General features: G+C 57.5%; 56 protein-coding genes and 1 pseudogene. 31 read left to right on the top strand and 26 right to left on the bottom strand.

Features of this window, described 5'->3' with window-relative positions:
- The 4 genes and pseudogenes from BMZ40_RS16560 to BMZ40_RS16575 form a co-directional block, all read right to left on the bottom strand.
- Positions 1–372 (bottom strand): annotated as a pseudogene (locus tag BMZ40_RS16560) (hypothetical protein); the annotation flags it as partial.
- A 55-nt stretch (positions 373–427) separates the two neighbouring features.
- The gene (locus tag BMZ40_RS16565) at positions 428–1873 is read right to left on the bottom strand and encodes an aryl-sulfate sulfotransferase (protein ID WP_092378720.1); all 1446 of its coding nucleotides are present in this window, start codon (positions 1871–1873) and stop codon (positions 428–430) included.
- Positions 1874–2075: 202 nt separating this feature from the next.
- The gene (locus BMZ40_RS16570) at positions 2076–2972 is read right to left on the bottom strand and encodes a transporter (protein WP_177193235.1); all 897 of its coding nucleotides are present in this window, start codon (positions 2970–2972) and stop codon (positions 2076–2078) included.
- Between the two features lie 325 nt (positions 2973–3297).
- Positions 3298–4002: a Crp/Fnr family transcriptional regulator gene (locus BMZ40_RS16575; protein ID WP_092378492.1), complete on the bottom strand. Its 705-nt coding sequence runs from the start codon at positions 4000–4002 to the stop codon at positions 3298–3300.
- 234 nt (positions 4003–4236) lie between these two features.
- On the opposite strand from BMZ40_RS16575, the gene BMZ40_RS16580 reads away from it, so the two are divergent.
- The 4 genes from BMZ40_RS16580 (at position 4237) to BMZ40_RS16595 (ending at position 7674) form a co-directional block, all read left to right on the top strand.
- A complete protein-coding gene (locus BMZ40_RS16580; protein WP_245751132.1) occupies positions 4237–5640 on the top strand; it encodes an SLC13 family permease in 1404 nt (467 codons plus the stop codon).
- Positions 5641–5744: 104 nt separating this feature from the next.
- Complete coding sequence (gene lplA / locus BMZ40_RS16585; RefSeq protein WP_092378495.1) at positions 5745–6722, top strand: lipoate--protein ligase; 978 nt, start codon at positions 5745–5747, stop codon at positions 6720–6722.
- A gap of 174 nt (positions 6723–6896) precedes the next feature.
- Positions 6897–7232 (top strand): PilZ domain-containing protein, encoded by a 336-nt coding sequence (locus tag BMZ40_RS16590; RefSeq protein WP_177193236.1) that lies wholly within the window; start codon positions 6897–6899, stop codon positions 7230–7232.
- A 97-nt stretch (positions 7233–7329) separates the two neighbouring features.
- On the top strand, positions 7330–7674 hold the full coding sequence (locus BMZ40_RS16595; RefSeq protein WP_092193648.1) for a PilZ domain-containing protein: 345 nt from the start codon (positions 7330–7332) through the stop codon (positions 7672–7674).
- 124 nt (positions 7675–7798) lie between these two features.
- Here the strand turns inward: BMZ40_RS16595 and BMZ40_RS16600 are convergent, their stop codons facing one another.
- From BMZ40_RS16600 to nifH, 11 genes are all read right to left on the bottom strand, one after another.
- Complete coding sequence (locus BMZ40_RS16600) at positions 7799–8995, bottom strand: D-alanyl-D-alanine carboxypeptidase family protein (RefSeq protein WP_092378500.1); 1197 nt, start codon at positions 8993–8995, stop codon at positions 7799–7801.
- A gap of 454 nt (positions 8996–9449) precedes the next feature.
- Entirely contained in the window at positions 9450–10706 is a 1257-nt protein-coding gene (gene nifB, locus BMZ40_RS16605) for a nitrogenase cofactor biosynthesis protein NifB (RefSeq protein ID WP_092378503.1), read from the bottom strand.
- A gap of 216 nt (positions 10707–10922) precedes the next feature.
- Complete coding sequence (locus BMZ40_RS16610) at positions 10923–12275, bottom strand: nitrogenase component 1 (RefSeq protein ID WP_092378506.1); 1353 nt, start codon at positions 12273–12275, stop codon at positions 10923–10925.
- The gene (nifE, locus tag BMZ40_RS16615) at positions 12268–13671 is read right to left on the bottom strand and encodes a nitrogenase iron-molybdenum cofactor biosynthesis protein NifE (protein ID WP_092378509.1); all 1404 of its coding nucleotides are present in this window, start codon (positions 13669–13671) and stop codon (positions 12268–12270) included. The genes BMZ40_RS16610 and nifE overlap by 8 nt, the downstream gene beginning before the upstream one ends.
- Before the next feature lie 169 nt (positions 13672–13840).
- Positions 13841–14143: a (2Fe-2S) ferredoxin domain-containing protein gene (locus BMZ40_RS16620; RefSeq protein ID WP_092378512.1), complete on the bottom strand. Its 303-nt coding sequence runs from the start codon at positions 14141–14143 to the stop codon at positions 13841–13843.
- A 16-nt stretch (positions 14144–14159) separates the two neighbouring features.
- Positions 14160–14522 (bottom strand): NifB/NifX family molybdenum-iron cluster-binding protein, encoded by a 363-nt coding sequence (locus BMZ40_RS16625; protein WP_092378515.1) that lies wholly within the window; start codon positions 14520–14522, stop codon positions 14160–14162.
- Between the two features lie 46 nt (positions 14523–14568).
- A complete protein-coding gene (nifK, locus tag BMZ40_RS16630) occupies positions 14569–15945 on the bottom strand; it encodes a nitrogenase molybdenum-iron protein subunit beta (RefSeq protein ID WP_092378517.1) in 1377 nt (458 codons plus the stop codon).
- A gap of 12 nt (positions 15946–15957) precedes the next feature.
- Positions 15958–17598 carry a nitrogenase molybdenum-iron protein alpha chain gene (gene nifD, locus BMZ40_RS16635; protein ID WP_092378521.1) on the bottom strand — a complete coding sequence of 547 codons (1641 nt, stop codon included), beginning with the start codon at positions 17596–17598 and terminating at the stop codon, positions 15958–15960.
- Positions 17599–17643: 45 nt separating this feature from the next.
- On the bottom strand, positions 17644–18018 hold the full coding sequence (locus BMZ40_RS16640) for a P-II family nitrogen regulator (RefSeq protein WP_092378525.1): 375 nt from the start codon (positions 18016–18018) through the stop codon (positions 17644–17646).
- A 2-nt stretch (positions 18019–18020) separates the two neighbouring features.
- Positions 18021–18377: a P-II family nitrogen regulator gene (locus BMZ40_RS16645; RefSeq protein WP_092378528.1), complete on the bottom strand. Its 357-nt coding sequence runs from the start codon at positions 18375–18377 to the stop codon at positions 18021–18023.
- A 180-nt stretch (positions 18378–18557) separates the two neighbouring features.
- Entirely contained in the window at positions 18558–19388 is an 831-nt protein-coding gene (gene nifH / locus BMZ40_RS16650) for a nitrogenase iron protein (RefSeq protein ID WP_092378530.1), read from the bottom strand.
- Between the two features lie 312 nt (positions 19389–19700).
- Between nifH and BMZ40_RS16655 the strand changes: the two genes are divergently transcribed.
- Together BMZ40_RS16655 and BMZ40_RS16660 are read left to right on the top strand one after the other, a co-directional pair.
- Complete coding sequence (locus tag BMZ40_RS16655) at positions 19701–20822, top strand: LeuA family protein (protein WP_092378533.1); 1122 nt, start codon at positions 19701–19703, stop codon at positions 20820–20822.
- 161 nt (positions 20823–20983) lie between these two features.
- The gene (locus BMZ40_RS16660) at positions 20984–21169 is read left to right on the top strand and encodes a hypothetical protein (RefSeq protein ID WP_092378536.1); all 186 of its coding nucleotides are present in this window, start codon (positions 20984–20986) and stop codon (positions 21167–21169) included.
- A 35-nt stretch (positions 21170–21204) separates the two neighbouring features.
- Here the strand turns inward: BMZ40_RS16660 and BMZ40_RS16665 are convergent, their stop codons facing one another.
- On the bottom strand, positions 21205–22572 hold the full coding sequence (locus BMZ40_RS16665; protein ID WP_177193237.1) for a tetratricopeptide repeat protein: 1368 nt from the start codon (positions 22570–22572) through the stop codon (positions 21205–21207).
- Positions 22573–23198: 626 nt separating this feature from the next.
- Between BMZ40_RS16665 and BMZ40_RS16670 the strand changes: the two genes are divergently transcribed.
- The 6 genes from BMZ40_RS16670 to BMZ40_RS16695 all read left to right on the top strand — a co-directional run bounded on the left by BMZ40_RS16670 (position 23199) and on the right by BMZ40_RS16695 (position 26948).
- A complete protein-coding gene (locus tag BMZ40_RS16670; RefSeq protein ID WP_092378542.1) occupies positions 23199–24116 on the top strand; it encodes an ABC transporter substrate-binding protein in 918 nt (305 codons plus the stop codon).
- A 290-nt stretch (positions 24117–24406) separates the two neighbouring features.
- Positions 24407–25150, top strand: a complete 744-nt coding sequence (gene phnE, locus BMZ40_RS16675; RefSeq protein ID WP_092378545.1) for a phosphonate ABC transporter, permease protein PhnE — start codon at positions 24407–24409, stop codon at positions 25148–25150.
- Between the two features lie 13 nt (positions 25151–25163).
- Positions 25164–25538 carry a hypothetical protein gene (locus BMZ40_RS19715; protein ID WP_177193238.1) on the top strand — a complete coding sequence of 125 codons (375 nt, stop codon included), beginning with the start codon at positions 25164–25166 and terminating at the stop codon, positions 25536–25538.
- 111 nt (positions 25539–25649) lie between these two features.
- Positions 25650–26354, top strand: coding sequence for a DUF1045 domain-containing protein (locus BMZ40_RS16685; protein WP_092378548.1), 705 nt, complete (start codon positions 25650–25652; stop codon positions 26352–26354).
- Positions 26355–26461: 107 nt separating this feature from the next.
- Entirely contained in the window at positions 26462–26695 is a 234-nt protein-coding gene (locus BMZ40_RS16690) for a CopG family transcriptional regulator (RefSeq protein ID WP_092378551.1), read from the top strand.
- Positions 26682–26948, top strand: a complete 267-nt coding sequence (locus BMZ40_RS16695) for a type II toxin-antitoxin system RelE family toxin (RefSeq protein WP_092378554.1) — start codon at positions 26682–26684, stop codon at positions 26946–26948. Before BMZ40_RS16690 ends, BMZ40_RS16695 begins: the two co-directional genes overlap by 14 nt.
- Before the next feature lie 93 nt (positions 26949–27041).
- On the opposite strand, the gene phnN is transcribed toward BMZ40_RS16695, so the two are convergent.
- Positions 27042–27605, bottom strand: coding sequence for a phosphonate metabolism protein/1,5-bisphosphokinase (PRPP-forming) PhnN (phnN, locus tag BMZ40_RS16700; RefSeq protein ID WP_092378556.1), 564 nt, complete (start codon positions 27603–27605; stop codon positions 27042–27044).
- 1140 nt (positions 27606–28745) lie between these two features.
- Here phnN and BMZ40_RS16705 point away from each other — a divergent pair.
- Positions 28746–29621 (top strand): hypothetical protein, encoded by an 876-nt coding sequence (locus BMZ40_RS16705; RefSeq protein ID WP_092378559.1) that lies wholly within the window; start codon positions 28746–28748, stop codon positions 29619–29621.
- A 93-nt stretch (positions 29622–29714) separates the two neighbouring features.
- Here BMZ40_RS16705 and BMZ40_RS16710 read toward each other — a convergent pair whose 3' ends face one another.
- From BMZ40_RS16710 to BMZ40_RS16735, 6 genes are all read right to left on the bottom strand, one after another.
- The gene (locus BMZ40_RS16710) at positions 29715–30167 is read right to left on the bottom strand and encodes a methyltransferase family protein (protein WP_092378562.1); all 453 of its coding nucleotides are present in this window, start codon (positions 30165–30167) and stop codon (positions 29715–29717) included.
- A gap of 121 nt (positions 30168–30288) precedes the next feature.
- Complete coding sequence (ettA, locus tag BMZ40_RS16715; protein ID WP_092193706.1) at positions 30289–31971, bottom strand: energy-dependent translational throttle protein EttA; 1683 nt, start codon at positions 31969–31971, stop codon at positions 30289–30291.
- 127 nt (positions 31972–32098) lie between these two features.
- On the bottom strand, positions 32099–32767 hold the full coding sequence (locus tag BMZ40_RS16720; protein ID WP_092378564.1) for an amino acid ABC transporter permease: 669 nt from the start codon (positions 32765–32767) through the stop codon (positions 32099–32101).
- The gene (locus BMZ40_RS16725) at positions 32764–33537 is read right to left on the bottom strand and encodes an amino acid ABC transporter ATP-binding protein (protein WP_092378566.1); all 774 of its coding nucleotides are present in this window, start codon (positions 33535–33537) and stop codon (positions 32764–32766) included. Before BMZ40_RS16725 ends, BMZ40_RS16720 begins: the two co-directional genes overlap by 4 nt.
- Positions 33537–34205 (bottom strand): amino acid ABC transporter permease, encoded by a 669-nt coding sequence (locus tag BMZ40_RS16730; RefSeq protein ID WP_092378725.1) that lies wholly within the window; start codon positions 34203–34205, stop codon positions 33537–33539. The genes BMZ40_RS16725 and BMZ40_RS16730 overlap by 1 nt, the downstream gene beginning before the upstream one ends.
- Before the next feature lie 90 nt (positions 34206–34295).
- Positions 34296–35039 (bottom strand): ABC transporter substrate-binding protein, encoded by a 744-nt coding sequence (locus BMZ40_RS16735; RefSeq protein WP_092378569.1) that lies wholly within the window; start codon positions 35037–35039, stop codon positions 34296–34298.
- Between the two features lie 215 nt (positions 35040–35254).
- Here BMZ40_RS16735 and BMZ40_RS16740 point away from each other — a divergent pair, with 215 nt between their 5' ends.
- The 4 genes from BMZ40_RS16740 (at position 35255) to BMZ40_RS16755 (ending at position 37878) form a co-directional block, all read left to right on the top strand.
- Positions 35255–36148, top strand: coding sequence for a DMT family transporter (locus BMZ40_RS16740; RefSeq protein WP_092378571.1), 894 nt, complete (start codon positions 35255–35257; stop codon positions 36146–36148).
- A gap of 223 nt (positions 36149–36371) precedes the next feature.
- Positions 36372–36629, top strand: coding sequence for an RNA recognition motif domain-containing protein (locus BMZ40_RS16745; RefSeq protein WP_092193610.1), 258 nt, complete (start codon positions 36372–36374; stop codon positions 36627–36629).
- Between the two features lie 154 nt (positions 36630–36783).
- Complete coding sequence (locus BMZ40_RS16750; RefSeq protein WP_092378574.1) at positions 36784–37506, top strand: CHAP domain-containing protein; 723 nt, start codon at positions 36784–36786, stop codon at positions 37504–37506.
- A gap of 3 nt (positions 37507–37509) precedes the next feature.
- Positions 37510–37878: a cupin domain-containing protein gene (locus BMZ40_RS16755; protein WP_092378578.1), complete on the top strand. Its 369-nt coding sequence runs from the start codon at positions 37510–37512 to the stop codon at positions 37876–37878.
- Between the two features lie 738 nt (positions 37879–38616).
- Here the strand turns inward: BMZ40_RS16755 and gpmI are convergent.
- Together gpmI and rsfS are read right to left on the bottom strand one after the other, a co-directional pair.
- Positions 38617–40149: a 2,3-bisphosphoglycerate-independent phosphoglycerate mutase gene (gpmI, locus tag BMZ40_RS16765; RefSeq protein WP_092378584.1), complete on the bottom strand. Its 1533-nt coding sequence runs from the start codon at positions 40147–40149 to the stop codon at positions 38617–38619.
- On the bottom strand, positions 40146–40508 hold the full coding sequence (gene rsfS / locus BMZ40_RS16770) for a ribosome silencing factor (RefSeq protein WP_092378587.1): 363 nt from the start codon (positions 40506–40508) through the stop codon (positions 40146–40148). The genes gpmI and rsfS overlap by 4 nt, the downstream gene beginning before the upstream one ends.
- Before the next feature lie 278 nt (positions 40509–40786).
- On the opposite strand from rsfS, the gene BMZ40_RS16775 reads away from it, so the two are divergent.
- The 14 genes from BMZ40_RS16775 to BMZ40_RS16835 all read left to right on the top strand — a co-directional run bounded on the left by BMZ40_RS16775 (position 40787) and on the right by BMZ40_RS16835 (position 56489).
- On the top strand, positions 40787–42088 hold the full coding sequence (locus BMZ40_RS16775; RefSeq protein ID WP_092378590.1) for a phenylacetate--CoA ligase family protein: 1302 nt from the start codon (positions 40787–40789) through the stop codon (positions 42086–42088).
- Positions 42089–42139: 51 nt separating this feature from the next.
- Positions 42140–42571 carry an ACT domain-containing protein gene (locus BMZ40_RS16780; protein WP_015773015.1) on the top strand — a complete coding sequence of 144 codons (432 nt, stop codon included), beginning with the start codon at positions 42140–42142 and terminating at the stop codon, positions 42569–42571.
- A gap of 202 nt (positions 42572–42773) precedes the next feature.
- Complete coding sequence (locus BMZ40_RS16785; RefSeq protein WP_092378593.1) at positions 42774–43667, top strand: radical SAM/SPASM domain-containing protein; 894 nt, start codon at positions 42774–42776, stop codon at positions 43665–43667.
- Positions 43668–43720: 53 nt separating this feature from the next.
- Complete coding sequence (gene nudC / locus BMZ40_RS16790) at positions 43721–44671, top strand: NAD(+) diphosphatase (RefSeq protein WP_092378596.1); 951 nt, start codon at positions 43721–43723, stop codon at positions 44669–44671.
- A 132-nt stretch (positions 44672–44803) separates the two neighbouring features.
- Positions 44804–45919, top strand: coding sequence for an NAD(P)/FAD-dependent oxidoreductase (locus tag BMZ40_RS16795; protein ID WP_092378599.1), 1116 nt, complete (start codon positions 44804–44806; stop codon positions 45917–45919).
- Between the two features lie 10 nt (positions 45920–45929).
- Positions 45930–46907 (top strand): ABC transporter ATP-binding protein, encoded by a 978-nt coding sequence (locus tag BMZ40_RS16800; RefSeq protein ID WP_092378602.1) that lies wholly within the window; start codon positions 45930–45932, stop codon positions 46905–46907.
- The gene (locus BMZ40_RS16805) at positions 46898–48112 is read left to right on the top strand and encodes an ABC transporter substrate-binding protein (protein WP_092378605.1); all 1215 of its coding nucleotides are present in this window, start codon (positions 46898–46900) and stop codon (positions 48110–48112) included. The genes BMZ40_RS16800 and BMZ40_RS16805 overlap by 10 nt, the downstream gene beginning before the upstream one ends.
- Before the next feature lies 1 nt (position 48113).
- A complete protein-coding gene (locus tag BMZ40_RS16810) occupies positions 48114–48977 on the top strand; it encodes an ABC transporter permease (RefSeq protein WP_092378608.1) in 864 nt (287 codons plus the stop codon).
- On the top strand, positions 48974–49756 hold the full coding sequence (locus BMZ40_RS16815) for an ABC transporter permease (RefSeq protein ID WP_092378611.1): 783 nt from the start codon (positions 48974–48976) through the stop codon (positions 49754–49756). The genes BMZ40_RS16810 and BMZ40_RS16815 overlap by 4 nt, the downstream gene beginning before the upstream one ends.
- Positions 49757–49810: 54 nt before the next feature.
- Entirely contained in the window at positions 49811–50854 is a 1044-nt protein-coding gene (locus BMZ40_RS16820; protein ID WP_092378614.1) for a GSU2403 family nucleotidyltransferase fold protein, read from the top strand.
- Between the two features lie 552 nt (positions 50855–51406).
- Positions 51407–51601 (top strand): hypothetical protein, encoded by a 195-nt coding sequence (locus BMZ40_RS19375; RefSeq protein WP_143075682.1) that lies wholly within the window; start codon positions 51407–51409, stop codon positions 51599–51601.
- Between the two features lie 32 nt (positions 51602–51633).
- Entirely contained in the window at positions 51634–52539 is a 906-nt protein-coding gene (locus BMZ40_RS16825) for an ISL3 family transposase (protein WP_092378617.1), read from the top strand.
- Between the two features lie 150 nt (positions 52540–52689).
- Entirely contained in the window at positions 52690–54963 is a 2274-nt protein-coding gene (locus BMZ40_RS16830; RefSeq protein WP_092378620.1) for a phosphoethanolamine transferase family protein, read from the top strand.
- Between the two features lie 284 nt (positions 54964–55247).
- The gene (locus BMZ40_RS16835; RefSeq protein WP_092378623.1) at positions 55248–56489 is read left to right on the top strand and encodes an ISL3 family transposase; all 1242 of its coding nucleotides are present in this window, start codon (positions 55248–55250) and stop codon (positions 56487–56489) included.
- 25 nt (positions 56490–56514) lie between these two features.
- Here the strand turns inward: BMZ40_RS16835 and BMZ40_RS16840 are convergent, their stop codons facing one another.
- A complete protein-coding gene (locus BMZ40_RS16840) occupies positions 56515–56796 on the bottom strand; it encodes a hypothetical protein (RefSeq protein WP_092378626.1) in 282 nt (93 codons plus the stop codon).
- Positions 56797–56929: the final 133 nt, after the last annotated feature.

Genomic DNA, 56929 nt, shown 5'->3' on the forward strand with positions numbered 1-56929 from the left:
GGCCAGCAGGCGCACCAGGGTGACGAAGTTGTCCTCCTGCCCTGCGGGACAGGCCGAAACATTGAGGCCGGAAATCCAGCCGTGCAGCAGCTCGCTGCGCGTCACGCAGGCTTCCAGCACGCGGCCGGACAGCAGGTAGGCCAGGATCTCGCCCGTGCCCTGCTTGATGACCTGGCCGTCATCGAAAATCGGAAATTCCACGCCCTCGGGGTTGCGGTAGATGGAGGAACGGTTGGCGCGGTAGTATTTGTTGAAGATGTCCTTGTCTTCCTTGAAATCGAAGGACGTGTACTCCTGCCCGCGCTCGGCCAGGAATTCCTTGACGATCTTGCAGCGCAGGCAGTCCGGGGCGGTGTACAGTGTGATGCTCATGTCTTCTGTCTCCGGAAAAGGCAGGGGGAGCCAGCGGCTCCCCCTGCGGGGATTGTTACTCGTCGTCTTCGACGGAGGCCACGCACAGGGCGTTGCTGCCGCCGTAGGGCACGCAGCCGTCCACGGTCACTTCCCTGGCGCGTTCGCCGAAGGCGGCGGCTCCAGGTACGCGGAAGGTATTAACGTCAAGGGGTGCCACGGGCGTCTCAACGGGCTTCTCGACCTGCGGCACCCATTCGTAGGGCACGCGGTAGGCGCGGTACGTCATGTTCATGGGAATGAACTTGCCCTTGTAGGGGGAAATGAACTCCCACACGATCTTATGATCCGGGGTGACCTCGAAGACGCGGCCGTCGGAGCCCTCTGTGATCAGGGTGTTGCCGTTGGGCAAGCGCTGCATGCCGCTTATGAAGGGACTATAGAAGCGGTTGCTGTCCATGGGGAAGAGGAAGCCCGCTTCGCTGGGCGTATACTGCCAAACGATCTTCATGGCCACCGGATCGATCTCCAGAACGCGGGAATAATCGCGCAGGGCGGCCTTCACGCCCGTGGGGGCACCTGGGTTGGGCACGTCGTAGCCACCCCACCCGCCGTTGTCGAAGATGAGGATGTTGCCCGCGCCGGGCAGACCGGCCGGGATCATGTGGCAGTGGTGCTGGCCGATGATCCAGCCGATGGCCCTCAGTTCCGGGCTCGAGTCGTAGTCGGGGCCCAGCTTCCAGACGACCTTGCCGCTCTTCTTGTCGATGATGAAGGTGATGTTGGCCTCGCGGCCGTCAACGATGATGTTGTCCGGATGAAAGCGCTCATCGCCCGCGTCATACCACTTGTTGGGGCCAAGGACCGACATGGAGTTGATGTGCATCCAGTCGCCCATGCCCTCGGGCTTGGTCGGGCGGTAGTTGGGGTTGCGGGCCAGGGTGTTCTTGGGACCCTCGCGGAAGCCGAACTCCTCGAAATGCTCGTGGCAGCTCCACTCCCAGACAATCTCGCCTTCCCAGTTCACCTCGAGGATGAGGTCGTCCAGGAGCAGCTTGTCGGAAATGGCCGAATTGCGGGCGTTGCGGTGCGCCAGGACCAGGGTGTTGCCCGAATCGGTTTTGGGCTCCTGGCCCGGGGCGTAATAACCCACGGGATTGCCCTCGCGCTGGAAGTCGTGGTGGTAGCGCGCCATCCAGCGGCCCTCAAAACCGGGATCCTCGATAAACTCATTCTGGTCGAAGGACCACACGACCTTGCCGTCCCAGTCCAGCTGCACCACGTCGATACCGTCCTGCACGCTGTACTTGCCGTCGCGGCGGCCTCGGCTGGACATGAGGTAGCCGCCGGGGAAGATCTTGTTGGGCATGCCCAGCACGCCCTTCCATACATTGTGCTCGCGGCCGTTCATGTCCATGAGCACGGCGCCCACTTCCTGGGCCTGAAAAATGGTGAGCCCGTTCCAGCACTTTTCGGGATCGTAAACTGTCACGCCGGTGGGATAAATGGTTGGATGACCCATCTGATGCACTCCTTTTTTCTGGTGATAAAGGACTGGTCGGCGCTGTCCGGCCATGTCCACGTCGTTTGCCTTGTCTGTGGAACGTCTTTCCATGAAAACATGGGCAGCGCTGTTGCGTTCCTTACAAATCCGTAAAAAAACTTTTTTGTGCATTCCTTCGAAATATCTCAGCATCCTGCCGAAACACCCGTTTTTCGGACACCTAGAACAGCTTGATCAGCTTGAATTCCGCCCGCCAGTCCTCGGTCAGGGTCTGCTTCTCGTATTCACGGTATACCGCCCCGAGGACAACTCCGCCCAAGGTAACGCCGTACTCGGGGAACTTCAGATTGAATTTGGGACCGGCAAAAAAGGTCTTCACTTCGTTTTCCTGATTCACGCCGTCGGCTTCGTCGGCCCGTGTCCATTCGTAGTAGCCCTCCAGCCCCAGATCGAGCCGGTTGTTCAGGGCATAAGCGTAATGACCATTGACACGCAGTCGATCGCCCTTGGTCACTTCCTTCTTGCCTTCGGTGTAGATGAGGTAGCTCAGGTCCGTTTCCAAGCGGTGAGAACCGATCATCCATGTGGCGCCAGCACCGACCAGACCGCCCCATGCGCCGGTGCCGATATTGTTTTGACCGACCTCGCCCGTCGGCACGAACATACCAAGGTCCAAAGCCAGACTCAGGGGAGCGCCGTCCTTCTGCGACATGAACTGGTTGCGGAGAATGGCCGTCGTATCCCCCAGGCCTCCGGACCAGGCGTCGTTCTTCCCGTCGGTTTCGATGGTGTTCATCAGGAACGGAGTGGCCGTGCGGATATCCCAACCCTTGGCGATTCCGTAGCGCGTCTTGAACACGATGTTATGGCTCGACACTTCCTTGTCCGCACCGTCTTCCTCGGAAGTATGCAGATACCACTCATCCTTGTGGGCATAACGGTAGTTCGCCACGGCGCAGAACTTGCCCACGGGAAAACCCATGCCGCCCGGACCGTGATTGACGCCGACGGCGCCGGCTGGCGTGGGGACCGAGGCGTTTTGCGCGGAGTGACCCGAAACGGCAGGCAGGACAAGGCAGCAGCCCAGCAGCAGGCTCGACAGAATTTTCAGACTCATGTGATTCTCCCTTCGATGTCCAGGTTGAGATAATCGCACCCGCATAATATGATGCGAGCGCAAACAGTTTGTGAAACCTGGGACAACCTATGGGGAATCCACTCAGAAACTCTGTTGCATTTGTTACATTCCTGGAAAAAAAAGACGCAAAATACGACCATGAGCAGCAGAACGTCCATACGACATTCACTGCGCAACGGCTTTCAGCACACGACGAAATGCGTGAAAAACGTTGAAACGGATCGATATTTCAGCATGCTCTAACAAATGATTGAAGAGGGGGGGAAGGAAAACTGAGCAAGGGGGGGGGCGGCCTACCTTCGCCCTACTCGTTTTGATAGACCACTTCTTCGAAGCGGCGTCGGTCGAGGACGTAGACCTCGTCGCGCGAGTAGGGACCCAGAATGCCGGCCTTTTCCAACTCACGCAGGGATTTGTTCAGGGTCACGCGGTGAACGCCGAGAAGATTGGCCAGTTCTTGTTGATTGAGACCGGGACGGACGACGAGGGGGCCGCTCTCGCTGGCCTCCTCCCGCTGACGCAGGTGCAGGTACTTGCAGATGCGCGACGGCAGATCGTCCAGACTGAGACTCACGGTCTGATTGATCAGCACGCGCACCTTCAAGGCCAACGAACGGAACAGCGCGAGCGTCAAGTCTGGGTGCCGGGGCAGGATTTCCTCAAGGACACATCTGCTCGCAAACGCATAGACCGTGGAATCCATACCTGCGACAATGGCACTCTTGGACGGGAGTTCGTCGAAAAAGGGCGTCTCGCCGAAAAGAGAGTCCGGGCCGATGCTCCAGATGATCTTTTCGCGGCCATCCAGGGTCGATCTGGTCAGCCATATCTCTCCCACATCAAGAAAGAAGATGAAGTTTTCATCGGTCAACCGCGAAAAAATCTGCGCCCCTTTCAGAAATTTCATCCTGCGGCCCTGTGAAATAACCTTGCGCCAGCATCCAGCCTCGGACGGAATTCGGGAAAACTCCAGTTCTTTCATTTCCGTACCCGATTTAATGGCAGTCATATGATTCACCTCCACGTCCTGAACGCCGGGCCGTTCGCGCCTTGCCACAAAAGAATTCCACGTCTAGCCCCGCTTTCGGCAACATCCGCAACGGCGAAAGCTCCGGAGCACCTTGTTCGTGAAAAAAGTGACGATAATCTTTCCGCGTCGTAAAAAAAGTGGCAATTGTTACAGCATGGCTGCCTCGCCCACCGTATTCTCCAACAATCAAATTTCATCCCAAGGAGATATCCGATGGTCGCAACCCCACAAATGCCGGAAAAAGAGACGCTTTTCAAATGGGCCTTGAGTCTTGTCATTCCCCTGGCCGTCTATTTTCTGCTGCCCCAGGACGGCGAAACCCTGACACGTCCCATGGCCCTCTTTCTTGCCGTCACGACCTGGGCCGTCGTGGTCTGGGCGACGGACATCATCAATGAAGTGGCCGTCGGCATCCTGCTGCCCGTACTATACATCGTCATCTGCGGTGTTCCCCAGAAGGTGGCCTACGGTCCATGGACCTCCCAGGTGCCCATCATCGTCATCGGCGGCTTCACCCTGGGCAAGATCCTGCAAGACACCGGCCTCGGAAAACGCATCGGTCTAACCTGCGTACGGGCCATGGGCGGCAGCTTTGTCGGCGCTCTTTGGGGCCTGACCCTGGCGGTCTTCATCGTAGCGCCCCTGGTTCCGGCCATCACAGGCAAGGCGGCCATCTTCTGCGCCATTGCCATCAGCCTGTGCGAAGCTCTTGACTTCCGGCCCAAGAGCCGTGAAGCCACAGCCGTCATCCTGGGCACCTGCCTGGCAGTGGCCTCGTCGAAGCTCTGCTACCTGACGGGAGGGGCGGACCTCGTGCTGGGCATGGGGCTGGCGGACAAGGTCATGGATACCAAAACCGCCTGGATGCAGTACGCGTATCACAATTTCATCCCGGGCACCATCTACACGGCCATGTCCGTCGGACTGGTCATGGTCATGCTGCCCTCCAAGGTCGACCGTAAGACCCTGGGTCCCATTCTGGAAACAAAGCTCAAAGAGCTCGGGCCGGTCACGAAGGCACAGAAGACCGCCGCCTTCTTCATGCTTCTGACCCTGATCCTACTGGCCACGGACACCCTGCACGGCATCAACGCCGGACTCATTCTGATCATGGTCGCCTTTGCCTCCTTCCTGCCCGGTGTCGGACTGATGAACGGCGACCGTTTCAGCAAGATCAACTTCGCCCCACTCTTTTTCATCATGGGCTGCATGGCCATTGGCAGCGCCGGCGGAAACCTCAAGGTTACCCAGTGGATCGCCAGCATCACCTTGCCCTTTTTCCACGAGATGAGCCCTACCTCGGCCGGCACATCGGCATACATACTTGGCGCTCTCTCCAACTTCCTTCTGACGCCCCTGGCCGCGACGACCACCTTGACCTCCCCCCTGGTCGAACTGGGTGTACAGATGGATATGAATCCCAGGGTCCTGTATTACTCATTCCAGTACGGCCTGGACAACTACCTATTCCCGTATGAATATGCCGTACTCCTCTACTTCTTCAGCTCCGGATTCATGCTCTTCAAAGACATGGTCAAAGTCCTGGCCGTACGCATGGTCTTGACGACCTTTTTCATCGCCTTTATCGCTATCCCGTACTGGAAATTCGTTCTTTAGCCTCCGACAGTTCCTCCGCTGCCCGAGCCATGACATCGAATGACTCGGGCAGCTTCCATACCTCAATCCTTCACGGCGCTTCCCACCATTATCCAAGGAGCCCCATGCGCTTCATCCACAACACCCACACGGACCCGGCCTTCAACCTCGCCGCCGAGGAGTGGCTGCTGCGCCACACGGACACGGACATCTTCATGCTCTGGCGCAACGCACCCGCCGTCATCGTCGGGCGCAACCAGAACACCGCCTCGGAGATCGACGAGGACTTCGTGCGGGAGCGTGGCATCACGGTCATACGCCGTCTGACGGGGGGCGGGGCCGTGTTCCACGACCTGGGCAACGTCAACTTCACCTTCATCCAGCTCGGCAGGCAAACCAAACATCTGGACTTCCATCGCTTCACCGCCCCGATCATGGAAGCCCTGCAGGCCATGGGCGTGAACTGCCAGTTCGAAGGCCGCAACGACCTGGTCATCGACGGCCAAAAATTTTCAGGCAACGCGCAGCTCCTGGAAAAGGACCGGGTCCTGCATCACGGCACCCTGCTCTTCTCCTCCCAGATGGCCGACCTGTCCGGAGCCTTGAGGGTCAACCCGGTCAAGTACGTGGACAAGGCGGTCAAGAGCGTCGCCAAGCGGGTCACCAACATTTCAAGCCACCTGCCCGAGCCCATCGATGTCGAGACCTTTGTCCGCCGCGTCATGGCCCATGTCTCCGGCAGCGAGTCAGAAACCCTGCCCGGCCTTAGCGCGAGCGAGGAAGCGGCCATAAACGGACTTGTGGAATCGAAGTACGGCACGTGGGACTGGAATTTCGGTTCCTCGCCAAGCTATGGCTTCACGCGGAGCACGCGCACCGAGGGCGGCGTCGTGGAAATTCACCTCGATGTCCGGCACGGCCGCATCGAACAGACCAGGATTTTCGGGGATTTCTTCGGAGCGCGGGCCGTGGCTGAGCTTGAGGCCCTGCTCGTGGGCTGCCGTCACGAACGAAGCGAACTGTTCGAGCGTCTGGCCAATGTTCAGATCGACGAATTCATCCGTAATGTGGATAACGCGACTTTCGTGGAATGTCTTTTCTGATATGCCCTTTCCTGCACGTCCGACACAATGTGATTGGGCTGCTTACACGTATCAAGTAAAATTGAGAACCGTTTGCAATAAATTAAGACGGGACCATTTGCTGCCGGCAATGCTTGACGGAACACTCCCGAACCTTCATGTTGCATGAAGTCAAATCAACGCGAAGAGGAACAAATGGACCAAAACAAGCGCCGCTGGGACCGCGAACCGATAACCGTGCCGTGCAAGATCAGCTACGAAGGCGACACGCGCAACTCGGCTCCGGGCAGCATCATCAACCTGAGCCCCGGCGGGGTCATGCTCTCGACGGAGCAGGGATTCATCGCCAATGAACGCGTCGCCATCACCCTTGAGGATGAATACGACGCCCTGCTCTTCGAGTTCGCCGAAATCCTGGTCGGCACGGTGCGCTGGAGCCAGTCCACGACGTCCCTGGGACAAAACGTCTACCACGTGGGCGTCGCCCTGGAGCGCGAACTGCCGCGCAGAATGGAGTTGACTGAACAATAATCGCGTCCATTCTCCTTGTGTTGTCTTCGCGTATCCTCTATATACCCAAAAATTTTGGCTTTCTCAAAAAACCCTGCCGCAGCGAGAGGACCGTCCCATGGCTCATGAGATGCAGAAAAACAGGAAATGGAAGCGCTTCGGCTGTCTGCTTCCGTGCAGGATCATCCCGCAAAACGAGACCGACATGGTCGTCTCGGCACGGATCATAAACATCGGCCGAGGCGGTCTGCTCATCGAAGCCGATTATGGTTTCAACATGGGAGACAGGGTCATCGTGGCGGCAGCCAATGCGGGGTTCGAACGCTTCGAGGCCATCGAGGAAGTGCACGGAACCGTGCGCTGGGGACAAATCGACGACAGTTCACTGATGGGACTCTATTACATCGGGGTCGAATTCGACGAACTGCTCCCCCTCAAACAGGCGGTGGCCGACCAGGACTGAATTGCCTCTTCACGACGCTTGGGGCACACAGTTGGCCTTATTTCAGACGCCGGGCGCACGCACAAAAAAAAAGGGATTCCACTGAATCCCTTTTTTTACGAGTACCGACAAGGCCCGGAAACTGTCAGGCTTCCGGCTTCTTGGCCGCGCCTGAAGCCTTTTTGGCGAGCTTCTCGGCCTTGGCCGCTCGCCGGAATCCGTAATCAAGCAGCCGGGCCGTCTCCCGCTGACGCACGGCGGAATTCTGGGCCCCGAGCACCACGGCCACAAGCCGAGTCTTGCCGCGCTTGGCCGTGGCCGTGATATTGTAGCCCGCGTCACAGACAAAACCGGTCTTGAGCCCATCCACGCCCTTGTAGGTGCGCAGCAAGGTGTTGGCGTTGCGATGCGTCGCACCATGATAGGTGTGACTCGTCATGGAGTGCACCTTCAGCGATTCGGGAAACGTGCGCAGATAGGCCACGGACAGCTTGGCGATATCCCGAGCGGTGGAGAGCTGGCCCGATGCGGGCAGGCCGTTGGGATTCTTGAAGCGGCTGTTGATCATGCCGATCTTCTTGGCCTTGGCGTTCATCTGCGCCACGAACTTGGAAGGATCGCCCTTGCCGAAATATTCGGCCACGGCCACGCAGGCATTGTTGGCCGAAACCACGCTGATCCCCTTGATAAGCTCGCTCAGCGGGACTTTTTCATTGCGCTTGAGACGCATGCGCGACCCGCCGGTTTTGACGGCCGCGGCGCTGACGGGAATGGGTGTCGTGGGCGCAAGCTTGCCTTGGGCCAGGGCTTCGCGAATGATGTACAACGTCAGGAGCTTGGTGATCGATGCCGGCTGAATGGCCTTGTCCGGATTGTGCTCGTAATAGACTTCACCGGTGGACATGTTGATCAGCAAAGCGGCCTGCGCGTTCAGGTACAGATCCTTGGAGGTGCCCGGCTTCACGGCCTGCTTGGCCGGTGCGGACTTGTCGTCGGAGGATTTCTTGGCTTTGGCTTCTGCGGCCTGGGGCTTGGCGGCCTGCTTCGGAGCGGGCGTTGCGGCCTGCCCCGCCGCTTGAGACTTGGGAGCGGCAGGCGTGGTCTTTGATGAGGAGGTCTTTTTGACCGATGGTTGCGGAGCGGACGAAACGGCTTTCACGGGCTCGGCCCGATCCAATGCCTGCGTATCGGGACCGACGGCGCCGGGCCTCGGCACCACGGCGGCCCGGAAGACGTGAGTTCCGGAAGACGCAAAAGCGGAAAAGCCGATTCCGGCCAATCCGCTGATCAGGGCATATACGGCCAATAAGATCAGAAATCGCGCAGCGCATTTTTTCGTCATGGGCCTTGCCTTTACGGTTCAAGTACGTAGCGGTCAAGCGCCGAACGGGCGAAGCAAGCAAAACAAACACAACATATTCAATCGGTTATCAAAACATAACACATCCTGCGCAATGAACAGCCAATACATGTCAATCGCGAAGATGTAAGTGCCTTACATGCAACACCCCAATTTTTCAACAAGAAACGAAAAAAATAATCAACAGAGGACGTAGGGACTCATCGCTCCAATCAATTCTGTGCGACATAGTTCCATACTTCATACCGCACAACGCCGCTTTCAAGACGTACCTTGAAGAATTGAAAACAGGCCCTCTGCTTGTATGGGGCATCTCCTGTCATTCTATTTCATCGGCAGAATTTCAAAAAAATGACCATCAGCGGTTTTGTTTGAGCGCAAAATGGCGACAGGAGTCCCTGCCGCCATTTTGCGCTCACGCATCGTGAAACCTCGTTCATCCGCAGCCACTCCCCATGCCTGCGCATCCTGCCTTGTGGGTGCGCGTCTTGTAACGCATGATGTCCCCTCCTTGATAATGTTCCGTCACGATGTCGGAGATCAATCCCGTGCATTCCAGCACTGCAATCCCATGCTCGCCCAGAACCTGACGGGGTTGCTTCCCAGCCGCTTCGACCAGGACCAGGGAACAGTCATTAAGAATTTCGGAAAGCCTGTGCCAGCGATCCGGTCCGCAGCCCACTTCCGGTGCCAGCCTCTCCTCGATCATGCGCGCGCCCTTGCCATGAGGTGCCCAGATCTGAAAACCGGACGCCTCGCCCAGATGCATGTTGACCAGCATCCCTTCCCGCGTGGCCACGGCCACATACGGCCTGACTTCCTTCGAGGAACCACAGGCCAGCTTGTGCAGGGTCGGGATCAGCTCGCTGGAGCGGTCCGAGCACAGCAGCCCGACAGCATCGGCCCGGCAGCGCTTGCAATGGGTCATCTGCGGCACAAGCTCCCCGCCTTTGGCCCTCAGTTCATGAATGAGCTCCTTGGTCGGCTCTTCCACTCCGGCAAAAGGCGTATCCGCCGTCGGATGCAACGGAATGAGATTCTGGATGTCCGCGCCAAGTTCCGCCGCCACCCTGGCCACCTCGATCAGGTGATGATCGTTCACGCCGGGGATGATGATGCTGTTCACCTTCACGGTGATGCCCTTGGCCTTGAGCAAGCGGATGGATTCGAGCTGGCGTTCGAGCAGAATCCTCGCTCCCTCGACGCCCCGGTAAACCACCTTTCCGACCCGCACCCAGGAATAGATCTTCGCGCCGATTTCGGGGTCCACGGCGTTCATGGTCACGGTCACATGGGTCACGCCCAGCTCGGCCAGACGGTCCACATGCTCAGGCAGGGCCAGTCCGTTGGAGGACAGGCAATAGAGCATGTCCGGATATTTCCTGTTGATCCGCTCGATGGTCTCGATGGTGCGTTTGGCCTCGGCCATGGGATCGCCGGGTCCGGCGATGCCGACCACGGTGATGCGCGGCTCTTTTCTTAGGACTTCATCCAGGTATTCCACCGCCTTGTCCGGGGGCAGGATCGCACTGGTGACGCCAGGCCGGGACTCGTTCACGCAATCGTACTTGCGGTTGCAGTAGTTGCACTGGATATTGCAGCCGGGGGCCACGGGCAGATGCACACGGCCGCAGGAACCTGAAGTCTCTTTATTGAAACAGGGATGCTTTGATCTGTCTTTTGCTTCGGACATGGGGTTCTCCCTTGTATGTTGATGCGTCTGAGACGCGGATGAAAGTCGAAGATGGATTCCCGCCTTCGCGGGAATGACACAAACGCTTTGCGGCTGGCGGTGCCTGATACCTTGACGAATTCCCGATAGATGCGCGCAAGCAGCGCTTCGCCCCGATGTCATTCCCGCGAAGGCGGGGATCCATGCCGTTCAATCCTGGCAGTTCAAAAACCCCGCCTACAAATACCCATACCCGACCGGACACTCGTCCTGGCTCTTCTCCAGAACGGCGTTGACCAGCATGTCGTAGAGCGACAACGCTCCTTCGTAACCAACATGCAGGATGCGCTGGCCTCCGAAGCGGTCGTGGATGGGAAAACCGACCCGGATGAGCGGGATGCGTGACGCCCGGGCCAGCTTGTAGCCTTTGCTGTGGCCGACAAGCAGATCGGGAGCCAGTTCGGCGGCCTCTTCCTCGATGTCCTTGAAATCGGCGCCGCTCCTGATCACGGGCATGTCCACGCAGACATCGCCAAGGACCTCCAGCACTGCATCCCCGAAGCGCTCGCTCTTGGTGCCGGTGGCGGCCAGGACCGGCTGGATGCCGATCTCGCCCAGAAAGGAACACATCGCGATCACGAAATCCTCTTCGCCGTAAACCACGGCCCGCTTGCCGAAAATGTACTTGTGCCCGTCGACCATGGCGTCGAGCAGCCTGCCCCGGTCAAAGGCGTCCTTTTCGGACATGTCGCAGCCCGCGAATTCACTCAAGGTGTCCATGAAGGCGTCCGTGGCCCGAAGGCCGATGGGGATCATGGTCTTGCGGGCCGGGACTCCGAACTTGCGCTCAAGCACTCCGGAGGCCGATTCCGCCACCCCCCCGGACATGCCGAACTCGATGGTCCCGGCCGCGCCGCCCATGGCCCGGATATCAGCCACAGGCGTGCCGCCGTCGGGCAGGGAGTGGTAGTCGTCCCAGATCACGCCATCCATGGTCCGGGAGAGGTCGGGAAGCATGGTGAAGCGCACGCCGGAGCGTTCGCCCAAACCGCGCAGGAAGCGGTAATCCGCCGGGGACAGGAAGCCGGGCAGCAGATTCACGCCGCCGTGGGAGGCCCCCTTCTCCTTGACTACCTGATCGGCCAGGGAACGCACGGCCGCGTGCCAGCCTTCCATGTGCGTGCCCGAGTAGCTGGGGGTGGCCACATGGACCAGCTCCGGGAGCGGCAGATCGGCAAATTCCTCTCGAAATTCGAACAGATAGCGGCCGACATCGTCGCCGATGGTCTCGGTCAGGCAGGTCGTGGCCACGCCGACCAGATCCACGTCGTACTTGCGCATGACATTGAGGATGCCCTTCTTCAGGTTCGGCCCGCCGCCGTAGACCGCGCTCTTCTCCCCCAGAGCCGAGGAGGCGATGTCCACGGGTTCGCGGTAATGACTGATGATATAACGCCGCATGTAGGTGGCGCAGCCCTGGGAGCCGTGCAGAAAGGGGACGGCGTTCTCGATGCCCTTGAAGACCAGGGCCGCGCCCATGGGCGTGCACATCTTGCAGGCATTGGTGGTGGAAACGTAGGTGTTAGCCATTGACGGCCTCCTTGGGGGTGCAGGTCACGCGGGCGGCTGTGGCCGGACGCGCGTTGCGCCGGGGCATGAATCTCCAGATCGGGCTCATGACCGAGGCGTGAATTTCCCTGGCGAAATTGTACATGCCGATGAAGCCTTCCAGCGCAATCTTGCGCTCGTGGTTGTGGTCGCAGAAACCGACGCCCAGCTTGTAGGCGATGGGCCGCTCCTTGACTCCGCCGACGAACACGTCCACATCCTTTTCCTTGATGAACTGGGCCAGTTCGAGGGGATTGGCGTCATCGACGATAATGGTCCCGGGATCGGAGATGGCGGCCAGCTCCTTGTAATCCTCCTCGGTCCCGGTCTGGGAGCCGACCACGACCACCGACATGCCGAGGTGCCTGAAGGCCTTGACCAACGAGAAGGCCTTGAAGGACCCGCCCACATACATGGCCACCTTCTTGCCTTCGAGGTCGCGGCGCAGCTCGGCCAGCTTCGGCATCAGCACGGAAAGCTCAGCGCGCACCAGCTCCACGGTCTTGGCCTTTATGTCCGGATCCCTGTCGGCAAAAAAATCGGCCACCTTGTAGAGCGAATCGGCCATGTCCTCCACGCCAAGGTAGGATACCCGCTGGTAGGGAATGCCGTATTTCTCCTCCATCATCTTCGCCAGTTCCATGGTTGCCCCGGAACACTGCACCAGATTCAGCGCCGCGCCGTGACAGCGCCGAATGTCGTCCACCCGTCCGTCGCCGGTGATGTTGGCCACGGTCTCGACCCCCATCTTCCTGAAATATTCGCGCACGATCCATGTCTCACCCGCCAGGTTGAAGTCGCCGAGGATATTCACGCTCTTGGGCGAGATACCCGTGGTGTCGCCCGTGCCCACCAGGCGGAACATGGCCTTGCAGGCGGCGGCGTAGCCTTCGCGCTTGTTGCCCTTGAAGCCTTCGCTCATGACCGGCAGGACCGTTACGCCCGTGTCCGCAGAGACGCGGCGGCACACGGCCTCCAGGTCGTCACCGATGAGGCCGACGATGCAGGTCGAATAGACGAAGGCGGCCTTGGGATTGTGCAGGCTGATGAGTTCGCGCAGGGAAGCTTCGAGCTTCTTCTCGCCGCCGAAGATCACATCCATTTCCTGCAGGTCCGTGGAAAAGCTCAGGCGATGCAGCTGCGGACCCGAGGAGATGGCCCCCCGGATGTCCCAGGTGTAGGTGGCGCAGCCGATGGGTCCGTGCACCAGATGCAGGGCGTCAGCTATGGGATAGAGCACCACCCGTGAACCGCAAAACACGCAGGCCCGCTGGCTGACCGCGCCGGCCAGACTGGGGCGGTTGCACGCCATGGCAAAGGGTTCTTCGCCGATCCGGTGCATCTGGCTTTTCCGTTCTTCGAGTATGGTCTTGTTCATGGTGTGCTCCTTGGGGCGGTATCGCTGTGTTTGCGCCCGAAAATTCATCTCTGTATGGCCGTTTGGCCCATCGATCCAAAAATGTGGCTTCATGGCTCCCGAATCCGCCGCAGGGCCGAGGGAGGAGACCCTGCGGCGGATTCGGGGCAAAAATTCAATCCGTCAAAACCTAGGCCAAATGGTATTCGGCGCAGGGCTCGCCTGCTTCGATCCCGTCCAGGATGGCGTCGATGGCCTCTTCGCTGTCCACGCCGCCGAACCACCAGTTGTCGGGCTGGACGACCATGATCGGCCCCTTTTCACACAGCTTCATGCAGCCCGTAGCCGTGATCAGGATGTCGAGGCCCCGGGCCAGGATCTCTTCTTCCATGTACTGTAAAAATCCGTCGGTCTGCTTGAAGCACACGCCCTTGGGGTCGCCCCCGGCGCGAAAGCTCTGGCAAACGAGAATCTGTTTTTCGGGAATGGCCATATCTGACTCCAAATTTTTAAGAGTGATTTTCCGGCGTTAATTCTGCCGGACCATAAAGCTGACGCACCAGGCTGAGCACGAAGCCTTCGGCCTCGATGACCGTGAGGCCCTTGGCGGCCAGGACTTCAAGGGGCTTTGGCCCCACGCTCGCCACCAGCAGGTAGGCGCAGTCACTCAAGACCTCGGCCACACCTTCCCAGCGGATGCTCCCGCCGCCGGGAGACGGTGCGGGGCGGGTCCCGATGAGCCCGACCATGCCCTGGTCACGGCCGTAGATCCTGAACTCCCGAACATGGCCGAGATGCATGTCCACGGTCTTGCCGGTGCTGCTGGCCACAGCCACCAGCGGACGATTTCCCTGGGGAGGCGCGAAAGTCATGATCCTGCTCCTTCAAGAGGCGGCGGGTCGCCCCGCCGCCGGACATCTAGTAGACGAGTTCGAACTTCTCTTCCGTTTCGTCACGATCAGTGCGGGTCAGAATGAGATCGAGGATTTTGGTCAGCATGTGCAGCCCGCCCTTGTAGCCGACGGTCGGAAAGTACTGGTGACCGACGCGATCAAGGATGGGAAACCCGAAGCGCAGGAACGGGATGTCCTCGTCGCGGGCGATGTACTTGCAGTAGGTGTTGCCGATGATCAGATCCACGGGCTCGTTCTTGATCCACTGATGCAGGAGGAACATGTCCCCGCCCGCCTTGACGTTGGCCTTGTAACCGGCCTCGGCCGTGATCTCGCCGATGCGCTTCTCGAACTTGTTGCCGGGGGTTCCGGTCACGATGTGCACGGGCTTCATGTCAATGGAGGCCAGGAATTCGGTCAGGGCGATGACCTGATCCGGATCGCCGACCAGGGCCACCTTCTTGCCATGGAAGTACTGGTGCATGTCGGAGATCAGATCGACCAGCTGTCCACGCTCGAAGGCGATGGTGTCGGGCACGCTCACGCCCGCGACCTTGCGCAGGGTGTCTATGAAGCGGTCCGTGGCCTTGAGGCCGAAAGGCATGTCGAGCACGGTGCAGGGCACCTTGCACTGGGTGTCCAGCCAGCGGGCCGCATCGGCCGAGCACCACTCGCCAAGGGCCAGGGTGCCGATGGCGTCGCCGGAGGCCACGAGATCCGCGACCGGGGTGCCGCCATCGGGGAACATCTTGTATTCGCCGGTCAGCGCGCCGTTCAGAACGCCGGAAGTGTCCGGGAAGAGGATGATGTCAAGGCCCATGAGGGTGGCCATGCGCCTCACTTCCTCCATGTCCGAGGGTTCGACCCAGCCGGGAATGATGTTCACGCGGCCGTTCTTCTTGCCGGTGTTCACGGCGAAGCCCTTGGCCATGCCCTTGACCATGTTGGAGAAGCCGGTGACATGCGAGCCCACGTAGCTTGGCGTATTGGCGTAGATCACGTGTTTGCCCTCGGGCACCTTGCCGCTCTTCTTGGCCTTGTCGGTCATCTGCGGCAGATCGTCGCCGATGGTCTCGGACAGGCAGGTGGTGTGCACGGCGATGACGTCGGGCTCGTAGACGGTGAAGATGTTCTCGATGGCCGCGACCAGGTTCGCGCCGCCGCCGAAGACCGAGGCGCCTTCGGTGAAGGAGCTGGTGGCGGCCGAAACAGGCTCCTTGTAGTGCCGGGTCAGGGCGCTGCGGTGATAGGCGCAGCAGCCCTGGGAGCCGTGAGAGTGCGGCAGGCAGCCGTGAATGCCGAGCGCCGCGTACATGGCGCCGATGGGCTGGCAGGTCTTGGCCGGGTTGATGGCCAGGGCGCTGCGTTCCTTTATTTCCTTGGGAGTATGTCTAAGTAGCATGATTATTTCCTCTTATTCCCAGACGTACGTGGCGGACAGTTCCGGGTTTTCCTGCCAGGGGGCCTTCATGTAACTCCAGACCTTGCTGTTCACGAGGCGGTCGATCTCGTGATAGAAATTGACCGCACCCTGAAAACCGGCATAGGGGCCGCCGGAATCGTAGCTGTGCAGCTGCTTCATGGGGATGCCCAGCTTCTGGATGGAGAACTTTTCCTTGATGCCCGCGCAGAAAACATCGGGTTTGATGATTTCGACCAGCTTTTCGGCCTCGTACTGATTGAGGTCGTCGATAACGAGGGTCTGATGATCCATGTCCGGAATCAGGCCGTCGTATTCCTTGAACTTCAGTCCGGCGGCTTCGAGCTTGGCCATCTCTTCGGAGGTCTTGCGCGGGGCGTAACGCTGCTCGTCCGCCTTGACCTCGATTTCCTCGATGTTGCGGCTGTCGGCGTCGACCTTCAGACCAGGGATGACCTGGCGGCCTTCGTAGTCGTCGCGGTGAGCGAATTCGTATCCTGCGGCCAGGGTCTTCATGCCCATCTCGGCAAAGAGATCCTGATAGTGATGGGCGCGGGATCCGCCGACAAAGAGCATGGCGGTCTTGCCCTTCGTGCGGGGCAGCACGTCGTCTATGACGGCTTCAACGGCGGGCATTTCTTCCGCGATGACTTCTTCCACACGGGCGGTCAGGCCTGGGTCACCGAAGTACTCCGCGATCTTGCGCAGGGACTTGGCCGTGGACTTGGCGCCGATGAAGTTGACCTTGATCCACGGGATGCCGAACTTGGTTTCGAGCATGTCGGCCACGTAGTTGATGGAGCGATGGCACATGACCGCGGACAGATCGGCCTTGTGCGCCGAGGCGAACTGGTCATAGGTCGAGTTACCGGAAAAAGTGGAGATGTTGGTGATGCCACATTTCTTGAGGATGCGGTCGATCTCGAACCCATCACCGCCGATGTTGTATTCGCCCAAGAGGTTGATCTTGAACTCGCCGGGCTTCTCGGCATCGTTCTCGCCCACCACTTCGCTGAAGATCTTGTTGTTGGCGATGTGGTGACCGGCGGACTGGCTGACGCCCTTGTATCCTTCACAGCTGAAGGCGAAGACGTTGCAGTCGCCGAACTTGGCCTTCATCTTGCGGGCCACGGCGTGGATGTCGTCGCCGATGAGACCCACGGGACAGGTCGCGAAGATGGCGATGGCCTTGGGGTGGAAGAGGTCGTAGGCTTCCTGGATGGCGGCCTGGAGCTTCTTTTCGCCGCCGAAGATGATGTCCTGGTCCTGCATGTCCGTGGAAAAACAGTACGGCATGAAGTTTTCCGCGCCCTCGGCCGAAGCGTCGGTCTGGTTGCGGCGAGTCATCCAGGAGTAGAAACCGCAGCCGATGGGGCCGTGGGTGATATTGACGATGTCGCGGGTGGGCCCCAGAATGACGCCCTTGCAGCCGGCGTAGGTGCAGCCGCGCATGGTGATTATGCCTGGAATGGTGCGCACGTTGGCGGAAATTTCAGGGGTCTCGTTGCCCAGGGCCTCGTTGACGAGGATCTGGGATGCGCGCTTTCTGGCCACCTTGGGCGGATACTTGGCGAGCATGTCCGCTTTTATGTCCGTGGGCGTCCAGTTGACGAGCTTCTTGGCAGATGATGGCATGATGTTCTCCTTCGTGTGTCCTGGTTTCAATGGATGAAACCGGCTCTATTCAATGGACTTGACGCCCTTTTCTCCGGTTCTGACCCGTACCGCGTCGATCATGGGCAAGACGAAAATCTTGCCGTCGCCGGGCTGGCCGGTCCTGTTGACGTCGGTGATGACCTTGACCACGTCCGAGACCAGATCATCGGTGACCACGACGGTCAGCATGCGTTTGGGATAGAGCTTGCCCTTCTCCCCCAGCACCGCCACCGCTTCCTCGATGCCCTTCCTGGCCCCTTCGAGAGGCTTCACGTCCACCAGACCCTTGCCACGACCAAATGCTTCGTGGGCGAAGAAAGCGACCACGCCCGCGTCCTGCAAAGCCTTCTTGGTCTTGTTCATCATGTTCATGCGGATGACCGCGATCACTTCTTTCATGGCTATGCCCCTGCGCTCGCGCATCCTGCGGGGGCGCTGTCACAGATGCCGGAACTGATGGTGAAGACATCGCCCACTTCGCTCACGAAAATCTTGCCGTCGCCGAAAGCGCCCTTGGCGCCGCTGCGGGCGGCCTTCATGATCACGCTGATGACAAAGTCCTTGTCCTCGGCCTTGACCACGCTCATGAGCATGGTCTTGGGGATCTCGTCATAGGTCACTTCACCGATCTTGATGCCGCGCTGCTTGCCGCGACCGGCCACGGAATATTTGGTCACCGCCGGGAAACCCGCATCCATGAGAGCTGCGAGAACGTCGTCGGACTTTTCGGGGCGTACGATTGCTCTGACCATGATCATATGTTTTCTCTCCTTCGTTTATTCTATAACTCTTGTTATCATTTAACTTTCACGCCAAGGCCGTTCAAAAATTCGTTGTGGCAAGGCGCGAGTCGAATTTGAGGGGTGAAGTGTAGTCGACTACATGGCCCTTCAAGTTCGGGGAGCAACGCAGTCCAGAACGGATTTTTGGACGACCGCCTAGACGGCTTCGAGCAGGCCGAAATCCATAAGCAACTGCTCCAGTTCCTCGATTTCAAGGGGCTTGGGCACGACGAACATCTTGTTCTGATCGATGGCCTTGGCCAGATTGCGGTAGTGGTCGGCCTGGGGAGCGTCGGGCTGCCATTCGATGACGGTCATGCGGTTGATCTCGGCGCGCTGCACGTCGTTGTCGCGGGGCACGAAGTAGATCATCTGCGTGCCGATCTTCTTGGCCAGCTCTTCGATCATCTCGCGCTCGTTATCGACGTTGCGGGAGTTGCAGATCAGGCCGCCCAGACGCACTCCGCCGGATTCGGCGTATTTCATGATGCCCTTGCAGATGTTGTTGGCCGCATACATGGCCATCATCTCGCCGGAACAGACGATGTAGATCTCTTCGGCCTTGCCGTCGCGGATGGGCATGGCGAACCCACCGCAGACAACGTCGCCCAGAACGTCGTAGAACGCGTAATCCAGGGCTTCGGACTCGTGATAGGCGCCAAGCGATTCCAGCATGTTGATGGAGGTGATGATGCCACGACCGGCGCAACCGACGCCCGGCTCGGGACCACCGGATTCGACGCACCAGGTGCCGCTGAAGCCGGCCTTGCGGATGTCGGCCAGTTCCACGTCCTCGCCTTCGTCGCGCAGGGTATCCAGAACGGACTTCTGCGCCAGACCGCCAAGCAGCAGGCGGGTGGAGTCGGCCTTGGGATCACAGCCGACGACCATGATCTTCTTGCCCATTTCAGCCAGGCCCGCGACCGTATTCTGTGTGGTGGTGGATTTACCGATGCCGCCCTTTCCGTAAATTGCGATCTTCCTCATGACGTGCGCTCCTTTATGTGAGAGTTTTTGGAGTAGTTGTGTGCCGTACCTGAACCTCCCTAGGGCAACGCGCGTGCCAAAAACCACAAACGCTCTCAACCATCCGAAAATAAAGGGGAAAAGAAGAGCGAACATCGATTCACCATCCCAAAACCTACACAAACAACAACTACGAAAGTGTAGGCTCAAACATTAGCGTCCGCACACCCAGGGCCTCATGCGACAGGAATAAAGCATTTAAATTCAGGGCAATGGAGAAGCCATAAAACGTGGCACCGACCGTGCAATACAAAGGCAAACACGGGAGGACGCATGTTGATCGACACGACACTCAGGGAAGGGGCGCAAATGTTCGGGACCTGCATCCCCAATCAGATCGGAATCGAAATCGCCGGGCGCATCGCGGACATGGGTGTGGAAGAGATAGAGATCGGCTGGATGGGACAACAGGGACTTGAAGAGTTGGTAAGGGCTCTGCGGCACAGGGGCGCGACCTGCGACCTGAGCGTGTGGTCTCCCTGCCGCACGGTGGATGTGTACCGGGCAGCGGGCCTGGGCATCGACACGATCAATATCGGACTGCCCGTTTCGGATCTGCACATTGCGGAGCGCCTGCGCACGGACCGTGCCGGGCTAACCACCATGCTGCGCGAAACCGTGGGGCTGGCGCACTCCTGCGGCATCCGCCGCATCAGCATCGGCCTTGAGGACGTGACCCGCGCCGATCAGGAATTCGCCCTGTCCATGGCCCGCATGGCTCGGGATCTCGGCGCCGTGCGCATCCGCCTGGCCGACACGCTGGGCGTCATGACCCCGATCCGCATCGCCGAACTGGTGCGCTTCTTTGCCGCCGGGGTGGACATGGAGATCGCCATCCACTGCCACAACGATTTCGGCATGGCCACGGCCAACGCCATCACGGCGCTTGAAGCGGGCGCGCACTGGGCCGACGTCTCGGTGCTCGGAATCGGCGAGCGCTCGGGCATCTCCGCCCTGGAGGAAGTGGCAGGTCACCTGCGGCTGGTGCAGGGCTACGAGATCTACGACATGAATCTGGTGCGCGGACTGTGCGACATGGTGGCCGAACTCGCGCGCATCCCGGTGGCCCGCAACCGGCCGGTTTCAGGCGATGACATTTTCGCGGCCGAATCGGGCCTGCACGTGGACGGCATCCTCAAAAACCCGGCCCTCTTCGAACCCTACGACCCGGCCCAGACAGGAGCCAACCGCATTCTGGCCCTGGGCGCCAAGGCCGGGCGTGGAGCGGTCAGGACCATGCTGCGCCAGGTGGGCCTTGAAGGACCGCTGCACTCCATCGGCAGTCTGGTGGACACCATCCGTCAGCGGGCCACCAGCGCGGGCCGCCCCTTGAGTCAGGTCGAAGTGCAGGCTCTGGCCAAAACAAAGGATTGCCTGGAAGGCGGGATTTGCTGAGAGACAAGTGGAAAAGCGCTCACGGACCGAAGAGCTGAAGCTCCAGGCCCTCAAGCGCACGGCAGGGACGCACAGTGGGAGCAAGCCTGGAGGACTCGCGGCGCATTCCGGGCGAACGTCGGACGAGAGATGGAAAAACATGAACGCGGATTGGAGACGCCATGCTCATCAACAGAATCCAGAAGCGCATCTTCGCCCAGCTCTGCGAGCGTTTGAACATGGACCGCGACGAATACGTCCGTGCCCACTCGCTCCACTATCTCGGCAGACTCGTCTCCAGCCTGGAGAATCTGACCGAGGAAGACGGCGACGTGTGGATTGCCAGGACGTATGTGCAGTCCCTGTGACGAAAGAACTGGCGAAATGAACGCATCGTCAAACATCAACCCCGACTGGAGCCAATTTTTTCGAGCATCGTCTTGGCACGTTCGAAATTAGGGTCGCATTTCAATGCAGCCTTCATGAACCGCTCCACTTCCTGAAGACGATTCATCTGAAAATAGACCATCCCGATATTGAAGGGGATGAGCGGTGACTCCTGAAGCAGGTCAGGAGAAGCCGAAATCGCTTTTTCAAATTCGCAGACGGCCTTGTAATGCTCCTTTCCCTGAGCATAGGCCATGCCCATGTTGTAGTGCAAACCTCCCTCGTTCGGGATTACGGCAAGCGCCTGCTGGTAGGTCTGCACCGCGCCCTTCCAATCACCTTTCTTGCGAAGCGAAACGCCCATTTCATTGACCATCCACAGGTCCTCGCGGGTGATGTCGCTGCCCTTGGTTTCAAGCGCCTGATTCATGAACTGGATACTTTGCTCGGGATTGATTTCACGGAGCTTCACGCCGATATCCATGAGCGTCGAGGCAAGCATGTCGTTGGCCTGGGATCGAACTATACTTACTGCGTCCTGATAAAATTTCCTGGCCATGTCCTCTTGGCCATCCTTGCTGTACTGCTCTCCAATGCTGATTTTTCTTTTGTGATTCAAAGGAGATATCTTATCCATGAGCAGCAGGTACCTGGTATATTCCTTGGGATCGTTGATTTGCCAGTAAAGATCCGCAAGTTTTTGCAAGGGCTTCAGGTTGAGTCGCGATTCCTTGACAGCTTCTTTATAAAAAAATTCAGCATCTTTGAATTTTTCATTCTTTCTGGCGATATCACCCTTGAGAACCATGCAAATAGAACTGCCTGGCTTCTCTTCAAGCAGCATATCTATCCTTGAATCAGCATCTTCATACTGCTCTTTCTCTATCAATTCTCTTATGTTTTCAACTTCCGTGTGAAACATATTTGAAGGTTTTATCGTGAAAGCAATTTTTTGAATTATATTATTTATTGAAATTGGCTTTACGATGATTGAATCGACGTCGTTTTCAGCGATGAATGAAACATATTCTTCTGAAACCTCAGGCGTGATACAAATGATCTTCAGCCTGTTTCGAAAAACATCCTTCAAGGATTTGAAATCAAAAACATTGGATCTTCCATTGATCTTTGATTCGATAAACATGACCACTTGTGAACTGGTATCCAAAATTTCTCGGCATTTTTTTCCGATATCAGAAGACGCATGTGCAACCGTCATCGAATCGTAATTCAAGCCCATTGTACGTAATGCTCCGCGCATTGTTCTTACAAATATATCATCATTGGTGACAATAAAAAAAGCACCATTCTGATTCTGTAAAAAATTAATGACTATCCTATCATAAATCGGGGCAATTTCTTTTCGTATGAGTTTGTGTGACACAACAAAACCTCTAAGATCTAAATATATGAAAAGGGGATACCACACCCGGAATCGAAATAAAACAAGCGGGCCTCGTGAAAGCCCTTTCCAGGCAAACGCGTGAGAATGATAAGGCATTGTATCGGGCTGAGCAACATTTATAACACACTAAAATATTATGGAATATTCCATGGACTTATATCCAAAGCCCACCCCCGAGCACTGCCGCGTCCCTTTGGCGTGCGGAAGGAAATTCCCCAAAACCTCTGAAATTCATACCCGGCCGGACCAGACTTGAACAGGGCGGTGATACTCGAGAGAACCGCCGAAGTGGCAGTGACCAACACGATCACCGAGGTGTTGATCTCGTAGTGCTGCTTCGGATTGATCCTTGCCGATTCGCCTGGTGAACCCCATCCAGTTTCTGCATCCCCGTGCGAGCTTTCCGCGTCCGAGAGTTTCCAAAGGCAATCAAACATTGATACTGGATATTTTTTCGTGTAAAATTTTAGATTAGCCAATCAGGATTTCATCCAAGACAGCAAGTCCCGCCACAGCGAGTCGCAAGGCATGCATCTCCAAACCGTATCCACGTATTTGCAATTGCGCGTGGTGGGCAGTGCAAAACCTTTAGATCAGGAGGTGTTATGGGGTTTTCAAAAACACTTGCCCTCGTCGTGATGACGTGTCTCATTCCCGCAACTTTGCTGGCCAAGCCCATCCGTTTCGGAGTCCCCCCGTGGCCCGGCGTCACCGTCAAGACTGAAGTCGTCTGCCAGCTCCTGAACGCCATGGGTTATGAGACCACCCAACTTGAGATCGGCCCGCCCGTCATCTACAAGGGCCTGACCAGCGGCGATGTGGATGCTTTTGTGGCGGCCTGGATTCCGCAGCAGAACGAAATGTTCCTGCCCCTCAGGGACAGCAAAGGCATCGATGTCATCGGCGTCAACGTGGACCAGGCCGACACGGGTCTGGCCGTGCCGACCTATGTCTTTGATGCCGGAGTGCGCTCCGTGGCCGATCTGGACAAACACGCCGACAAATTCGAGCGGACCATCTACGCCATCGAGGTCGGCAGCGGCATGCACAGCAGTACCGAGGAAATGGTCGCCCAAGACGTGGCCGGCCTCGGCGACTGGGAAGTAGTGGGCAGCACTACACCGGTCATGCTCAGCGCCGTGGACGAACGCGTGCGCCAGAACAAGTGGGTGGTCTTCCATGCCTGGCGCCCCCACTGGATGACTCTCAAGATCGACATGAAGTTCCTGGAAGGCGTTGCCGGCAGCGAAAAACTCGTCAGCTCCAGCAAGGTCTTCACCGTGGCGAGCAACGACTTCGGTGAAAGATACCCGCAAGCCAGGGCATTGCTGAAAAATCTTTACGTCCCCGCCGATATCCAAAGCGCCTGGATCCATTCGTTCAGCTATGAAAAAGACGAACCCGCCGACGTGGCCAGGGCCTGGATCGCAGCCAATCCCGACACCGTGGCCAAATGGCTCCAGGGCGTACAGACCGTCGACGGCAAGCCCGCCTTCGAAGCCGTTCGCGCAGCCATCCGCTAACCTCACCGCTCTTTTCCCGCCAATGCCTGTCTGGCCTGACCGCCCGGCAGGCATTTCTTATTGCGGCCCGCAACAACCACCTAATTTGTCTATACATGTCACGCCACAATTGTCATCCGCCGGACGCATTGCCGTAACAGTCGTTTCCTAGTGATTGCAAAACACGAGGGAACGACATGATTCAGAATGCGGCCGGCCAGATATGGCTGGCCGTATTCAAGGATGCATTCATGACCGCTCAGAACACGATTCTTGTCGACTCCCGCCCGCCCCGCAGCGTGCAATAATCCCTGTCAAAGCTTACGGGCTGGGCCATTGTCGTGGCCATCCTGGCCTGGTCCTGGGAAGACGCGGACATGCGTCCCATGGCGCTGATCAATGATGCGGGGAACATGGCCACCCTGGCCGGTGATTTTTTTCCGCCGAATTTTTCCGACTGGCGGCTCTACCTGGAAGAAATCGTCGTGACCTTTCACCTTGCGGTCTGGGGCACGTTTCTGGCCGTGATCTGCGCGGGGCCGTTCGGAATACTCAGCTCCGAAAACATCGCCCCCTGGTGGATCTACCAGCCCGTGCGCCGTGTCATGGACGCATGCAGGGCCATCAACGAAGTGGTCTTCGCCATGCTCTTCGTGGTGTCCGTGGGCCTTGGGCCCTTTGCCGGCGTCCTTGCGCTCTGGGTTCACACCACGGGCGTTCTGGCCAAGCTCTTTTCCGAGGCCGTCGAAGCCATCGACCCCCAGCCCGTGGAAGGCATCCGCTCGACCGGCGCCACCGTGATCGAGGAGGTCATTTTCGGCGTCATCCCGCAAGTGCTTCCGCTATGGAGCTCCTATTCGCTGTATCGCTTCGAATCCAACGTACGCTCCGCCACGGTGCACGGCATAGTCGGCGCGGGCGGAATCGGCGTCGTGCTCTGGGAAATGATCCGAGGCTTCTACTTCGCCCAGACCTGCGCCATCATGATCCTGATCATCATATCCGTGACCGCCATCGACCTCGTTTCACAACGTCTGCGCAAACTCTTTGTCTGAACCGGATCAACCCATGCCCTTCCTTTGCTGCACCAATGCCCGTCTGGTCATGCCGGACGGTGTCGTCCACGGATCTCTCACCGCCGAAATCGGAAGCATCAGAGATGTCGATACGCCAACATCCATTTCCGGAGCGCTGGATTTCAAGGGGGACTACCTCCTACCCGGCCTGGTCGAGATCCACACCGACAACATCGAAAAACATTTCCTGCCCCGCTCCGGTGTGCGCTGGCCGACCAGCCTCACCGCCAATCCGGCCCAGGCCCTGGGGCTCACCGACCGGGGCGAACTGCTTCCCGGCAAACGCGCGGACCTTTTGCGTGTGCGCATGGTGGACGATGTGCCCGTGGTTGTTGCAGTGTGGCGGGAAGGCAGGCAAGTGATTTAGGATTGAAGGCATGCCTCCGGCGGCCAGGGGAATTGTCCCCTGAACCCCTTTCACCCGGGAGATTTTTCCATGTTGTTTCGCCGAAACTTGCAGTGACAGAAGGATGGATTTGTGTCTGAAGCCCGCTACGCCATATATTTTGCCCCCGAAGCGGACAGCGCCCTGGAAAGGATCGGCTCCGAAATACTCGGTCGCCACGCAGGCGCAAAAGCGGAACTCATGCAACCGCGCCTGCCCGGCATCGCGCCCGAAAGATTCCGGGAACTGACCGCAGCCCCAAGGCACTACGGGTTGCATGCCACGCTGAAGCCACCCTTCTTTCTGGCCAGCCAGCATGATGAAGCTGGATTGCTGGAAAACGTGGGTCACATCGCCGCAAAAATGCGAGCATTCGACCTGCCGGGACTTGAACTTACCATCCTAGGCTCATTCCTCGCCCTGACCTTGATCGCGCCATGCCCCACGCTTCAAGATCTGGCCCGCATCTGCGTCACGGTCCCTGACCCTTTCCGCCGCCCTGCCGGGTCCGAGGAACTTGCCCGCCGCCGGGCCAAGGGCCTGACCCCGAACCAGGAGCGCCTGCTCGGTCTCTGGGGGTACCCCTGCGTACTGGAAGAAATGCGCTTTCACCTGACCCTGACCGGCAGCATCCACGATCCCGAAGAACGGGAAATCATCCGCGCAGAACTCGCCCCACTTCTTGCCCCCGTACTCCGCCAGCCCGTTCCGGTGCGTGACATCTGCGTGTTCCGGCAGACGTGCCGGGAAGAACCCTTTGGCATTTTCCGACGGTTTCCGCTCCAGTTGCAAGGCTGACAGTGATTTTCCAAGGGGCAGGTCCGCTCTGAGGCATGATTACATGCACGGCCGAATATTGACATCAAGACGTCATGACTACATGATGACAAAACGAGGTGAGCATTATGCCCGAAACTACAAAACGATCCACGATTTATTTCGACGCACAGCTGCATGCGGCCCTGCGCCTGAAAGCCGTGCACTCCAACCGTTCGCTTTCCGACCTTGTCAACGATGCTGTCCGGGTTGCCCTGGCCGAAGACCAGGAGGACCTGGCGGCCTTCGAACATCGTCTGACGGAGCCGGTCATGAGTTACGAAGAGCTGTTGAACGACCTCAAGGCCCATGACAAGATATAGGCTGAGCTTCAAGGCGTCCGTAGCCAAGGATTTGCGCCAACTCCCAAAACGAGACGTGCAGAGTGTCTTGAAGCGCATTGAAGGACTCGCGGATGATCCCAGGCCGAACGGCAGTGAAAAGCTGTCCGGCCAGGAGCGATTCCGGGTAAGACAAGGAACATATCGAATCATCTATGAAATCAGGGATCAGGAACTCGTAATCATGATCGTGAAGGTCGGACATCGGCGCGATGTCTACAGAACATTAAAATGATCTCGGTCTGCGCGCCGGTCTCGATCCAGGCGCCGAGGATGCTGTCAACGACGGATGCGGTGGGGTGGATGCTCGGTTCCGGGGAAAGTACGGTCATGAATCCGTGTCGCTGAAGGCGGCTTCACGAATCAGGGCAGCCAGGACCTGGCCTCGCTGGGCCAAGGGGCCGGAGTTGTCGAAACGCACCAGCGCAGGTGTTTCCATCACGGCCATGCGCGCCCGCGCCAGCCTTTTCTCCATCTCGGCCGCGTCTTCACGGCCACGCGCGTTCAACCGCTCGCGCAGGACCTCTTCGGTCACCTCCACCAGCACGGGCAACAATGCAGGATAAGTGGCAAGAGCCCTGGACAACGCCTCGCGCGAACCGTTCACGACCACGCTGAGCCCCGCCGCCATCCAGATATCGATCTCACGGCCGATGCCGTAGGCGAAGCCGTGACTTTCCCAGTGCAGGGCAAAAAGGCCGCGTGTCCGGCGAAGCTGGAATTCGTCCCGGTCCAGGGCGACATGGTTTTCCCCGCCCGCATCTGCCGGGCGTGTGATGTAGCGGTGCGCGAAGACCACGGGCGCCTCGGCGGGAAGACGCAGACGCGCCTCGGCCATGAGAGAATCCTTTCCACAACCCGACGGGCCCATGATGTAAATCAGTCTTGGCATAGAAATCCTGTTGGGGTGCGTTGGCGGGGGAGGGCGAAAATTTTTTCGCCCCTACGATGTTTCACCATGGTATAAAACATCGCGCCATTGTCGCGACGCCGTTTGTGGCCCGGTGTGGACGTCTGGCCGTACACCGCCTTTGTTGCGACGTTTGGGCAGACACGTAGGGGCGGTCCTGCGTGACCGCCCTTCTTTCGGTCCTGCGTGGCCCTCCGGCCGGACACCGCGATTGGGCAGACACGTAGGTCTGCCCCTACGATGCGTCGTCGTGAAATCAAACATCGCGCCATTGTCGCGACGCCGTTTGTGGCCCGGTGTGGGCGTCTGGCCGTACACCGCGTTTGTTGCGACGTTTGGGCAGACACGTAGGTCTGCCCCTACGATACATCGTGATAAAATCAAACACCGCGCCATTGTCGCGGCACGTAGGGGCGGTCCTGCGTGACCGCCCTTCTTTCGGTCCTGCGTGACCCTCCGGCCGGACACCGCGTTTGGGCAGACACACAGGTCTGCCCAAACGATACATCGTGATAAAATCAAACACCGCGCCATTGTCGCGGCACGTAGGGGCGGTCCTGCGTGACCGCCCTTCTTCGGCGTGATGCGTCGCCATCAATACACCCGTTCCCCATCCCGCCAGACCGGAGTGTCCATGTCACCGAGGTCATGCTTCCGCTCCATCCTGCGTGATCGGGTTTGACACCACCTATGTAGGCGGGCCATGTCGGGCAATGGCGCGAAATCCCTTCTTTTCAGAGAGTTAAAAAAGCATGGTTCCCCTTCTTCAAGGGGATGACGATTTTTTCAATGACCTCTTTTCAAGCAAGGTCGGAACGCAAAATCATATTTCAGAAACACTCTTCCGCACGCTGTAATACGAAGCTCGCGAGGATTCATGTAATGGCCAGTCAGGCTTAATGCATCTTCATTCAGCAAAAAAAGGCATTTTGCCTATACCCGCACATTAAAATTCATCCCCCCGTTGAAAACCATAAACAATGTATGACAGCAGATCTTTTGCTGAATTTCTTGATAAAAAAATATACAGCATGTATTATCAGGTCGCTGTTGATCATGCTCAAATCTATAAAGCGCATTATGCCTTTCAAGACAGCTACACACGATTCAAGGGACTTCAACATGAAATATATACTGATTGCGTGCGCCTTCTTTTGCGCGATCCTGTCCGGATGCGCCACCAACACCTTACAGCGCAACGCCCTGGAAAACTTCGGCCTGGCCACGGAGAGGGTCGGGCGCATGAGCGAATCCGAGTTTCTTTCCATGCGCGACGAAATCATCGAAATGAACTCGCTGCTCATGATTCTCGACAACTCCAAAAATGCCGAAAGCCGTGTCTACGACGAACCGGCCCTGGCCGAGACGACGGCCATGCGCGTTGCAGCATGCAAATCACTGCGCATGTACGGCGACCTGCTCATGCGCCTTGCAGCGGATGATCGTACCGGAATGGTGCGAAAGTCCGCACGGGTTTTTCTGGACAACATCACCGAGACACTGGGACCGGATCTGACCCTCGCCCAGGAAGAGGCAGTGCAAAACGTGGCTCTGGGCCTTGATGCCCGCTGGACGGCGCAAAAAAAATCCGAGACCATTCAAGATGTGGTGCTGGCCTTTGCGGACGCCTTGACCATTCTTGCGGGTAGACTGCTGGCTGATTTCTCTCTTGACGAACCCTCCACCAGCCATCTGAAGGCATATGCGGACACGGCCAGGGAACTCAAAACCCTGTCCTCGGACATCATCGATGCCGGAGACGCGGAACCGCTCAGCAAGAGGAACAAGGCGGTCAAAGCGTTCGTGCTGGCGCAAAAAGCGCTTGTCCGAGCCGAGGCCATGGGCGCACGGATTCACGAGGCCATGACTACCCTGCAAAAAGCCAACGCCCATGTCGCGGCCGCGATTCAGGACAACAGCTACGACCTGCGAGAAATCAGGGAATACGGGAAACAGATTCAGAAGATAAGCACGATGCAGCAGGTTCTTTCCCGCTGAGAAGAGACGGACACGACCCTTTTGAAGCGCCCCATGCGGGCGTTTTCTTTTTGGAAAAACGGCAGCCCGCAGGCTGCCGTGATCATGCGGGAATCAGTTCTTGGGACAGGACGGGAGGGGAAACAGACGACTGACCCGTTCACGGTACGCCTGGTAGGTTTCGCCGAACTGGTCTTCAAGCTCCACCTCTTCGTCACCGACGTTCTTGAAAAAGAGAAACATTGCGACGGCAATGCCCAGAATCCCCAAATTGGTGTTCAGGACCAGGCACAGCCCAGGCATGATGCCGAGCAGGTTCGCGGCCAGGATCGGGTTGCGGCTCCAGGCGAAGGGACCGGACTCGACCAGCGTGTAACCCTCGCCTTTCCTGAGCTCGCGCACGGCCAGCGCCAAACCGGCCACCCCCACTGCCAGCCACAGGAGTCCTATCACCGACCCGAGCAGAAACCAGTCCGTGCCAAGAAGCAGATTCTCGAGAATGCTGCCGGCCACGATGATCCCATAAGCAGGCACAAGTACTTTGCAGGCAAGACTTTTTGTATTCATCATGTTCTCCTCAAGGACAAAATTGAGTATGGCATTACTTGATGATGTAAGTACCACCCCGGACCGCAATTGAAAAGAACCCGGACCGGATTATTCCGGGCCGGGTTCATTCGCATTGGGCCTAGCGGGTCAACTGACGGTAGCGGATGCGGCGCGGCACGGTCAGGGTGTTTCCTGTGCGGCGTTTCAAATCCTTCTCGTATTCCGAATAGTTGCCCTCGAACCAAACCACCTGACTGTCACCCTCGAAGGCCAGGATGTGGGTCGCGATGCGGTCCAGAAACCAGCGGTCATGGGAGATGACCACGGCGCATCCGGCGAAGTTTTCAAGCGCCTCTTCCAGGGCGCGCATGGTGTTCACGTCAAGATCGTTGGTCGGCTCGTCGAGAAGGAGTACGTTGGCCTCCTTTTTGAGCATGAGCGCCAGATGCAGGCGGTTGCGTTCGCCGCCGGAAAGCATGCCCACGGTCTTCTGCTGATCGGGCCCCGCGAAGTTGAACTTGCTGACGTAGGCGCGGGAGTTGATCTCACGGCCGCCCAGATTGATCGTGTCGTACCCGCCCGAGACCATCTCCCAGACTGATTTCTTGGGATCAAGCACGCCGCGGTCCTGGTCCACATGGGCCAGCTTCACGGTCTGCCCGAGACGGATCTCCCCACCATCGGGCTGTTCCTGACCCGTGATCATGCGGAAAAGCGTGGTCTTGCCCGCGCCGTTGGGTCCGATGACGCCGACGATGCCGCCCGGAGGCAGGGCAAAATTCATATCCTCGATGAGCAGCTTGTCCTCAAAGGCCTTCTTTACGTGGCTGGCCTCGATGACCACATCCCCAAGACGGGGCCCTGAAGGGATGAACAACTCCAGGGTCTTGATCTTGTCCTTGGTCTCCTGGTTGAGCAGATTCTCGTAGGACGAAATTCTGGCCTTGGCTTTGGCATGGCGGCCCTTGGGCGACATGTTGATCCATTCCAGCTCGTGCTTCAGGGTACGCTGGCGGGCGCTCTCCTCTTTTTCCTCCTGGGCCAGACGATTCTGCTTCTGTTCCAGCCAGGAAGAATAGTTGCCCTTCCACGGAATGCCAACGCCCCGGTCCAGCTCCAGAATCCAGCCAGCGACGTTGTCCAGGAAATAGCGGTCATGGGTCACGGCGATGATGGTGCCCTGATACTGCTGCAGATGATGCTCAAGCCAGGCGATGGTCTCGGCGTCAAGGTGGTTGGTGGGTTCATCCAGAAGCAGGATGTCGGGTTTCTGCAACAGCAGGCGGCACAGGGCTACGCGGCGCTTCTCGCCGCCGGACAGCACGCCGACCTTGGTCTCCGGATCGGGGCAGCGCAGGGCCTCCATGGCCATTTCAAGACGCGAATCGAGCTCCCAGGCATCCTGGGCGTCGAGCTTCTCCTGCACGTCACCCTGACGGGCGATGAGCGCGTCCATCTCGTCGTCGCTCATGGGTTCGGCGAACTTGGCGTTGATCTCCTCGAACTCCTGCATGAGGTCGACGGTTTCCTGAACGGCCTCCTGCACGATCTCGCGCACGGTCCGCTCGGGATCAAGCTGCGGCTCCTGTTCCAGATAGCCTACGGAATAGCCGGGGGAAATGACGATGTTGCCGTTGTACTCCTTGTCCACACCGGCCATGATCTTCAGCAGCGAGCTCTTGCCGGAGCCGTTCAGGCCAAGCACGCCGATCTTGGCGCCGTAAAAAAAGGACAGGGAAATATCCTTGATGACCGGCTTCTTGTCGTAAAACCGGGACACCTTCATCATGGAATAAATGATCTTATTTGGTTCGTCGCTCATGAAAATACCCTCGAAATGTGAATTGATTGCATAAATACCGGCCGGTTCGGCCGTTGTGGACAAACCGGGAATGAGAGCGGCCGACAAAAGGCCGGCCGCATGAAATATTGCCTGGATTCAGGATAAGCTAATGGCCGAAGCCCGGAATTTCCAGTCTCTTTTCCAGTCTACGCAGGCCGTAGGATGCCACGCTGACCAGTACAAGGTAGTAGACGCCCACGACCATGAACACCTCGCTGAAGCGAAAACTCTCGCTGGCCACGATCTTGGCCTGCCCGGTCAGTTCGAAGCAGGTGATGACGTAGGCCAGGGACGAATACTTGATCAGGTACACGATCTCGTTCCCGCAGCCGGGCAGCGCCCGGCGAAAGGCCTGGGGAATGATGATCCAGACCAGGGTCGTGAACGTTGAAAAACCAAGCGCCTGGGCCGCAAGCTCCTGACCTCGCTTGATGGAGAGCAGGCCGCCACGGATGTATTCGGAATGATAGGCCGCGCTGCACAGGGTGAACCCGATCACGGCCGCCGTGTACGGCTGGAAATATATGCCCACACCCGGCAGGCCGAAATACAGGATGAAGAGCTGGATCACCAGGGGCGTGCCCCGGAACAGCGCGGCGTAGCCATTGGCCACGGCCTGCAGAATTCCGCCGCCAAATGCCCGGCACGCTCCGACGATCACTCCGAAAAAGATGCCCAGCAGGGCCGAGGGCACGATCAGCTGCACGCTCACGAGCACGCCCTTGTTCAGAGCGGGCACCAGCCGTTCCAGCAGAAAGACGAACTCCTCGTTCATGAGCCGGCGCCCTCCACATCAAGAATCTGGGAACAGAAATCAAGGGTGCGGGTGCCCGAGCCATCGGCCAGAAGTTCCTTGGGGCTGCCCTGCTCGATGATCCGGCCTTCCTGCATGAAAAGCACTTCGTCGGCCAGGGAGCGGGTGAAACCCATCTGATGCGTAGCCATGACCATGGTCATCCCATTCTGGGCCAGCCCGCGGATGACGGTCAGCACCTCGCTGACCAGTTCCGGATCGAGGGCCGAAGTGGGCTCGTCCAGCAACATGACCTTGGGATCCATGGCCAGCGCGCGGGCGATGGAAACACGCTGCTTCTGGCCGCCGGACAGCTCCGCCGGATAGAGATGCCCCTTGTCGCCAAGGCCGACGCGCTCCAGCTCCGCCATGGCGCGGGCCCTGGCCCGTGCACGGCTCATGCCCTTGACCTTGCGCAGGGCTATGCTGACATTGTCCGACGCGGTCAGGTGATCGAAGAGATTGAAATCCTGAAAAATCATGCCCACCTGCTGACGAAATTCGCACAGTTCACGGGCCTTGCGCGGATCAACGCGCCTGCCGTCCAACTCGATTTCCCCCCGGTCGGGCACGATGAGATAATTCATGCATTGCAGGAGCGTGCTCTTGCCTCCCCCGGAGGGACCGATGAGCACCTTCATTTCACCTTCGTAGAGGTTCAGGCTCACGGATTTGAGTATCTCGCGCCCGCCCAGGACCTTGGATATGCCCTGCACCCGCATGAGCAGGTTTCGTGTTTTCTTATTCGCCATTAATGCACATAACCCTTTATTCTGACACGTTTTTCAAGGGCGCGCAGTGCTATGACCCCGGCCCAGGTCAATAAAAAATAAAGCACTGCCGCGCTGACGTACATGGGCAGGTGCTGGTAGGTCCGCGAAGCCACGAAGTGCGTCCGCGCCATGATCTCGCTCGCCCCGAGCACAAAAGCCAGGGCCGAGTCCTTCAATATGATGGAGTACTCGTTGGACCAGCCGGGGATGGACAGGCGCAGGGCCTGGGGCAGGATGATGGAGCGGATGGCCAGGCCGTCGGACATGCCGAGTGCGCGGGCCGCCTTGAGCTGGCCCTTGGCCAGGGACAGGATGGAGCCGCGAAAAATTTGGGACTGATAGGCTCCGCTGGTCATGCCGAGCACGATGGTGGCTGCGGCAACCGCGTTCAGGTTGAGACCCACGAGGTTGAAGAGTCCGAAATAGAAAAGAAAAAGCAGCACCAGAATCGGCACTCCGCGAAAAAACCAAACGTAAAGGCCGCACAACGCCCGCACCGCCCACGGGCCGTAAACCTGCCCGACAGCCAGGGGCACGCCGATGAAAAGACCCAAAAACATTGCGCCGACCACTGCGATCACAGTGACGGCCGCGCCCTGCAACACATAGGGCATGGCGTCCAGGAGGACGGTGACGGTTTCGTTCATGATCAGGGCTGAATCCTTGGCACGGCTTGGCAAAAAAACGGGAAGGCCGGAGCATTGCCAGGCCTTCCCGAGGTATCAAAAGCGGTCAGACTACTTGTTCAGGTGCTTGGCGATGAGCTCTTCCCAGTAGGGGTCGGCCTTGAGCATCTCGAAGCCCTTGTTCAGAGTGTCGAGCAGCTCCTTGTCTTCCTTGCGCACGGCCGCGCCAAAGGGCTCGACTTCGCCGAAGATGCCGATGATCTGCACGGGCCTCTTATGTTCAGCGTCACGGGCCGGGGGATAGTTCATGGCGGCGGCATCGATGCGGCCATTGACCAAGTCTTCGATGGCCATAGGTGCGGAATCATACAGTTTGATGGTGAACTTCCATCCCTGCTTCTCTTTCTCGTCGGCCATCCACTTTTGCTCAGAGGTGCCGGCCTGCATGCCGATGGTTACTTCCTGGCCGTAGATTTCCTCGGCCTTGAGCGCGGAATCCTTCTTGGTCACGAACACGTTCTTCACTTCCCAGTAGGGCGCGGTAAAATTGACCTTCTCGGCACGCTCGGCGGTGATGGTCATGCCGGAGCAGATGAAGTCGATCTTCTTGGCCAGCAGGTTGGGGATGATGCCATCCCAGTCAACGGGCACGTGCTTGACCTTGAAGCCCATCTTGGCTGCGACCCAGTCCACGGCGTCGACGTCGAAGCCGCTGGGCTTGCCGCTCTGATCCACGTAGGCGAACGGCGGATAGTTGGCGTCGATGCCGTTCAACAGGACTTTTTCCTCGGCCAGGGCCGGACCGGCGACCATGCACACAAGACAGGCGATCACAAAAGCAGCGCGTTTCAGCATGTTTTTCATCCTCATGAAAACGTTTGACAAAAAATCAGGTTCCCCCACAAGTAATCATGAACCGTCCAGGCCGACCCGTTTTTTCAAGGGGGCCCAAACCAGTTCATTTCACGGCACAACACTTTCAAATGCCGAATGATTTGCAGCATTGTGACACGTACACACCGGTATATTCATTTTTCAAAAACCGCAACACATGCCCGGCCACCACGAAAATGCAGAAGAACCAAAAGAAAGCGTATATTTGCGGACTTGCAGCCGTCTGCCTGTGGTCGACCGTGGCCACCGCCTTCAAGCTATCCCTGCGCCACCTCGGGCCGGAGCCGCTGCTTTTCTATGCCAGCCTGACCTCGGTGCTGGTTCTGCTCCTGATTCTGGCCATCCAGGGCAGGATGAGAGAATTGTCGCGACTGACATTCAAGGATGCACGCTTCTCCCTGCTTCTTGGCGGCCTGAACCCCTTCCTCTACTACCTTGTCCTGATCCGCGCCTACGACCTGCTCCGCGCCCAGGAAGCCCAGGCCATCAACTACACCTGGGCCATCACCATGAGCCTCCTGTCCATCCCCCTCCTCGGCCAGCGCCTGCGCGGCCTGCAATTCGTGGCCATCGGCCTTGGCTACCTCGGCGCGCTCATCATCTCCACCCGGGGCAATCTGCTGGGATTCGAGATGGCGAGCCCCCTGGGTTTTGCCCTGGCCATGGGCAGCACGGTCATCTGGGCCCTGTTCTGGATTTTCGGGGTCAAGGACGCCATGGACCCGACCCTGCGCCTGCTGCTCAACTTCTGCTGCGGCGCGGTCTACACCGGAGCGTGGGCGCTCCTGTCCGGCATTTCGCTCATCCCCAACGGGCCGGGTTTGCTTGGCGCGGTCTACCTCGGGATCTTCGAGATGGGGGTGACGTTCGTGCTCTGGATGTCGGCCCTGCGCCTGTCCCGAACCACGGCGCAGGTCAGCAACATGATCTATCTGGCCCCCTTCCTGTCCCTCTTCATCATTCACTTCCTGCTCGGCGAAACCATCCACGCAGCCACCCTGGCCGGACTGGGCTTCATCCTGGCTGGCACCGTGACCCAAAAATTCGCGGACGCCCAAGCCACGAAGTGAAAATTCCGAGCTCCCAAGCTCTCTACCTGCCCACCACAAGCATTTCGATCTCAAAAAAATATTGACAGACCAGCAGCTCACCACTATTTCTACACATTGTTTTGAAGCGTCATGCCATTTCATGGGAAATGATCGTGACGCTGGTGCGGACCAGCTGGTAGCTGTTTCCAGCCGGAATATCCGCATTTTTTTTACCTTTTTTTTCGGAGTTATAGTTTAGTCTATGAACATCTATGTTGGAAATCTGTCCTGGTCGACCACCGATGCCGACCTGAAGTCCCTGTTCTCCCAGTACGGCGAAGTCACCTCTGCTCACGTCATCGAAGACCGCGCCACCGGCCGCTCCCGTGGTTTTGGCTTTGTCGAGATGGATGACGAAGGCGCCCGCCAGGCCATCCAGGCAGTGAACGGCACCGATTTTCAGGGCCGCAACCTGAAGGTCAACGAATCTCAGCCCCGTGAGAGCCGCCCCCGCTACTAAGCGGTCTGTTCGATCATGAGGAAGCCCGTCCATGGACGGGCTTTTTTTTGTTCAAAATCCGCCGCCACGACTGCCCGAAAAGTGCATTGACGAGTTCCCCGCGTGCCGCATATTGGAGCCGACACCCAAGTCCCCATCCCCTCAGGAGTTATTGATGCGCCCCTGTTCCAAGACGATCCGACTTTTCCTGATCCTGCTCCTGACGATGCTCGCAGCCTGTTCCAAGCCCGCGCCCGGACCTTCGCAAGCCGCCCCGGCACCAACAAACGCGACGGCGGAAGCCCCCGCCCCCCAAAGCCCGGCGCCAACAGCCGACATCCAGGCCGCGCCACAAAGCGAGACCACGCCTAAGCGAACCACAGAAACGCAGGAAGCCCCGTGCCTTGAGTGTGACGCCGTCGATCCGAGCCAGGACCGCGCGGACTGTTTCAAGCTTCAGCCCGGCAAGACGAGCAAAAACAAACACGGCAAGACCGTGACCGGCCGCTGCCAGCCCCAATGCGTTCCCTACGCCCGCTGCCGCAGCGGGATCATGACCTGCCGCCTGGGTGACACGGGTCCAGTGGAGTGGTTCGAGTGCGCGCGCAAGAACAAGGCGACGACCCTGGTCCCCAAGGCCGGGTCCATCATGGTCATCGACGTCAACACCCGCCGCAAGATGCCCACCGGCCACCTCGGTTATGTGGAAGAGGCCTGCCCCAACGCGGACGGGACCTGGAGCCTGCGCTTCAGTCACACCAACTTTGACCGCAAATGCCACCTGGACCTAGACGCCAAGGTCCTGTTCAATCCGGCGACCATGACCGCCACGTTTCTGAGCGGGCCATGGAAAACATGGGCCAAGGACCTGAAAATCCGCGGCTTCATCCTGAGGTGAACCATGCAGGCACGCATACTCAGACACGCTCCCGGGAATGAATACTTTTTCCGGGAAGGATGCTTCATCACCGAACTCTCCAACGAGGATCACGACCCGGCCGCATCCATGGCCCGCGCCCGGGTCGAACCGGGCCGCACCACGGCCTGGCATGCCCTGAATCAAACCGCCGAGCGCTATGTGATCCTTGAAGGCCAGGGCCGCGTCGAAGTCGGCGACCTGCAGCCGCAAAACGTCGATCCCGGCGACGTGGTCATCATCCCCCCGGGGGTCCGGCAGCGCATCACCTGCACCAGCACATCCGACCTCATCTTCCTGGCCGTCTGCACCCCACGCTTCGACCCGCGAAACTATATCGCCCTGGAAAAATAAAAGATGGATCCCCGCCTGCGCGGGGATGACACAGAGTGATAACGCGCCGCAGCACCGCAGCGGGCTTTGTTGGTCCGACTCTCCATCCAAACCAAGAAAAACGAGTCTTCTTCCCCCGAAAAAAGTACCACAGTACCGCAGCGGGCCTTGTTGGTCCGGTCAGGTTGCTTCGACTGTCTGACCGAGCCAGGCATCGTTGGCGGAATCGTTGCCGCTCGTCTTGCTCCGCTTTTACGCCCTGCACGCAACGATTACGCCGTACGAGGCCCGCGAGGGAGTTTCGAAGCGGCCTGACCGGGCCAACAAGGCCCGCCTCTCCAGCCAAGCCAAGAAAACACGTCTTCTTCACCCCCAAAACACACCATATTAAACCGCAGTGACAACGCGCCGCAGTACCGCAGCGGGCCTTGTTGGCCCGGGTCTCCATCCAAACCAAGAAAAACAAGTCTTCTTCCCCCGAAAAACGTACCGCAGTACCGCGGCGGGCCTTGTTGGTCCGGTCAGGTTGCTTCGACTGTCTGACCGAGCCAGGCATCGTTGGCGGAATCGTTGCCGCTCGTCTTGCTCCGCTTTTACGCCCTGCACGCAACGATTACGCCGTACGAGGCCCACGAGGGAGTTTCGAAGCGGCCTGACCGGGCCAACAAGGCCCGCCTCCTCACCACAAAAAAAACCGCCGGTTTCCCGGCGGATCGTTTCCCCCTATCGTGGGGACTTTTTCTTCAGCGCACCTTCTGATCAGAGCGGCAACAGCAGGCTCTCTCCGGTCATCTCTACGGGCTTTTCAATCCCGAGGATGGCCAGGATGGTCGGCGCCACGTCGGCCAGGCGACCGTCGCGCACCTTGAAGTTTCCCGGCCCCACGTAGACGAAGGGCACGGGATTCAGGCTGTGGGAAGTCTTCACGTTGCCCTGCGCGTCCAGCATATCCTCGGCGTTGCCATGGTCCGCCGTGACCAGCAGCGTGCCTCCCATCTTCACCACGCTATCCATAACCCGCCCCAGACACTGATCCACGGCCTCGCAGGCCTTGATGGCGGCCGGGATGACCCCGGTGTGTCCGACCATGTCCAGGTTGGCGAAATTGCAGATCACCATGTCGTAGTTCCCCGACTCCAGAGCCGCCACAAGAGTATCCGTGACCTTGTTCACGCTCATCTCCGGCTTGAAGTCGTAGGTGGGCACGTCCTTGGGCGAAGGCAGAAGTTCACGGTCCTCTCCAGGAAAAGGCGTTTCCTGGCCGCCGTTGAAAAAATAGGTCACGTGGGCGTATTTTTCCGTCTCGGCCGTGCGCAGCTGGCGCATGCCCCGTTCGGACACGACCTGGCCCAGAATGCGGTCCAGGCTGACCGGCGGAAAGAGCACGGGCAGGCCAAAATCCTTTTCGTAGCGGGTCATGGTCACAAAACGCGACAGGGCGATCTTGCGCGGCCGCGCGAACCCGGTGAAATCATCCTCGGTCAGGGCACGGGTCAGCTCGCGCGCCCGGTCGGCCCTGAAGTTGAAGAAGAGCACGGCGTCGCCGTCCCCGATCAGGCCCGAAGGCTGCCCATCGCGCAGGATCACGCGGGGTTTCACAAACTCGTCGTTCTCCCCGGCCGCGTATCCGTCGCTGACCGCATCGGCCGCGCTGACGGCAGTCAGCCCCCGGCCCTCGGTCATGGCCGCATAAGCCAGCTCGACCCTATCCCAGCGCTGATCCCGGTCCATGGCGTAGTAGCGCCCCGAGACCGAAACGATGCGCCCCGCGCCCATGCGGGCCAAATCGGCCTCCAGGGCCTTTATGTAGCCCAGGCCACTGCGCGGCGGCGTATCCCGGCCGTCCAGAAATGCGTGCACGCAGATGTCCGCCACGCCCTGATCGCTCAAGGATCGAATCAGCGCCACGAGATGATCCTGCATGCTGTGCACGCCGCCATCGGAGACCAGGCCCATGAGATGCACGCGCCCCGAGCCCCCCCTGGCCGCGCCCGCAAGCTCGGCCAGTACGGGGTTTGCGGCCAGGGAACCGTCCTCTATGGCCAGGTTGATGCGCATGATGTCCTGATAGACGATCCGCCCCGCGCCAAGGTTCAGGTGCCCGACCTCCGAGTTGCCCATCTGGCCGTCAGGCAGGCCGACGTCCCGGCCCATGCACTTGAGTTCTCCCTTTGGGTGGGCAGAGAGAAGCGCGTCCATGCGCGGTGTGCGGGCCTGGCTGACGGCGTTCCCCGGACCAGGGGCGGCCTTGCCCCAACCGTCCAGAATGAGGAGCACGCAGGGCTTTTTCATTTGCCTTCCCCGGCCGTGACGCTCGCGGGGAGCTCAAGAGCCGTGGCCTGTGAGTAAAGACCTTCGACGTTGTACATGGAACGCATCTCGTCCTGAAAAACATGCACGATGACGTCGTTGCAATCGACCAGCACCCAATGGCCGCTCTGCATACCCTCGACGCCGAAAAATTCCCATTTCCTTTCCGCCAGCTTTTGCATGACTTCGTCCGCCAGGGACTGGGCATGCTTGGCCGATCTGGCCGTGACAAAGATCATGGTCTCGGTCAGAGGGGAAAATCCCCGCACGTCAAGGGCTTTGATATTCGTTCCTTTCTTGTCCGAAAGCCAAGTCACGATCTGTTCAATCTTTTCTTCCATAAGGTTCGCTTACACTCCGTATGCTATTTTATCGCTCAAACTCAAATTTTCTACGTCAATTCTCCATGCAGGGCAATGAGGCAAACCTTGACGAATGCGGCGGGTCAAGGCATAGGTCTGCAATGCAGTATATTATCGATTCAGACCTTTTCCTGATATTTAGAAGCCCCTTCGGTGAGGGGGCCACGGTGTAGCGCACGCCGCGCGAATGATTCCAATTGCCGTGAACAGCCCCTTGTTCACGGCTTTTTTCATTTTTTTTACCTGGAGGATCAGCCATGCTTTACGACGTTTCGAACGAAACCATGCCCCGGGAAGAACTGGAGGCCCTGCAGCTCAAGCGGCTCAAGGCCATGGTTGAAAAGGTCTACTACAACGTGCCCTTCTACCAGGGCAGATTCAACGAGATGAACGTCCGGCCGGAGCAGATCCGTTCCCTGGAGGACCTGAAATACCTGCCCTTCACCGAGAAACAGGATCTGCGCAACAACTATCCCTTTGGCCTTTTCGCCGTGCCCCGGGACAATGTCGTGCGCGTGCACGCATCCTCCGGCACCACGGGCAAGGCCACCGTGGTCGGCTACACTCAGCGCGACGTGAACACCTGGGCCGAGCTGATGGCCCGCTCGCTCATGTGCGCCGGAGCCAGCCGCCGCGACATCGTGCACAACGCCTACGGATACGGCCTCTTCACCGGAGGCTTAGGCATGCACTACGGCGTGGAGCGCCTGGGCGCGACCATCCTGCCCATCTCCGGCGGCGGCACCAGACGCCAGGTCATGCTCATGCGCGACTTCGGCTCGACCATCCTGTGCAGCACCCCGTCCTACGCGCTCTTCCTGTACGAATCGGTCCTCGCGGCGGGCATGAGCATCTCCGACCTGAAGCTGCACACGGGCATCTTCGGCGCCGAACCCTGGAGCGAAAAGATGCGCTCCGAGATCGAATCCAAGCTGCAGATAAAGGCCCTCGACATCTACGGCCTGTCCGAGATCATGGGTCCGGGCGTGGGCATGGAGTGCTGCGACGCCCAGGACGGCCTGCACATCTGGGAGGACCACTTCCTCATCGAGATCATCGACCCCGAGACGGGCGAGCAGCTGCCCCTGGGCGAGACCGGCGAACTGGTCATCACCACCATCACCAAGGAAGCCCAGCCGCTGATCCGCTACCGCACCCGCGACATCACGCGCATCGAGGCCATCCCCTGCCGTTGCGGCCGCACCCACCGGCGCATTTCGCGCATCCAGGGCCGCAGCGATGACATGCTCATCATCCGCGGCGTGAACGTGTTCCCGCAGCAGATCGAGACCATCCTGCTCGAAACCCAGGGCGTGGCCCCGCATTACCAGCTCATCCTGACCCGTCAGGGCAGCCTGGACATGCTGGAGGTCAAGGTCGAGGTGGACGAAAAGCTCTTCTCCGACGAGATCAGGCATTTACAGCGTATCGAAGCCAAGATACAAAAAAATATCAAGGAATTCCTGGGCGTCACCGCCAAGGTGACCCTGTCCGAACCGCAGAGTATCGAACGCTCCGAAGGTAAGGCCAAACGCATCATCGACCTGCGCAACTCGTAATCAACTGGGCCGGCGCCACCAAGCGTCACCCACCCCAGACCGGGAGGAATCATGAAAGTTGAACAGATTTCCGTTTTTCTGGAAAACAGAGCCGGCCGCCTGGCCGAAGTGACCAAGACCCTGGCCGAAAACCAGATCAATATCCGCGCCCTGTCCCTGGCCGACACCTCCGATTTCGGCATCCTGCGCCTCATCGTGACCGACAACGAAAAGGCCAAGGAAGTGCTCAAGGCCAAAGGCTTCACCGTGGGCCGCACCAATGTCGTGGCCGCCGAGGTGGGCGATCGTCCCGGCGGACTGCACACCATCCTGGAGATGCTCAACGCGGGCGGGGTGAACGTGGAGTACATGTACGCCTTCGTGACCCAGAGCGGCCGCAACGCCATCCTCATCTTCCGTTTCGACCGCACGGACCAGGCCATCGAGGTCTTGCAGAAGAACAGCGTGCGCATCCTGTCCGGAGACGAACTCTACACCCTCTGATTCCAGATCGCGCCGTGCCCGAAACGGGGCAGGCCATTCTTGCAGTCAAACCCGGCCCTCGTCCCGCGACGGGGGCTTTTTCGTCCAAAAGGGAAAATCACGTGCGCACCGTCCTGCCCATGCCGACCGTCAACCGATCGAACACCGCCGCGCCCCGTCCCGCGCCATCCAGACCGGCGCACGCCCGGACCACGAGGCACGCGTGACGTCCGCCCGATCCTTCCGATTTCAGCGTGTCTATGTAGAGATCACCAACATCTGCAACCTGCGCTGCGACTTCTGCGCCGGAACGACACGCCCCCCCGCGAGCATGGACCCCGAGTTCTTCAGGCGCGTCCTGGATCAGCTCGTACCGCTCACGGACCAAGTCTGCCTGCATGTCATGGGCGAACCGCTCCTGCATCCGCACCTTGAGACCATCCTTGAACTTTGCGCGGCGGCAGGGATCGGGGTCAACCTGACCACCAACGCCGCCCTGCTGCACGGCAAGGCGGACATGCTGATGCGGGCGCGGGCCCTGCGGCAGGTCAATTTCTCCATGCAGTCCCTGCGCCGGGGCGAGGACCTTGACCACGACACCCTGGAACGCATCCTTGAATTCAGCCTGCGCGCGGCGGAACTGCGCCCCGAGCTCTTCATCAATTTCCGGCTCTGGACCCTGCAAAGCCTCAACGCTTCCGAACACAGCCAATTCAATGCGGTGATCCTGCACCGCATCGCGGCCGCCCTTGACCGCGAAATCCAGCCCCCCGCGCCGGGACGCAAGAGCTCAAGGCTGCTGGGCCGCATCTATCTGCACACGGACACGGTCTTCGAATGGCCGGGCGACCTGACCACGCTGGAAAGATCGCGCGGGTTCTGTCACGCCCTGTCCACACATTGCGCCATCCTGGTCGACGGCACGGTCTGCCCGTGCTGTCTCGACGCGGACGCGAGGCTCGCCCTGGGCAACATCCATGATACCCCTCTGACCGCCATCCTGGACTCGCCACGGGCCCGGGCCATGGCCGCCGGTTTCGCGGCGGGCAGGCTCGTGGAAGAGGTCTGCCGCCACTGCACCTATTGCCGCAGGTTCAAAAGCAGGGCACAACGCTGAGCACGCCCCGCGCACAACCCGCGCCGAACACGCAGACCCATCCCGAGTGCCTCATGGATCATTACTCACGCTCCGCCCTCAACACCTTTGCCGGCCTGGTCCTGAACCGCAAGCCACTTGCCCCCCTCGATGCCCCTGACTGGGAAAAAAGCCTGACATCGAAGCACGCCGTCTTTGTCGTGGTCCGGGGGGACGAAATCCTCTTCGACGGAACCCGGCTCGAACCGCTCCTGCTGGCCCCGCCCATGCTTGGCGCATGCGACCGGGCCCATCTGCAGGCCATGCTCCTGGGCGATGACGGCAGCCGCCGCTATTTCGCCATCAACATCGAACGCCTCCCGGCGGGCACGGTTCAATGCCTGAGCAGCCTTGGAACCTTTGTCCCCTTGCGTCGGCACGCGGCCGTGCTGCCAAGGCAAATGGCCGCCCTGCTCGGATACGCCCGCGCCGTCGCGGGATGGCACAGCCTGGCCCGCTACTGCGGCCTGTGCGGCCACCCCACCATGCCAAGGCCCGGCTCCCCGGCCCAGACATGCACCAATCCGGCATGCGGCGCGGTGCATTTTCCCCGCGTCAATCCGGCCATGATCGTCCTGGTGCACCACAGGGACAGCCAGGGTGACAGATGCCTGCTCGGCCGTCAGTCCCTCTGGCAGCCACGTGTCTACTCGGCCCTCTCCGGCTATGTGGAGCCCGGGGAAAGCGTGGAGGACGCAGTCCTGCGCGAGGTCATGGAGGAGACGGGAGTCACGGTGCGCGACATTCACTATTTTTCTTCCCAGCCCTGGCCGTTTTCCGGTTCGCTCATGCTCGGTTTTCATGCCCGCGCGACCAGCACTAAAATTCACATCGACGAGGACGAACTCGAGGACGCCCGCTGGTTCGCACGCCACGAAATCCCCGCCCTGCTCGATTCCGGCGAACTGGCCCTGCCATCGGCCGAAACCATCGCCCGGCATCTCTTCGACGCCTGGTATCTTGGCGGCGAAATCGGCCGGGACTGAAACCCTTTACCGTGCGGCAGGCAAACCACGCGGCAGGCCGGACCGGGTCAGATCATTGCATCCGCCCGATGATTATGGTTAAAGATATGAAAGCAGACTGCCGGTTTTGAAATATCACCACGGGAGAAAACCATGGGTAAAAAACTGCTCCTGGCCGGAGGCGGCCACGCACATATGACCATCCTGGCCCACATGCGGGATCTGGTCCGGGAAGGACACGAAGTAACCGTCGTACAACCATCCGATTTTCATTATTATTCCGGCATGGGTCCAGGCATGCTCGGTACGACCTACACTCCGGACGAGATCCGCTTCGCCACCCGCCAGGTTGTCGAAAGCATGGGCGGAACCTTCGTGCGGGACAAGGTCACGCACATAGACGCTAAGCAGCGCCAGGTCACCCTGGCCTCCGGCAGCACCCTGGAATACGACGTGCTGTCCTGCAACGCGGGCAGCTTCATCCCCTTTGACAACATCCACGGCGACACATCGAACATCTTCACTGTCAAGCCCATCGAACGGCTGCAGGAAGCGCAGCGGGCCGTGATCTCTCTCTGCGCAGCCAGGACCAAGCCCCATGTGGCCGTGGTCGGCGGCGGCCCGGCCGCGCTCGAAATCGCGGGCAACGTGCGCAAGCTCGCCAAACTGCGAGGGCGGCACGCGCCTCGAATCACCCTCTTTGCCGGACGCCAGCTCCTGGGCCGTTTTCCGGAAAAGATCCAGACCATGGCCCGGGACTCCCTCACTCTTCAGGACATCACTATCAATGAAGACGGCTACGTGGACGAGATCCGCAACGGCGTCATCATCCAGAACGGAAAACATCATCACCCGGACATGGTCTTCGTGGCCACGGGCGTGCACCCCTCACGGCTTTTTGCCGACTCGGGACTGCCCACGGGGGTCACGGGGGGGCTGCTGGTCAACGAATGGCTGCAAAGCGTGCAACATCCCGAAATTTTCGGCGGGGGCGACTGCATCGATTTCGAGCCCAAGGCTCTGGACAAGGTCGGCGTCTATGCCGTGCGCGAAAACCCGGTCCTGCTGCGCAATGTCCGCGCCGCCCTGAACGGGACCAGGCTGCAGCGCTTCGATCCCGGCGGAAGCTACCTGCTCCTCTTCAACATGGGCGACGACACGGCCATTTTCAGCAAGGGACCACTCATGTTCCGCAACTGGCTGGGATTTTTGCTCAAGGACTATATCGATCGACGCTTCATGCGTCATTTCCAGGCTCTTGAACGCTGAGGCAAGCACGATGGATCTGCTGCGGGTCACGGCCCTCGGCAAACGCTTCGGCGGCACTGAGGTCTTTCGAGACGTTAGCTTCGACGTGCCCAGAGGTAGCCTCGTCTCCCTGGTCGGGCCGTCCGGGGTGGGCAAAACGACCCTGCTGCACATCATCGCCGGGCTCGAGGCCGCCGAAAGCGGGACCGTCACCCACTTCGGCGGTAAGAGGGAAAGGCCCCAGGCCATTCTCGTCTTTCAGGATTACGTGCTCTTCCCGAACATGACGGTCTTCCAGAACATCGCCTTCGGCCTGAAGGCCCGGAAGATGAAGAGGGCCGCCATCCGGGACAAGGTCTTGCCCATGCTCGGCTATTTCCACCTTGAAGACAGGCGGGATGCCTATCCGTCAGAGCTCTCGGGCGGACAGAAGCAGCGCGTGGCCATTGCCCGGGCCATGGTCCTTGAACCCTCGCTCCTGCTTCTGGACGAGCCCTTTGCCAACCTCGACCGCAACCTGAAGATGGAGACGGCCCTCTTCATCCGCTCAACCCAGCGCAGCTTCGGCATCACCACGATCTGCGTGACCCACGACCTGCAGGAAGCGCTGGCCATGTCCGACCGCATCGGGGTCATGCTCGGGGGAAGCCTGCGCCAATACGCTCCGCCGCTGGACGTCTACCGGCGGCCCGTGGACATGGAAACGGCGCGCTTTTTGGGGCCGGTCAACACCATCACCGCCCCCCTGGCCCGCCTCCTGGGCCTTGAGACCTGCTGGCTGCGACCCGAGGCCCTGCGCCTGGAACCGGACCCGGACGGCCCCGCCGTCATCACGGCCACGCATTTTGCGGGGCACTACCTGTGCTACACGCTGCGTGTTCTGGACCAGGACCTCGTAGTCTACGCCCTGGAACCCATGGGGCAGCCAGGGGACAGGATGCACATCCGCGTTTCAAACCAGTATCCGCCCATCTTCAGCGGCTCTCTTCCGGAGGATTCATGCGCATAAGATTACTTTTCATCATACTCCTTGCGGCCCTGGCCACCGGATGCTCCGAGACTCCGGAACAGACCTCCGTGCTGCAACAGGACTTCGCGAGTCTGGAAAAGTCCGCGCGCGGCACCGAGGTACGCTGGCACATGTGGGGAGGCAGCGCACAGATCAATCAGTGGATCGACACTTTCGTGACCTCCGAGATGAAACGACTGCACGACATAACCGTGGTCCGTGTGCCCATGGATGCGCCGGTCTTCGTCAACAAGCTGCTGACCGAGAAGGCTGCGGGCAAGACCACCGGGACCATGGACCTCTTGTGGATCAACGGCGAAAATTTCAAGAACTCCATGCAGGCCGGCGTGCTCTTCGGGCCCTTCACGGACAGGCTGCCGAACTTCACGGCCTGGTATGACCCGCAAAAATCAGCCCATGATTTCGGCTATCCCGTGAACGGCTTCGAGGCACCCTACGGCCGGGCCCAGTTCGTCTTCGAATACGACACGGCCCGCACGCCAATGCCTCCGGCCACTCTGGCCGAACTTGCCGACTGGATCAGGGCCAACCCCGGACGCTTCACCTACCCGCAGCCCCCGGACTTCACGGGCTCGGCCTTCCTGCGTCAGGTCTTCTACGCCACCACGGGCGGTCACGAGCAGTACATGAACGGCTTCAACGCCGATCTCTATGCCGAGAACGCCCCCAGGACCTTTGCCTGGCTTGGCGAACTCAAGCCCCACCTGTGGCAGCAGGGGCGGACCTATCCCAAGGACGCCGCCGCGCTGGACACCCTGTTCGCGCGGGGCGAAATCGACATGGCCATGTCCTATCACCCGGCCCACGCGCAGATGAAAATCCTGGAAAAGACCTACCCGGAAACGGTGCGGACCTTTGTCCTGGCCGAGGGGGCCATCTTCAACACCCACTTCACGGCCATTCCCTTCAATGCCTCGAACAAGGCGGGCGCCATGGTCCTGGCCAATTTCCTGATGAGTCCCGAGGCCCAGCTCTCCAAATTCAGACCCGAAAACTGGGGCGACCTGCCCGCTCTTGAAGTTGCAAAACTCGAAGAGGCGCAGCGCAAGGCCTTTGACGAGGTCGACCTGGGCGCGGCCACTCTTGGAACGGATGTCCTCTCTGCGGCCGCCGTGCCGGAGATCAGCCCTGAATATCTGGAGCTTCTTGAAAGAGACTGGGACACGTTCATTCTCGGGCACTAAAATGCAACGCCGGATATTTCGGGGCCTTGCGCCCCTGCTGCTGCCATACTGCGCACTCTTCTGCGCAGGCATGGCCCTGACCCTGGCCCAGAGCCTGGGTCTCCTCCTGCCGCTGGGCACAGGGGAGGCGACCCTTGCCCACTACCGGGCCCTGTTCCAGGATCCGGCGATGGGTCTATCTCTGGGTCTGTCCCTGTTCGTGGCCCTCGTATCGGCGGCGGGCTCGGTCCTGGGCGGCACCGTCCTGGCCCTGGCCCTGTGGCGCATGCCCCCCGGACTGCGCCGGGTAGGCGTCATCTCCAAGGTCGGCCTCATCCTGCCTCATGTGGCGGTGGCGTTTCTGGTCCTTCTCTTCCTCGGCAGGACGGGGCTCGTGTCCTCCGCCCTTTTCCAGACGGGCCTCATCGCCTCCCCGGAAGAATTCCCGAACATCCTGCACACGGGCAGCGGACTGGGCATGATCATGGCATTTCTCCTCAAGGGCGTGCCGTTTTCCCTGCTGCTGGTCGGTGCCGTGCTCTTCGGTTTTGATGCCAGACTGATCCAGACGGCGCGCATGCTTGGAGCCGGTCCCTGGCGCACCTTCCGGACCGTGACCCTGCCCCGGCTCCTGCCCGCGATGCACAGCGCCTTCATCATCCTCTTTCTGTACGCCTTCGGTTCTTTTGACATCCCCTTCGTGCTCGGCGAATCGCACCCCGGCATGCTCTCCATCCGGGTCTACGACATTTTCTTCCTGAGGGACCTTGACCAGCGCCCGCTGGCCATGGCCATTCTGACACTCATGTTCCTCTTCGCCGCCCTTTTCGCCATGCTCTACAACCGCTTCGCAGCCTATCTCGACGGATGGAGGCGCAAGCTGTGAGACACGCCCCGACCATCATCGCCCTGGTCCTCATGTTCCTGCTGCCGGTCGTCGTGCTCATTTTGCAGGCCGGGGCTCCGGGCTGGCGATTTCCGGAACTCTGGCCGGAGCTTTCCCTCGACGGACTGCGCTTCCTCGCAGCCCGTCCGGGCCCCTTCCTGACCGCCCTGACCAGCTCGCTCGGCTATTCGCTGGCGACAGTGGCCCTGACGCTGGCCATGACCATCCTCCCGGCACAGGTGCTGGCCTTTGGGTCCTTTGCCGGAAAAAACCTGCTCGAAGGCCTGCTCCTGCTCCCGGCCCTGGTTCCGGCCATGACCTTCTCCATGGGCCTGCACTTCATCTTCATCAAGATCGGCCTGGCCGACACCGCGCCCGGCGTGATCCTGGTCCTGTCCATGATCAGTTATCCGTACATGCTGCGCGCCCTGACCACGGGCTATTCGCTCATGGGCCGCGAGTACGGAATCTGCGCCCGCAATCTGGGAGCATCGACGTGGACCGTCTTTCTGGAGGTGGAGATGCCGCTGCTGCTTCCGGCCATGGCCGCCGGCGGAAGCGTGGTCTTTCTGGTGGCTTTTTCCGAATATTTCCTGGTCTTCCTGATCGGAGGCGGCAGCGTTGCGTCCTTCACCGGCTATCTCTTCCCGCTCATCACCTCTTCCAACCGGGGCCTTGGCGCCCTGGTGACCCTGGTCTTCCTGGCAGTGCCCATCGCGCTCTTCATCGTGCTGGAGTTGGGGCTGTACAGATATTACCGCAAACGGCGGATGCGATAGGAGTTTACGCACGCGCGACTATACTTCATTTTCAAATTGAATTATAGTTGCAGCATGAAACGACTTCCGCTCATCACACACAGCCTCTTTGCCGAACTTGTCGACCAGTGCAGGTCGGAACCCCGCAACCCCGAAGTATGGCCGTTGAGCGGCAGCATTGTCACGGTGCCGGTCGGTGATCAGGAGCACTGGTATTTCCAGAAAAGCAGACGAACCACCTCCGGAAAATACCAGCAGCGCGAATATATCGGGCCTGTCGAGGATCAGGGTCTCGCCGCCAAGGTGGCTGCGTTCGAGGCGGCCAAGGCGGGATACAACGGACGCATGGAGATAATCAGCACGCTCAAGTCGTCAGGAGTTGCCGCGCCGACGGGCAAGCTGGCCAATCTTCTGCTTGGATTGCATGAGGCAGGCGTGCTTGAGCGGGCACTCGTAGTAGGGACCATCGCTTTCCAGGCATACGGCGCGATGCTCGGGGCAAAATTCGGGCAATCCGCATTTCACACCCTGGACCTCGACATGACCCAGGCCGAGACAATCTCCCTTGCGATGGGAAAAAATGTCAACATCCCGTTGCTGGAAGTGCTCACGGGGCTGGATGAAACATTCCGCGAAGTGCCCGGCATGGACCCGCGAACCCCGCCGGTGTCCTACATAAATCAAGATAAAATCCGCCTTGACGTGCTCATGCCCTTCACCGGTCCGGACAGGGGACCCATTCACTCCTTGAAACTCGGGAGTCATGGACAACCGCAAAGACTGCTCGACTACCTCGTGGTTGATCCAGTTGAAACGATCCTGCTCGTCGGCGGCGGCGCGCCCACTCAAGTCCCGTCCCCCGCACGCTTCGCACTGCACAAGATAATCGTCTCGCAACGACGGAATTCGATCGAAACAGCCAAAAAGCGCAAGGATCTGCTCCAGGCGCAACAGCTCATCGAACTGCTCCTTGAAGATGACCCGGATGCACTGCGCAGCGCTTATAAAGACCTCAAGGGTCGGGGGCCGAAATGGAACGCGTATTTTAAAGATGGGGTTGGGGGACTTGGAAATGTGGCTGTCAAACAGAGTCTTGCCGAAACCTGCGAGATATATTGATAATTATTCGAGTTGTAGCGTTCATTCCTTGTAACGGAACTAGCCGAACAATCCAAAGAAAGACAATATTAATATTGATACAATTTCAGTCGAGTGATTGGTTTTAATCTATATGTTTACTGATAAAAGATCTAGACGTGATAGATTTTTTAGATGTGGCATGGCTAAAAGATATTATAATATGCATACATCGATAATGAATTTAATCATTAAATAATATTAATTTAAATCCACAAATAATCTAACACTACAATCATTTATAATGACAAAATCATTTATTGATAAAATCAGAACAAATTCAATTGTTACACCTGTTAAAAAAATTTTAATCTCGAAAAATGCGATGAAAATTAGCGATTGACAGAAAATAAAACTGAAAAATGTGAAAATGCATATAATCTGAAATAGTTTCAAATTCTATTTTCCAAAATATTAGAAATGAATTAGAAAAACTATATAATAAAAGTTCAAAGATAACAAATGAAAACTTATTGATGTTATACATCGGCATAGCAAATCGTGACAGATCAATTTTTTCAAAAATATTAACGAATGAAAAAATTAAAACTAATATTTTTTAGTTCAACGTTTTCAAATAACGCTGTTGAAAATGAAATAACAGCAATGGAACTTGCTGATGGTTGTGTTGACGGAATATCACATGCTATACATAATTGCATGCTTAGAATAAAAAAATCTGCTTTTTTCAAAAAAACAGGTCCTTCCGGAATTGCTGTGGGTAAATGACTTGATTAGGAGTCTTCTCACGGAGGACGCCGATGAGAGACACCGAACTTTACGCGCAGATTCTTGGAGTCAAAGCCCCTTGGTTTGTTGATAAGGTTGATCTGAAAGTATCCGAGAATAGTGTTGATATTTGGTTAGATCATGGCCCAGGGGAGCGCTGGCCCTGCCCAGAATGCGGCAAGCTTCTGCCCTGTCGGGACCATGCAGGGGAACGAGTCTGGCGCCATCTGGATACGTGTCAGTTCAAGATGTTACTTCATGCCCGAGTTCCGCGAGTGGAATGTCCGGAGCATGGAGTGCACCAGGCGCTTGTGCCCTGGGCTGAACCACGGTCGCGCTTCACGTTGCTCATGGAACGCTGGATCATAGATGTGCTCACAGAGCGCACGACAGTGGAAGGCTCTCGGCGCTTGCTGAAACTCACATGGGATGAGGTTTGGGGAGTAATGGAGCGGGCTGTTCGACGAGGCCTTTCACGCAAGGAGGCCCGTCCGATTCATTATCTCGGAGTGGACGAGAAAGCATTCCGCAAAGGGCACTCCTACATGACCATCGTCTGCGATCTTATGCGAAGCACGGTCGAGCATGTTTCTGAAGAGCGGAAGAAGAGCAGCCTGGAGGAATATTACCGCAGGCTCTCGCCAGGCCAACTGGAATCCATAAGGGCCATCGCGATGGATATGTGGGAGCCATATTTCACGGCGACCATGGCGCATGTGCCGGATGCCGGAGCCAAAATCGTCCACGACAGATTTCATGTCATGGAAAATATCCTGACTTTCTGCCGCCACCGGATCACCAACGGCGTCGCCGAAGGGTTGAACAGCAAGATCATGAGCATCAAGCGAAAGGCGTGTGGGTACAGCAACAAGGATCATTTCAAGACGGCGATCTATTTTTTCTGCGGCGGACTCGATCTGTACCCGAGTTCAGTTTGAACTCGTTACCCACAGAGTTTCCGGAAGGACCAAAATTTAGAGTGGACAGTTTTGACAGCAGTTGTCCACGGATTCAGGTTGAAAAGAGTGGTTTGATTCCACGTTAATCCAATAAACGTAGTCGATGCGAAAATTCACAAAGGAAATAATATGGATCTAATCATATCAATTACATTGTTTTCAATTTGTATTTCAAGTTTTTTTATAAATAAGAAATATTTGTTTTCTATGATTATTTGTATGTGGATATGGTATTTAGTTCAATTTGTAGCGATCACGCCTCTAGATCCAAAGTATATAATTATATTGTATGGCATATGCTTTGTTCCATCGATTATCGTCTCTATTCGAAGTAATAATAGATTTTATGGATATTTTTCTGCTTTTTTTAAATTTTTAATGCTTTTAATTTGTTTTATTTTTATTGTGATGTCTTCTTTGGTGATGTCGTATTATCATGTATACGGTCAATTTGGGGAGACTCAGCTTCTTGGAGTTCTTCAAACAAACGTCAATGAGTCTTTAGAGGGTTTGAAAATATTTGTGGGGTTAAGATTTTTTGTATACTTCATATTATTTTGCACTTTAATCAATATTCCAGGTATTTTAAGTAGATTTTCACGTATTAAATGTAGTAATTTAAATAATTTGAAATTATCTGTAAGATTTGCGATGAGCTTATTGTCAGTTGTTTATGTAGCTTATGTGTGTCTACATCAAGATTTTGACCAAAAGAATATGATGGTAAGACTTGTAAAGTCATATTTTAAAACATATAAAAGAAGTTTTGAAATTGTCGAGCAGAGAAAGAGTATTCAAGTGCCCGATTATGTATTGAGGTCTGTTGCGGAAAATAAAACGATCATTCTTGTCGTAGGAGAGTCAGTTACCAGGAATCATATGGGAGCATATGGGTATTTCAGAGATACGACACCTTGGCTGAATCAACAGGTTGAAGAGGGAAAGGCTCTTTTATTTGAAAACGCATTTTCATCCCACGCACTTACTGCGTTGACTGTTCCCTTGATTTTAAGTGAATCCGGGCAAAAACATTTTGATGATATTCCAACTCTTCCTTCTGTCATAAATATTTTAAGTAAATTCAATTTTAATACATACTGGTTTTCAAATCAAGGTCAGCTCCAGGGAGCATTATACTTGTTTCCACTTTTGAATGAATCTAAATTTAAGTATTTTTCCACTGTGCAATATTTAAATAGGTCTAAAAAATATGATTTTGAGTTGATTGATCATATTCGAAAGAACGTCGACTTTTCAAAATCAAATTTTGTTGTCGTTCACTTGATGGGAAGTCATTTTCATTACAAATATAGGTATCCTAAAGATTTCACTCCTAATCTTCAGGACATTGAGATTGGGTTTTACGGAATTCATAAACCAGACAAGATAGATAAAATCGATTCTTATGATAAAAGTATTGCATACACAGATTATTTTTTGGAATCATTGTCAAAAACATTTAAAGATGATGATAATGTAGCAATTGTATATGTTAGTGATCATGGTGAAAGTGTGGTTGGAAATTTCCAACACGATTATTCTAAAGAAATGAATACAGATATATTTTCTATTCCTTTTTTTGTATGGACTTCAAATGGATTTATAAATAATTTTAAAAGTGATTTAAATATCTTAATGAAATATGTTGGTAATTATTTTACGAATGATAGGACGAATGATATTATCAAGTATTTATCTGGAATTGACGTTAAGTTGAGTGATGTTTTTTATTCTAGCTATGAGGATGTATATATATTACATGGCAAGAAAAAATTACAAGACATCACTACTGGAGTCATTAAGGATAATGTTGAGAGAATCAGATCGCATTTCGACAGTCTCTGTATTTCAGGAAAAACAAACACTCTTAAAAAAATTATGATCGCAGAAGAAAGCGGGTTTGATGGTGTTGAAATTGATTTAATGTATGACGAACTTAGTGAAAATTTATTAGTCGCTGATCAACATAAAAATTCAGGCTTGGCTCTGAATATTTATTTAAATCAAATGAAAAATTGGAACTATAAACGTCTTTTGCTTCGAATAAATAATATTTCTCATGATAATTATGCCAGAGTATTGGCAATATTAAATAATTTGAATGTCAATTATAATATAATTGACAAAACATTGCTCTTACTTCCTCTTGATAAGACGATGTCGAGTATGGGTAATTGGAATTTGTTGCGAAATTTTGATATATATAATAAGGGTGATGATAAAAATTGCATATATTTATTAAACAGAGAAGAGATTGATATTGATTTTAATAAGTTCATTTCAGGAGGAAAATTTGTTTATTTTTTAGATGATTTGAATATTATTAAGAAAACTAATATGATGATGGGTAGCAACACTTTCGATTTCGTTGTTTACAAGGTTGTCACTGATGGCGAACTTTAGTCTTTATGGAAGCGGCCAATGTTGCCGAAGACGTTAGCATGTCTATTAGGTCCTTCCGGAATTGCTGTGGGTAAATGACTTGGTTAGGAGTCTTCTCACGGAGGACGCCGATGAGAGACACCGAACTTTACGCGCAGATTCTTGGAGTCAAAGCCCCTTGGTTTGTTGATAAGGTTGATCTGAAAGTATCCGAGAATAGTGTTGATATTTTTGGTTCTTCGACGTTTAATGTGGAATTGACCGACCTCGCCCAGTTTGGATAGCCCTCCCTCAGGAGGATTGCCATGCTTGCCGAACAAATATTCGCCTTGGGTCTTGGTCTCACGCCACCTTGGAAAGTTATGAGTCAACGCCTTGATACAGAACATACGCCAACCAAGCTCCATCTGGAGATCGGTGCCGACCGTGGAGCGCTGTATCCGTGCCCTGAGTGCGGGACCGCGTGCAAGGCGCATGACTTCAAGGAGTACACGTGGCGGCATCTCAACTTCTTCCAGCATCATTGCTACCTTACGGCCCGACTCCCGAGAATCAACTGCCCGGAACACGGAATCCGACGAGTGCAAGCACCATGGGCCAGGGAAGGCAGTCGCTTCACTCTGCTTTTTGAGCAGGTGGTCATGAGCCTCGTCCGCGAGATGCCGGTCAACGCCGTGGCCCGCCACGTTGAGGTCACGGACAAGCGCTTGTGGCGCATCGTCCGCCACGATGTGTCCAAAGCCATCGCCGCACTGGACCTGAAGAGCCTCAAGGCAATCGGCCTGGACGAGACCGCATCCAAGCGAGGCCACAACTATATTACCGTCTTCATCGACCTGGACCGATCCGACAAGCCCGTGATCTTTGCGACTCCCGGCAAGGGCAAGGATTGCCTGACGAAGTTCTGCGCGTTCATCGAAGCCCATGAGGGTCGTCCCGAGAACATCGTCGAAGTTGTCTGTGACATGTCGCCGGCGTTCCTCTCCGCAGTCGAACAGGAGTTCAAGTCCGCCTCGGTGACAGTCGACTGGTTCCATGTAGTCCAGCTCTTCACCAAGGCCGTAGATGACGTCAGAAAGCTAGAAGCCAGGCAGACAAAGCTGCCGGACCACACCCGTTGGGCCGTGCTCAAGGGCGCTGAAAAAGAGCGCACGCAGCACCAAGAAAATGCTCTCCTGGAGCTCGTCGAGCAGGGTTTCGCTACCGCTAAGGCCTACCGTGTCAAAGAACTTCTGCGCTGGGTGCGGCGGGCCGAATCAAAGCAGGCCGCCAAGTGGCGCATCACTCATTTTCTCAAGCATGCGGCGGAGTATGCTGCCAACTGCCCGCTCCTGGAGCCTGTGCGGAGCGCACTTGCAAGCTTCGAGAGGCACTTGCCGCGAATACTTCATCGTTGGCACTCCTTGCACACCAATGCGAGGCTTGAAGGCTACAATGGCCTTTTCCAGGCGGCGAGAGCCAGAGCCCGAGGATACCGAAATGTGGAGAACTTCATCACCATGGTCTACCTGATCGCGGCTCCGATTCAGGTCTTGGTGACTTCATGAATTCCACATTAAACGTCGAAGAACCCTATTTTTTGATGTCGGTCGGGCAGACGTCATCCTTGAGACAATAGCTTTCCACGAATCGGCCGATCTGAACGCCCATGTGAATGCATTTTTTCCCGGCCAGACAGTCCTCGACATCCTTCTTGTCCAGATGGGTATCCAGAGAGTGTTCGTCGTGCGTGAATTCCACCACCCAAGCTTCGGTCTTTTCGTCGTAAAAACACGATGTCTGGATGCCGTTCTTCTCGATCTCCGGATACATTTCCCTGATCCTCGCCAAGAGTTCGCTCGCTTTCACCTGCATTGTCGCCTCCTTCATTTCGCGGTCCGAACAGTCAAAAGAATCACAAGTCATAGCATCACTTGTCAGACTTTAGACGAAAACACAATTACGGACCAAATTTTACGGGTTACACAGGGCGAAGCTAAAAAAATGA

Origin of the sequence: Desulfomicrobium apsheronum (assembly GCF_900114115.1) — a bacterium.
GTDB lineage: Bacteria > Desulfobacterota > Desulfovibrionia > Desulfovibrionales > Desulfomicrobiaceae > Desulfomicrobium > Desulfomicrobium apsheronum.

Coding starts and splice junctions, on each gene's coding strand:
- BMZ40_RS16655 (WP_092378533.1), top strand. CDS start 19,701: ATGTTGATCGACACGACACTCAGGGAAGGGGCGCAAATGTTCGGGACC.
- BMZ40_RS16735 (WP_092378569.1), bottom strand. CDS start 35,039: ATGCTGAAACGCGCTGCTTTTGTGATCGCCTGTCTTGTGTGCATGGTC.
- BMZ40_RS16755 (WP_092378578.1), top strand. CDS start 37,510: ATGCAGGCACGCATACTCAGACACGCTCCCGGGAATGAATACTTTTTC.
- BMZ40_RS16570 (WP_177193235.1), bottom strand. CDS start 2,972: ATGAGTCTGAAAATTCTGTCGAGCCTGCTGCTGGGCTGCTGCCTTGTC.
- gpmI (WP_092378584.1), bottom strand. CDS start 40,149: ATGAAAAAGCCCTGCGTGCTCCTCATTCTGGACGGTTGGGGCAAGGCC.
- BMZ40_RS16640 (WP_092378525.1), bottom strand. CDS start 18,018: ATGAAAGAAGTGATCGCGGTCATCCGCATGAACATGATGAACAAGACC.
- nifK (WP_092378517.1), bottom strand. CDS start 15,945: ATGCTACTTAGACATACTCCCAAGGAAATAAAGGAACGCAGCGCCCTG.
- BMZ40_RS16820 (WP_092378614.1), top strand. CDS start 49,811: ATGAAACGACTTCCGCTCATCACACACAGCCTCTTTGCCGAACTTGTC.
- BMZ40_RS16580 (WP_245751132.1), top strand. CDS start 4,237: ATGGTCGCAACCCCACAAATGCCGGAAAAAGAGACGCTTTTCAAATGG.
- nifD (WP_092378521.1), bottom strand. CDS start 17,598: ATGCCATCATCTGCCAAGAAGCTCGTCAACTGGACGCCCACGGACATA.
- BMZ40_RS16575 (WP_092378492.1), bottom strand. CDS start 4,002: ATGACTGCCATTAAATCGGGTACGGAAATGAAAGAACTGGAGTTTTCC.
- ettA (WP_092193706.1), bottom strand. CDS start 31,971: ATGAGCGACGAACCAAATAAGATCATTTATTCCATGATGAAGGTGTCC.
- BMZ40_RS16710 (WP_092378562.1), bottom strand. CDS start 30,167: ATGAATACAAAAAGTCTTGCCTGCAAAGTACTTGTGCCTGCTTATGGG.
- BMZ40_RS16795 (WP_092378599.1), top strand. CDS start 44,804: ATGGGTAAAAAACTGCTCCTGGCCGGAGGCGGCCACGCACATATGACC.
- BMZ40_RS16720 (WP_092378564.1), bottom strand. CDS start 32,767: ATGAACGAGGAGTTCGTCTTTCTGCTGGAACGGCTGGTGCCCGCTCTG.
- BMZ40_RS16670 (WP_092378542.1), top strand. CDS start 23,199: ATGGGGTTTTCAAAAACACTTGCCCTCGTCGTGATGACGTGTCTCATT.
- BMZ40_RS16695 (WP_092378554.1), top strand. CDS start 26,682: ATGACAAGATATAGGCTGAGCTTCAAGGCGTCCGTAGCCAAGGATTTG.
- BMZ40_RS16645 (WP_092378528.1), bottom strand. CDS start 18,377: ATGATCATGGTCAGAGCAATCGTACGCCCCGAAAAGTCCGACGACGTT.
- BMZ40_RS16840 (WP_092378626.1), bottom strand. CDS start 56,796: ATGCAGGTGAAAGCGAGCGAACTCTTGGCGAGGATCAGGGAAATGTAT.
- BMZ40_RS19375 (WP_143075682.1), top strand. CDS start 51,407: ATGAAAAAATTAAAACTAATATTTTTTAGTTCAACGTTTTCAAATAAC.
- BMZ40_RS16595 (WP_092193648.1), top strand. CDS start 7,330: ATGGCTCATGAGATGCAGAAAAACAGGAAATGGAAGCGCTTCGGCTGT.
- nifB (WP_092378503.1), bottom strand. CDS start 10,706: ATGTCCGAAGCAAAAGACAGATCAAAGCATCCCTGTTTCAATAAAGAG.
- BMZ40_RS16745 (WP_092193610.1), top strand. CDS start 36,372: ATGAACATCTATGTTGGAAATCTGTCCTGGTCGACCACCGATGCCGAC.
- rsfS (WP_092378587.1), bottom strand. CDS start 40,508: ATGGAAGAAAAGATTGAACAGATCGTGACTTGGCTTTCGGACAAGAAA.
- BMZ40_RS16830 (WP_092378620.1), top strand. CDS start 52,690: ATGGATCTAATCATATCAATTACATTGTTTTCAATTTGTATTTCAAGT.
- BMZ40_RS16620 (WP_092378512.1), bottom strand. CDS start 14,143: ATGGCCATTCCCGAAAAACAGATTCTCGTTTGCCAGAGCTTTCGCGCC.
- nudC (WP_092378596.1), top strand. CDS start 43,721: ATGGATCATTACTCACGCTCCGCCCTCAACACCTTTGCCGGCCTGGTC.
- BMZ40_RS16660 (WP_092378536.1), top strand. CDS start 20,984: ATGCTCATCAACAGAATCCAGAAGCGCATCTTCGCCCAGCTCTGCGAG.
- BMZ40_RS16730 (WP_092378725.1), bottom strand. CDS start 34,205: ATGAACGAAACCGTCACCGTCCTCCTGGACGCCATGCCCTATGTGTTG.
- BMZ40_RS16690 (WP_092378551.1), top strand. CDS start 26,462: ATGCCCGAAACTACAAAACGATCCACGATTTATTTCGACGCACAGCTG.
- BMZ40_RS16725 (WP_092378566.1), bottom strand. CDS start 33,537: ATGGCGAATAAGAAAACACGAAACCTGCTCATGCGGGTGCAGGGCATA.
- BMZ40_RS16775 (WP_092378590.1), top strand. CDS start 40,787: ATGCTTTACGACGTTTCGAACGAAACCATGCCCCGGGAAGAACTGGAG.
- BMZ40_RS16750 (WP_092378574.1), top strand. CDS start 36,784: ATGCGCCCCTGTTCCAAGACGATCCGACTTTTCCTGATCCTGCTCCTG.
- BMZ40_RS16780 (WP_015773015.1), top strand. CDS start 42,140: ATGAAAGTTGAACAGATTTCCGTTTTTCTGGAAAACAGAGCCGGCCGC.
- phnN (WP_092378556.1), bottom strand. CDS start 27,605: ATGCCAAGACTGATTTACATCATGGGCCCGTCGGGTTGTGGAAAGGAT.
- nifE (WP_092378509.1), bottom strand. CDS start 13,671: ATGAACAAGACCATACTCGAAGAACGGAAAAGCCAGATGCACCGGATC.
- BMZ40_RS16610 (WP_092378506.1), bottom strand. CDS start 12,275: ATGGCTAACACCTACGTTTCCACCACCAATGCCTGCAAGATGTGCACG.
- lplA (WP_092378495.1), top strand. CDS start 5,745: ATGCGCTTCATCCACAACACCCACACGGACCCGGCCTTCAACCTCGCC.
- BMZ40_RS16805 (WP_092378605.1), top strand. CDS start 46,898: ATGCGCATAAGATTACTTTTCATCATACTCCTTGCGGCCCTGGCCACC.
- BMZ40_RS16705 (WP_092378559.1), top strand. CDS start 28,746: ATGAAATATATACTGATTGCGTGCGCCTTCTTTTGCGCGATCCTGTCC.
- BMZ40_RS16625 (WP_092378515.1), bottom strand. CDS start 14,522: ATGACTTTCGCGCCTCCCCAGGGAAATCGTCCGCTGGTGGCTGTGGCC.
- BMZ40_RS16800 (WP_092378602.1), top strand. CDS start 45,930: ATGGATCTGCTGCGGGTCACGGCCCTCGGCAAACGCTTCGGCGGCACT.
- nifH (WP_092378530.1), bottom strand. CDS start 19,388: ATGAGGAAGATCGCAATTTACGGAAAGGGCGGCATCGGTAAATCCACC.
- BMZ40_RS16590 (WP_177193236.1), top strand. CDS start 6,897: ATGGACCAAAACAAGCGCCGCTGGGACCGCGAACCGATAACCGTGCCG.
- BMZ40_RS19715 (WP_177193238.1), top strand. CDS start 25,164: ATGCCCTTCCTTTGCTGCACCAATGCCCGTCTGGTCATGCCGGACGGT.
- BMZ40_RS16565 (WP_092378720.1), bottom strand. CDS start 1,873: ATGGGTCATCCAACCATTTATCCCACCGGCGTGACAGTTTACGATCCC.
- BMZ40_RS16740 (WP_092378571.1), top strand. CDS start 35,255: ATGCAGAAGAACCAAAAGAAAGCGTATATTTGCGGACTTGCAGCCGTC.
- BMZ40_RS16835 (WP_092378623.1), top strand. CDS start 55,248: ATGCTTGCCGAACAAATATTCGCCTTGGGTCTTGGTCTCACGCCACCT.
- BMZ40_RS16810 (WP_092378608.1), top strand. CDS start 48,114: ATGCAACGCCGGATATTTCGGGGCCTTGCGCCCCTGCTGCTGCCATAC.
- BMZ40_RS16825 (WP_092378617.1), top strand. CDS start 51,634: ATGAGAGACACCGAACTTTACGCGCAGATTCTTGGAGTCAAAGCCCCT.
- BMZ40_RS16600 (WP_092378500.1), bottom strand. CDS start 8,995: ATGACGAAAAAATGCGCTGCGCGATTTCTGATCTTATTGGCCGTATAT.